Source organism: uncultured Clostridium sp., assembly GCF_947072515.1.
Taxonomy (GTDB): domain Bacteria; phylum Bacillota; class Clostridia; order Clostridiales; family Clostridiaceae; genus Clostridium.
Window position 1 is genome coordinate 1 of sequence record NZ_CAMTIG010000018.1, and the last position, 57671, is coordinate 57671.

Sequence of the window (57671 nt, forward strand, 5' to 3'; positions counted from 1 at the left end):
CCTATAAACGAAACACTTTTTTTTAAAGTGTCCAGTTCATAGGTACCATTTTACTGGGAGAGGATATATTATCCTCTCTAAAATTTTTAAATGAATTTTTTGAAGTATCATTGATATTTTTGGAAATTTTAATAAATTAGTACATAATAGAATTATAAATGATGTATAATAAATAGAAAGGGCTATGGGTGAATAGTAAAAGGAAGTGACCTTAGATGATGATGAATACTCATAAGCTAATTGCAAATGTACTTTTTCATAACATAGATGATGATAAAAAATTTTTAGTAAGTAAAAATAGGTTTATATGGGGAACCATAAAACCCGACTGTGCATCAAAATATAAGTTTAAGAAACATTATTTTGATGAAAGTGTAGGAATGATAATAGAAATGATAAAAGATTTATCTAAAATGACACCAGATGAAGTTATTCAAGATGGAGTAGGAAAATTTAGTGCAGAACTTGGAGTTGTATGCCATTTTTTATGTGATTATTATTGTATACCACATTCTCAAAGATGGGAATTTAAAAATCCAAATGCGGTAAGACAGCATGTTAATTATGAAAGAGAACTTGCGAAAATAGCTAAAAATTATGATGTATCATTAATGCGATTAGATAGATTGCAAATAAATGATATTGATGAATTTATTTTTAAAACGCAAGAAATGTATAAAAAGAAAGAAAGTTTTTTAAATGATTTAAACTTTGCATACTATATTTGTAATAGTGTAACGAATGCTGTATTGAAAAGTGTTCTTAATAACACTCAAAATGGGCAAAATTTGAACAGACAATTAAATGTAAATTAAAAATAAGCTTAGGAGATGATATCCTAAGCTTATTTAAATTAAAACTCACGATATTGTGAGTTTTTTTTATTTAAATAAAAGATAATAAAGATTTATTATGTGAAATATGATATTATTTTCTATATGAAAATGTAAAAAAATACCAATAAATTTCAAAATTAAAGTTGACAAAAAGACTAAATATTCATATAATGAACATGTGAACAATCGCTCATATGAAAAGGAGAAATTTTATGGAACCAAATATAGATAGATGTAACTGTACAGTTATTCATGAAGATACAATTATGAAAGTAAAGGATAAATTACCTAAAGAAGAAACATTATATGATTTAGCAGAACTATTTAAAGTGTTTGGTGACACTACAAGGATAAAAATAATTTGTGCATTATATGAATCAGAGATGTGTGTATGTGATTTAGCTGCTCTTTTAAATATGACTCAATCAGCAATATCACATCAATTAAGAACATTAAAAGCTGCAAGATTAGTTAAGTTTAAAAGAGCAGGAAAAGTGGTTTATTACTCTCTAGATGATGAACATATCATGAGAATATTTAATGAAGGTTTAAATCACGTAAATGAATAAATAGGGGGGGAGATATTATGGAAAGACTAAAGTTATCATTAACAGGATTAGATTGTGCACATTGTGCAGGAAAAATAGAAAAATTAGTAGCAGAGCTTCCAGAAGTAAAAGATTCTACTTTAAACTTTGCTTTTAAACTATTAATAGTAGATTACAATGGTTTAGATGAAATAGCTATGATGGAAAAGATAAAAGCAATAGTAAATAAATTAGAACCAGGGGTAAAGGTAGAAAAATATTCTTTAACAAATAAAAAGAAAGAAAATAATAAGGAAATTAAAAAGTTAAAATTATCATTAACTGGGTTAGATTGTGCACATTGTGCAGGGAAAATCGAAAGCTTAGTAGCAGAATTCCCAGAAATTAAAAATTGTACTTTAAACTTTTCTTTTAAACTATTAATGGTTGATTATAGTTCATTAGATGAAGCTGAAATGATAAAAAAAATAAAAGCTGTAGTAAATAAATTAGAGCCAGGTGTAAAGGTAGAAAAGTATTCTATTACTTCTAATAATGGAACAAGAGGAACTTGTTCAGATGGATGTTGTGATGGACATGAGCATGAAGAGAAGGAAGAAAAAAAGGAAAATAAAAAAGAAAATAGTTTCATAAATAAAATTTTAGAAAATATACAACTTATTATAGGGATATTTATTTATGTAGTTGGAATTGTTTTAGGAGAAAAAAGCGGTATATCTGTTTACTTCTTTATAATTGCATATCTATTAGTTGGATATAAAGTATTATTTACAGCATTTAAAAACTTAACAAAAGGGAATTTCTTTGATGAGAATTTCTTGATGGCTATAGCAACTTTAGGAGCATTAGCAATAAAAGAATATCCTGAAGCTGTAGCAGTTATGATTTTTTATGGAATTGGAGAAATGTTCCAAAGTTATGCAGTTAATAAATCAAGAAAATCTATAAGTGAACTTATGGATATAAAAGCAGAATATGCAAATTTATATAATGAAGGAAAAATTAAAAGAGTTAGTCCAGAAGAAGTTGGAATAGATGAGATTATTTTAATAAAACCAGGTGAAAGAGTTCCATTAGATGGAATAATAATAGATGGAAATACAACAATAGATACTTCAGCTTTAACTGGAGAATCAGTACCAGTAGAAAAAGAAAATGGACAAGAAATTTTAGGCGGAAGTATAAATATAACAGGAACTATAAAAGTAAAAGTTACTAGTGAATTTGAACAATCTACAGTAGCAAGAATTTTAGAGCTAGTTCAAAATGCAAGTAGTAAGAAAGCAAAGACAGAAAAATTCATTACTAAATTTTCAAGATACTATACACCTGTTGTAGTGTTAGGAGCTATTATATTAGCAGTAGTACCTACATTAGTAATACCAGGTGCAGAATTTAAAGTTTGGCTTTCAAGAGCGTTAATATTCTTAGTAGTATCTTGTCCTTGTGCATTAGTGGTATCTGTTCCATTAGGACTTTTTGCAGGAATAGGAAGTGCATCTAAAAATGGTATTTTAGTTAAAGGTGGAAACTATTTAGAAATATTAAAAAATATTGATGGAGTAGTTTTTGATAAAACAGGAACTTTAACTGAAGGTGTATTTAAAGTAAATAAAATAGAATCATTCAATGGAATGGAAAAAAGTGATGTTTTAAAATATGCAGCGGCATGTGAAAAATTCTCAAACCACCCTATAGCAAAATCTATCTTAGATGAATTTGAAATAAGTAATCAAGGAGATATTGATAATATAGAAGTAAAAGATCACAAAGAGATTTCAGGAAAAGGGATTAGTGGAAAAATTGATGGAAATAAGGTTTTAGTTGGAAACTATAAACTTATGGAAGAAGAAAATATAAATGTAAATGAAATAGAGAGTATTGGAACTATAGTATATTTAGCTATAAATGGAGAGTTTAAAGGTTATATAACTATTGCAGATAAAATAAAAGCAGATTCTAAGGAAGCTATCAGAGCATTAAAAGAAATTGGAATTAAAAAAGTAATTATGCTTACTGGTGATAATAAAAAGGTAGGGGAAGCTGTTGGACAAGAATTAGGATTAGATAAAGTCTATGCAGAGCTTTTACCAGAAAACAAAGTAGAGAAGTTAGAAGAGCTTATGGAATCAGGAGAAGTAAGTAAAGTTGCCTTTATAGGAGATGGAATAAATGATGCACCTGTACTTGCAAGAGCAGATCTTGGAGTAGCAATGGGTGGTATTGGTTCAGATGCAGCTATAGAAGCCGCAGATGTAGTATTAATGAAAGATAATCCATTAGCATTAAGAGATGCTATAAAGATAGCAAGAAAGACCAATAAAATACTTTGGCAAAATATAATTTTTTCACTAGGAATAAAGTTCTTAGTATTATTAATGGCTGTCTTTGGAATAGCAAATATGTGGGAAGCTGTTTTTGCTGATGTTGGAGTCACAGTAATTGCTGTAATAAATTCTATGAGAGCATTGAAATAGCAACAATTGTCATTGACAAAGTCGAAATTTGTCAGTATAATTCAAGGTGAACTTTCAGGCGAGAGGGAAAAGGCATTACGAGAATAGTTATATTCTCACCATAAAGTTTAAGTTTTTAAACTTTATATAAAACTGGGATGAAGTTTATGTATAAATAGATTTTATGCATAAACTTTATTTTTATACAAATACATAAATATAGAAGTGAAAAAATTGATATATGTAGTTTTATTTACTATGTATGAATAGTCATATAACAAAAAGATTGACAAATTGACTACAAACTATTGAATTCTAAGATTAACCATGAAAAAAATTTGCTAAAAAACTAAAAAATAACAAAAAAAGTTATGCGGATTATCAAAAAAATGGATTAAAGTTATAAAAATATGGTAGAATAAAACTAATAGTTAAAAATTTCACATCCTCAAATAGAGGAATAAATTATACTTAAGGAGACATAGAGGTGGAAAAAAAGAAAAATATTTCTATGGCTGTTATAAAAAGATTGCCTAAATATCATAGGTATTTAAATGAATTATTAAAAAATGATGTTGATAGAATATCTTCAAAAGAACTTGGAGAGAGGATAGGCTTTACTGCATCTCAGATAAGACAAGACTTAAATTGTTTTGGTGATTTTGGGCAACAAGGATACGGCTATAATGTAAGAGAACTAGCAGGTAAAATAAGTTCAATATTAGGATTAGACAATGAACACAATGGAGTTATTGTAGGAGCTGGGAATATTGGGCAGGCAATAGCGAACTATACAAGATTTGGGAAGATGAGTTTTGATTTAAAAGGAATTTTTGATGCAAATCCTAAATTGTCAGGAATAAAAATAAGAGATATTTCTATTCAAGACATAGATGATTTAGAAGGATTCTTAGAAGAAGAAAAAATTGATATTGGAGTAGTTTGTGTTCCAAGAATAAACGCTCAAAAAGTATGTGACGTATTAGTTGCAGGTGGAATTAAAGCTATTTGGAACTTTGCTCCTGTAGATTTAATCGTACCAAATGATGTAATAGTTGAAAATGTACATTTAAGTGAGAGTCTTCTAACTTTAATATACCTTTTACACAGTAAAGAAAAATAATTTTTTTAGTATATTAATGAAGAAAAAAGTTTTTGTGTAATTTTTCACAAATGCATATTGCAAAAAATTTAACAAAGTATTATAATTGTAATTGAAGTTGAAAGACTTCAATTATTTTTGCTTTAGCTTGTTATATAATTAACAAAGCGGAAAAAAAAGGACTAATAATTATTAAAGATTGACAATAAAGATAAATTTTTCTATAAAAGCGTGTTATATAAGGAGGACTTTAGTATGGAATTAAAAAATGTACTTCTTGAAAAAGAAGGAAATTTAGCTATTGTAACTATCAATAGACCAAAAGCATTAAATGCATTAAATTCTGAAACATTAACTGATTTAAATACAGTAATTGAGGATTTAGAAAAAGACAGCAACATTTATGCAGTTATATTAAAAGGAGCTGGTGAAAAATCATTTGTAGCCGGTGCAGATATTGCAGAAATGAAAGACTTAAATGAAGATCAAGGAAGAGAGTTCGGAATTTTAGGAAACAAAGTTTTCAGAAGATTAGAAAAATTAGATAAGCCAGTTATAGCTGCTATCTCAGGATTTGCCCTAGGTGGTGGATGTGAGTTATCAATGAGTTGTGACATAAGAATAGCTTCAGAAAAAGCTAAGTTTGGTCAACCAGAATCAGGATTAGGAATTACTCCAGGATTTGGTGGAACTCAAAGACTACCAAGAATAGTTGGTATGGGAAAAGCTAAAGAACTTATATACACAGGAGAAATAATAAAGGCTGATGAAGCTTTAAGAATAGGATTAGTTAACAAAGTTGTAGCATTAGAAGATTTAATGACTGAAGCTAGAGCAATGGCTGAAAAAATAATAGCAAATGCTCCAATAGCTAACAAACTTTGTAAAGATGCAATAGATAGAGGAATGCAAGTAGGAATAGATGAAGCTATCATGATAGAAGCTGAAGATTTCGGAAAATGTTTCTCAACAGAAGATCAAGTAGAAGGAATGACAGCTTTCATAGAAAGAAGAGCTAAAAGTTTCCAAAATAAATAATAAGTAAAATAAAAAAGTTTAAATATATTTATATAAGTAAACAGTGTGTAATGAATAGGAGGCAATTTAAATGAATTTCCAATTAACTAGAGAACAAGAATTAGTAAGACAAATGGTTAGAGAGTTCGCTATAAACGAAGTTAAGCCAATTGCAGCAGAAATCGATGAGACAGAAAGATTCCCAATGGAAAACGTTGAAAAAATGGCTAAATTAGGAATGATGGGTATTCCATTTTCTAAAGAATATGAAGGAGCTGGTGGAGACGTTCTTTCTTATGTATTAGCTGTTGAAGAATTATCAAAAGTATGTGGTACTACAGGAGTTATCCTTTCAGCACACACTTCATTATGTGCAACAGTAGTTAATGAATTTGGTAAGCCAGATCAAAAAGCTAAATACTTACCAGATTTAGCAAGCGGAAGAAAAGTAGGAGCTTTTGGTTTAACTGAACCAGGTGCTGGTACAGATGCAGCAGGACAACAAACTACTGCAGTTTTAGATGGAGATAATTACATCTTAAACGGATCAAAAATATTCATAACAAATGGTGGAGTTGCAGAAACTTTCATAATATTTGCTATGACAGATAAGAGCAAAGGAACAAAAGGAATATCAGCTTTTATAGTTGAAAAATCATTCCCAGGATTCTCAATAGGTAAATTAGAAGACAAGCTAGGAATCAGAGCATCTTCAACTACAGAACTTATTATGGAAAACTGTATAGTTCCAAAAGAAAACTTACTTGGTCAAGAAGGTAGAGGATTTGGTATAGCAATGAAAACTCTTGATGGAGGAAGAATTGGTATAGCAGCTCAAGCTTTAGGAATTGCAGAAGGTGCATTAGAAGAAGCAGTTAATTATATGAAAGAAAGAAAACAATTTGGTAGATCATTATCAGCATTCCAAGGATTACAATGGATGATAGCTGAAATGGATACTAAAGTAGAAGCAGCTAGACACTTAGTTTATAAAGCAGCATTCTTAAAAGAAGCAAAACTTCCTTACTCAGTAGATGCAGCAAGAGCTAAATTATATGCAGCTGAAGTTGCAATGGATGTCACTACTAAAGCAGTACAAATTTTTGGTGGATACGGATACACTAAAGAGTACCCAGTAGAAAGAATGATGAGAGATGCTAAGATAACTGAAATATATGAAGGAACTTCAGAAGTTCAAAAAATGGTTATCGCAGGAAGCAAGTTAAGATAAGGGGAGGCCTAGATTAATGAATATATTAGTTTGTTTAAAACAAGTTCCAGATACAACAGTAGTAAAGATTGATCCTAAAACAGGAACACTTATAAGAGATGGTGTACCATCAATAATAAACCCAGAAGATAAGCATGCATTAGAAGCGGCTTTACAAATAAAAGAAAACAGTGGAGCAAAAATAACAGTTTTAAGTATGGGACCTCCACAAGCTCAAGTAGCTTTAAGAGAAGCTTTATGTATGGGAGCTGATGATGCAGTTCTTATTACAGATAGAGCATTTGCAGGAGCTGATACATTAGCAACTTCAAACGCTTTAGCAGGAGCTTTAAGAAAATTAGAATATGATATCATATTTGCTGGAAGACAAGCGATTGATGGAGATACTGCACAAGTAGGACCAGAAATTGCGGAACACTTAAATATTCCTCAAGTAACTTACGTTCAAGACGTTAAAGTTGAAGCAGATGGATTATTAGTAAATAGAGCATTAGAAGATGGACACGAAATGATAAAAGTTCAAACTCCATGTCTTTTAACTGCAATCGAAGAATTAAATAAACCAAGATACATGAATGTTGGTTTAATATTCGATACTAAGGACAAAGAAATCACTATTTGGTCAGCAGATGACATAGATGTAGATAAAGCAGTTCTTGGATTAAAAGGTTCACCTACTAAGGTTAAAAAATCAATGACTAAAGAAGCTAAAGGTGCTGGAGAATTAGTTAAAGAAGGACCAAAAGACGCAGCAGCTTACGTAGTTTCAAAATTAAAAGAGAAACACTACATCTAATATAAATAGGAGGTAACTTGAAATGAATTTAGCAGATTTTAAAGGCGTATGGGTATTCGCTGAACAAAGAAACGGAGAATTACAAAAAGTATCATTAGAATTATTAGGCGAAGGAAGAAAAATCGCTGATAAATTAGGAGTTGAATTAACAGCTCTATTATTAGGAGACAATATAGCAGGTTTAGCTAACACTTTAGGAGAACATGGAGCAGACAACGTATTAGTTTGTGACCATAAAGAATTAGCTAACTACACTACTGATGGATATACAAAAGTAATTTGTGATTTAGCAACTGAAAGAAAACCAGGAATAATATTTGTAGGAGCAACTTTCATAGGAAGAGACTTAGGTCCAAGAGTTGCAGCTAGATTAACTACAGGACTTACAGCTGACTGTACTCAATTAGATGTAGTTCCAGAAGAAAATGGAGCATTACTTGCTACAAGACCAGCATTTGGTGGAAACTTAATGGCAACAATAGCTTGTCCAGATCATAGACCACAAATGGCTACAGTAAGACCAGGGGTTTTCGCTAAAGTAGAAGAAAAGAAAGAAAACTTCAATGTTGAAACTATAGAAGTAAACTTAAAAGCTGAAGATATCAGAACTAAAGTATTAGAAGTAGTTAAAGATACTAAAGAAGTAGTTGATATCGGTGAAGCTAACTTTATAGTTGCTGGTGGAAGAGGTATGGGAAGCCAAGAAAACTTCGATAAATTAACAGAATTAGCTGAAGTTTTAGGTGGAACAGTTGCTGCTTCAAGAGGAGCTATAGATAAAGGGTGGATAGAAAGAGATTACCAAGTTGGTCAAACTGGTAAAACTGTAAGACCAAACATCTACGTTGCATGTGGTATTTCAGGAGCTATTCAACATACAGCAGGTATGCAAGAATCAGATATGATTATAGCAATTAATAAAGATGAAACTGCTCCAATCATGAAATTAGCTGATTATGCTATCGTTGGTGATGTTAATAAAGTATTACCAGAATTAATAGCACAATTTAAAGCTAACGTTCAATAATTAGAATTTCACCTAGGGAAGGGAAATCCCTTTCCTAGATTTTAATATACGACTTTTAACCAAATTAAATCAAATTAAATCAATTTTAATTAAGTAGGAGGCCTATAAGTTATGAAAAAAGTATTTGTATTAGGTGCAGGAACAATGGGAGCTGGTATCGTTCAAGCTTTCGCTCAAAAAGGGCATGAAGTTATCGTTAGAGATATAAAAGATGAATTCGTTCAAAGAGGAATTGCTGGTATAGACAAAGGTCTTACTAGATTAGTTTCAAAAGGAAAAATGACTGAAGAAGTTAAAGAAGAAATCTTAGGAAGAATTTCAGGAACTACTGACATGAATATGGCAGCAGATTGTGACTTAGTTGTAGAAGCAGCTATAGAAAACATGAAAATCAAAAAAGAAATCTTTGCTGAATTAGATAAAATCTGTAAACCAGAAACTATCTTAGCATCAAACACTTCATCATTATCAATAACTGAAGTTGCTTCAGCTACTGGAAGACCTGATAAAGTTATCGGAATGCACTTTTTCAACCCAGCTCCAGTAATGAAGTTAGTTGAAATCATCAGAGGAATGGCTACAAGCCAAGAAACTTTTGATGCTGTTAAAGAATTATCAGTAGCAATCGGAAAAGAGCCTGTAGAAGTTGCAGAAGCTCCAGGATTTGTTGTAAACAGAATCTTAATCCCAATGATCAATGAAGCTTCATTCATATTACAAGAAGGAATAGCTACAGTTGAAGATATTGACTCAGCTATGAAATTTGGAGCAGGACATCCAATGGGACCTTTAGCTTTAGGAGATTTAATAGGTTTAGATGTTTGTTTAGCAATCATGGACGTATTATATACTGAAACTGGAGATACTAAGTACAGAGCGTCAAGCATATTAAGAAAATATGTTAGAGCTGGATGGCTTGGAAGAAAATCAGGAAAAGGTTTCTACGATTATAGTAAATAATTTAAAAGTTTAAATATGCGATTAAACAATGAATTAATATAGAAGAAACTCCAAATTTGGAGTTTCTTTTTTTGGTTACTAATTATAATAAGCTTCCTCGGGAGGCTTTCTTTTTTTAGCATATCTTTTACCTGGAGCTTTTTTTGATTTAAACTTTTTAAATAGATATTGTACACCTAACAGTAGTAGTCTTATAGCTATGTAAATAAAAAAGACATAGACAAAACCATAAAGTCCCCAAAAGACATCTCCAAATTCAGCTTGACCTTGACCAGTTAACTTTTGCTGGATTTCTATTGCTACTGTAATAAAAATAAGTATCGTAAAAGTGTATATAAACGATACAGCGGTTAAAGAATATTTAGCAATTACTTTAAATAAAAAATGTGAAAAAATAAAAATCATGATACCAAGACAACCTATAAAAATAAAATGAAGTTGTTTATCAGAAAACCCATACCCATTAGATCCTAATACATCTACAGCTTTATGGTGAATTTGATTCATGAAATCTACTAAGAATTTTAAAAATTCTATCAAATTATATCTCCTCCTCATAACCCTTTACTGTAATATTTTATCATATTTTGAAAAAATTTTAACTAAAAAATTTCTATTATAAACAAAAAAATAAGAATGTATTATAAAGTTTAGAAAAAATACTGAAAGATTGAATCTTTATAGAAATAAATGGTATAATTTATAAAAATAGTAAAAATTTAAATAGATAAAAGGGGGATTTAATTTGTTTAAGATAGTGAATAAGAAAGCTTTAGCAGAAAATCTATACTTTATGGATGTAGAAGCACCGAGAATTTCAAAAGGAGCGAAGCCGGGACAATTTATTATAGTTAAGTGTGATGAAAAAGGGGAACGATTACCTTTAACTATAGCTGATTATAATAAGGAAAAAGGAACTATATCTATAGTATTTCAAATAGTAGGAGAAGGAACAAAGAAACTTGCAAGTCTTAATATAGGAGATTATATTCTAGACTTTGTAGGACCTTTAGGAAAAGAGAGTGAATTTATAGAAGAAAAATTAGAAAATTTAAAAAATCAAAATATATTATTTATAGCTGGTGGTGTTGGAGCAGCACCTATTTATCCACAAGTAAAATGGATGAAAGAACAGGGAATAGATGTAGATGTAATAGTAGGAACTAGAACTAAAGAACTCTTAATATTAGAAGATGAAATGAAAGCAGTAGCTAAAAATTATTACGTTGCTACAGATGATGGTTCTTATGGATTTAATGGAAGAGTAACTGATTGTTTAACTCATTTAATTAGAGAAAAAGGGAAAAAGTATGATCATGCTATTGTTATAGGACCTATGATAATGATGAAATTTATGAGTATGTTAACTAAAGAACTAGGAATAAAGACTACTGTAAGTTTAAATCCTATTATGGTTGATGGAACAGGGATGTGTGGTGCATGTAGGGTAACAGTTGGAGATAAAGTTAAGTTTGCATGTGTGGATGGCCCGGAGTTTGATGGACATTTAGTTGATTTTGATCAAGCTATGAGAAGACAAAATATTTATAAAACTGAAGAAGGTAAAGCATTTCTTAAAGAACAGGAAGGTGATACACATCATGGTGGGTGTGGGAACTGCGGAGGTAAAAAATAATATGGATATGAAAGAGAGAATGAAGAGAATTCCGGTGGAAGAACAAGTAGCTGAAGTTAGAGCTAAAAATTTTAAGGAAGTATGTTTAGGTTATAAGGAAGAAGAAGCTATAAAGGAAGCAAAAAGATGCTTAAATTGTAAGAACGCAAGATGTATAAAAAAATGTCCTGTTAATGTAAATATTCCAAGATTTATAGAACAAGTTAAAGAGAAAAATTTTGAGGAAGCAGCAAGGATTATTGCTGAAGATTCTGCTCTTCCAGCAGTTTGTGGAAGAGTGTGTCCACAAGAAACTCAATGTGAAGGTGATTGTGTTTTAGGAATAAAAGGAGAGTCAGTCTCTATTGGGAAACTAGAAAGATTTGTGGCAGATTGGGCAAGAGAAAATAATATCGACTTATCTCAAAAAGAAGAATCTAGAGGAAAGAAAGTAGCTGTTATAGGAAGTGGGCCAGCTGGACTTACTTGTGCTGGAGATTTAGCTAGAATGGGATATGAGGTAACTATTTTTGAAGCACTACATGAAGCAGGCGGTGTTTTAGTATACGGAATACCAGAGTTTAGGCTTCCAAAAGATACTGTAGTTAAAGGTGAAATAGATAATGTTAGAAAACTTGGTGTTAAAATAGAAACAAATGTAGTGGTAGGAAGAACAGTAACTATAGATGAACTTATGGAGGAAGAAGGATTTGAGGCTGTATTTATAGGGTCAGGAGCTGGGCTTCCAAAGTTTATGGGGATAAAAGGAGAAAGTTCAAATGGAGTTTTTTCAGCAAATGAGATATTAACTAGAAGTAATCTTATGAAAGCCTTCCAAGATGGATATAAAACACCTGTAAGAGCTGGAAAGAAGGTAGCAGTTATAGGTGGAGGTAATGTTGCTATGGATGCTGCTAGAACTGTTCTAAGGCTAGGAGCAGAGACTCATATAGTATATAGAAGAAGTGAAGCAGAATTACCAGCTAGAGTTGAAGAAATTCATCATGCAAAAGAGGAAGGCGTTATATTTAATATATTGACAAATCCAACTGAAATTTTAAATGATGAAAATGGATGGGTTATAGGAATGAAATGTGTGAAAATGGAGCTTGGAGAGGAGGATGAGTCTGGGAGAAGAAGACCGGTTGAAGTTAAAGGTTCAGAGTTTATATTAGATGTAGATACAGTAATAATGTCTCTTGGAACTTCTCCAAATCCATTGATTATATCTACAACAAAAGGTTTAGAGCAAAATAAAAGAGGATGTATTATAGCATCAGAAGATTGTGGAGAAACTTCTAGAACTGGAGTTTTTGCAGGAGGAGATGCAGTTACGGGAGCAGCAACAGTAATATTAGCAATGGGAGCTGGAAAAAAAGCTGCAAAAGGAATACATGAATATTTAGCTAATAAAAATTAGTGATTGTAATTAAAAACTCGCCTTAAAGGCGAGTTTTTAGTTTAAAAGATATTACTTTTATAAAAAGAGATTAGTCTTCTATTGTTTTTAATTCAAGGTTATTTCTTCTATTATCTAATGGGTTTAAATTTATGTGATGAACATATTCATCTTTAGAAGGATTCATTAATAGAATTGGTAATTGAATTCTTCCTTCAGGAGTATTCGCAATAACTGATATTTCTCCGTATAATTTATGAGAAACCCAAGTATAATTATCATTGACTACAGTATCTAAATCTTCTTTTGAAATTAAAGCTTTTGAAACTTTATTTCCAAACTTATCTTTTAAAATTATAGCAATAGTATTTTTATCCACAGCTTCAGTTTCATTTATAGCATTTCTGTTGAAAACTTCTAAATTTTCTGATCTGTTATCTAAAGTATCTCCATTAATATGAACAATAGGAGCATTAATATCTTCATTTAGAATAATATTTTGTAAGATTTGCTTTAAAGATTTTCCTTTTTTATTTTGTTTTGATGAATGAATATTAGTAACTAAATAGTTGTTAAAATCTTTATTCCATTCAGCAAACCAAATTCCTTCAGCTTTAACTTTTTCAATATCAGTAGAATCGATTTTAACTTCGAATTCTTTTCCTTTTTTATTTAAGATAATCATAACAGTATAGTTATCTACAGATTTAAATTCATTTTCTTTTATTTTATAGTTATTATTTATAATAAACACGTCCTTTTAAATTAATATATACAAGTGATTATAACAAATACTAAGTAAAGAAGAAAGGAAATACTTTTAGGAGTTATGGGTTGGTAGTTATTAAAAACTAAATATGCTATAATTAAGAAAATATTAGTAGATAATAATTATTCTTAGAATGGATAAGATTATAGTGGATAAACTAGAAAATAATAAGAAGAAACTGATATAAGGATATTAATGTATTGTTTAAATGGAGGATAACTAAATGGATTATAAAAATATAGAATATATAGATAATGAAGTCATATTAGAAGGTGTAAAAAACTTTAATATAAAACAAATATTAGAGTGTGGACAATGTTTTAGATGGGATAAGATATCTGAAATGAATTATATAATAGTAGCTTTCGGAAGAGTATTAGAAATAAAGCAGGAAGAGGATAAAGTTATTTTCAGTAATACTAATAAAATAGATTTTGAAAAAATATGGCTTGAATATTTTGATTTAGGTAGAGATTATGATGATATAAAAGAAAAGTTAGATATAGATGAAACATTAAAAAAGAGTATGGAGTTTGGATATGGAATAAGACTTTTAAATCAAGAAGCTTATGAAATAGTATTAAGTTTTATAATATCAGCAAGAAACAGTATACCTATGATAAAAAAAACAATCTTAAATATAAGTGAAAAATGGGGAAATGAAATAGATTATAAAGGAAAAAAATATTATACATTTCCAACATCAGAAATGCTAAAAGGTGTAACAGAGGAAGAACTTAAAGCAATAGGTGGTTCTTTTAGAAGTAAATATATAGTGGATACTGTAGGAAAAGTAAATGGAGATATAGCTAATCCTAGTGGGGAGTTCAACTTAGAAAGAATAATAAAATTAAATGATGATGAATGTCATAAAGCCCTTCAAGAATTTAAAGGAATCGGTGCAAAAGTTGCAGACTGTATTATGCTTTTTGGAATGGGAAAACATTCTGCTTTTCCAGTAGATCGTTGGGTAGAAAGAATAATGAATTATTTTTATAAATTAGATGAAAAGTCATTACCTAAAATAAGAGTAATTGGAAGAGATAAGTTTGGAGAGCTTGCAGGTTTTGCACAACAATATCTTTTCTACTATGCAATAACAAACAATATTAAAATAAAATAAAGAGTTATAATATAAATATTAAATTAGAAAAAATAGGAAAAATGAATAAGCTGATGATAATTAGAGTAATATAGAAATATATTGCTTTAATTTCTTATAGAAAGAAAAAATAAGGTAATAATATTTAAAGAAATATTTGAATTTATTTTTTATAAGCGATATTATATTAATATAGGATTAGCACTCTGTAATAGAGAGTGCTAATAAGTAAAGTTTAAAGGGAGGTTTTTATTTATGATTAGACCATTAGGAGATAGAGTGGTAATAAAAAGATTAGAAGCAGAAGAAAAAACAAAGAGTGGAATAGTTTTAACGGGAACTGCAAAAGAAAGACCTCAAGAGGCTGAGGTTGTAGCTGTAGGGCCAGGAACTAAAGATATAGATATGGAAGTTAAAGTAGGGGACAAGGTTCTTTACGCAAAGTATACAGGAACAGAAGTTAAAGTTGATGGAGAAGAATTTATAATACTTAAGCAAGAAGATGTTCTTGCTATTGTGGAATAGGAGGAAAATAAGGAATGGCTAAGATTATTAAATTTGGAGAAGAAGCTAGAAGATCAATGCAAATAGGTGTTGATAAATTAGCAGATACAGTAAAAGTTACTTTAGGACCAAAAGGAAGAAATGTTATTTTAGATAAAAAATTTGGATCACCATTAATAACAAATGACGGTGTTTCTATAGCAAGAGAAATTGAGTTAGAAGATCAATATGAAAATATGGGTGCTCAACTTGTAAAAGAGGTTGCAACTAAAACAAATGATGTAGCAGGAGATGGTACAACTACAGCTACGCTTTTAGCACAAGCTATTATAAGAGAAGGTCTTAAAAATGTTACTGCAGGAACAAATCCAATGCTTATAAGACAAGGAATTAATAGGGCAGTAGAAAAAGCTGTGGAAGAAATTAAAAATATTTCAAAACCAGTTGCAGGAAAAGAAGATATAGCAAGAGTTGCAGCTATAAGTGCAGCTGATGAGAATATAGGTCAACTTATTGCTGATGCCATGGAAAAGGTAGGTAATGAGGGCGTTATAACTGTAGAAGAATCAAAATCTATGGGAACTGAACTTGATGTAGTTGAAGGAATGCAGTTTGATAGAGGATATGTATCAGCATATATGGTAACAGATACAGAGAAAATGGAAGCAATTTTAGATAATCCATATGTTTTAATTACGGATAAAAAAATATCTAATATTCAAGACATATTACCAATATTAGAGCAAATTGTTCAAGCTGGTAGAAAGCTTGTTATTATAGCAGATGATATTGAAGGTGAAGCTATGACTACACTTGTAGTTAATAAGCTAAGAGGAACATTTACTTGTGTTGCAATTAAAGCGCCAGGTTTTGGAGATAGAAGAAAAGAAATGCTAAAAGATATTGCAGTTCTTACAGGTGGAGAAGTTGTTTCTGATGAACTTGGAAAAGACTTGAAGGATATTCAATTATTCGAACTTGGAGAAGCTGAAAGCATTAAAATAACTAAAGATAATACTACAATTGTTAATGGAAAAGGAAATTCAGAAGATATTAAAGATAGAGTATCTCAAATTAAATCACAACTTGAAGAAACTACATCAGAATTTGATGCAGAAAAACTTCAAGAAAGATTAGCTAAGCTTGCAGGTGGAGTTGCAGTTGTTAAAGTAGGAGCAGCTACAGAAACAGAACTTAAGGAAAGAAAGCTTAGAATTGAAGATGCATTAGCAGCTACAAAAGCAGCTGTAGAAGAAGGCATAGTTCCAGGTGGTGGAACTGCTTATGTAAATATCTTAAATAAAGTTGCAGAATTAACTTCAGATGTATATGACATAAAAGTTGGTATAGATATAATTGTTAGAGCTTTAGAGGAGCCAATGAGACAAATTGCAACTAATGCAGGAGTTGAAGCTTCAGTAATAGTTGAAAAAGTTAAAAACTCAGAAGAACTTATTGGGTATGATGCTCTAAAAGGTGAATATAAAAATATGATTAAAGCAGGGATTGTTGATCCAACTAAGGTTACGAGATCAGCACTTCAAAATGCGGCATCAGTAGCATCAACATTCTTAACTACAGAAGCAGCTGTTGTTGATATTAAAGAGCAAGAGCCAGTAATGCCAGGAGCACCTGGGATGGATGGAATGTATTAATAGTTAAAATTAATAGTTAATAGATGAAAGTCTTCTATGTATGTGAATACATAGAAGACTTTTTTTGTTTTATTAAATAAAAGAAGATTAGACAAGTTAGTATATAAAAAATTATCAATAAAAATTTATCAGCAAAAATAAAACAATATTTTAAAATAAAGTAAAATAATGTATAATATGTATATAGAATACAGAAGGGTATGGAGAGCGATGAGATTAGGAGAATTGCTAGTGAATAATGGAAAGCTTACTATTGAGCAGTTAAGAAACGCACTTGTAAAACAAAAGTTAACTGGAGAAAGACTTGGAGAAATACTTATTGAAAATGAGTATGTTACAGAAGAAGATATAGTAACTACTTTAGAAATTCAATTGGGAATACAAAGAGTAAATTTAGAGTTTGTAGATATAGATATGGAAATAATAAATAAAGTGCCAGAAACTCTTTGTAAAAAACATCATATAATTCCTTTTCGGGCAGATGAATATGATATTTGCATAGTAACTTCAGATCCACTAGATTTTTTTGCAGATGAAGATATAAATATAGTTACAGGACTTACAGTTTTAAAAGTTCTAGATACAAAAACATCTATAGATAATGCAATAGCAAAATATTATAGAACTCAATATGCAAAAGAGGTAGCAAAAAATTTAGAGTTTGAAAATATAAATACTAGAGAAGAGGAACGTTTTGAAAATTTAGAAGATAATGCACCGATTATAACTTTTGTAAATACAATTATTCAAAATGCAATAAGAGTAGGAGCAAGTGATATTCATATAGAGCCAACAGAGAAAGAGGTAAGGGTAAGAGTTAGAATAGATGGTGAATTATCTATTATGTTAACAGTTCCAATTCAATCAAAATCAATGATTGCAACAAGAATAAAGATATTAGCAAATTTAAATATAACAGAAAAGAGAGTTCCACAAGATGGAAGAATACTTCAAGAATTTGATGGGATAAGAGTAGATCTAAGAGTATCCACTCTTCCTACAGTGTATGGAGAAAAAGTCGTAATACGAATTCTTAAAGCATCAACTGAATTAAAAGATAAAAGTTCATTAGGAATGGATGAGAAGGATATAAAAGAACTTATCAAAATTCTTTCAAATACTTATGGAATAATCTTAGTGACAGGACCAACAGGAAGCGGTAAATCAACTACTCTTTATTCAATATTAGGAGAATTGAATAAAGTAGATAAAAATATAATAACAGTTGAAGACCCTGTAGAGTTTACAGTAGAGGGTGTAAATCAAGTTAATGTGAATTTAAAGGCAGGAATGACATTTGCATCTGGGCTCAAATCAATACTAAGGCAAGATCCTGACATAATAATGATTGGAGAAATTAGAGATAAGGAAACAGCAGAAATATCTGCAAGAGCTGCTATGACGGGACATGTTGTATTAAGCACACTTCATACAAATGATGCAACGTCAACTATAGTTAGACTTATGGATATGGGAATAGAGCCATATCTGATATCTACAGCATTAGTAGGAATCATAGCACAAAGGCTAGTAAGAAAAATATGTAAAAGATGTTCAAAAGAGTATTTAGCAACAGAATATGAAAAAAGACTTTTAGATATAGATGAGAGAAAAGAGGTTGTTTTAAAAAAAGGAGAAGGTTGTACCTATTGTAATAATACAGGATATAAAGGTAGGACAGGGATATATGAAATATTAAGTGTTAATAGAGAACTTAGAGAAGGAATAAATAGAAATGAAAATTCTGATAGCTTAAAAGAGATAGCTATTAAAAATGGAATGAAAACTCTTAATAAAGCTTGTATAGATAAAGTTTTAGATGGAGTAACTACTATAGATGAATTAATTAGAGTAGCCTATGTAAGAGAATAGAGAGGTGTTTTATATGGGAGTTTATAAATATAAAGCGAAGAACATGCAAGGTGAAGTTATAGAAGGGTATCTTGAAGTAGATAATAAAGAATTGCTAATGGAAAATATAAGAAATAAGGGATATTTTCCAATAAAAATAGAAATGGAAAAAAATAAAGATATAGAGATAAATTTATTTAAACAAAAAATAAAATTAAAAGAACTATCAATACTTTCAAGACAACTAGGGTTTTTAATGCAATCAGGAGTATCTATAACAAGATCTTTAGAAATAATTAAAGAGCAGAGTGGAAATAAAAGAATGAAAGAGATTCTAGAGAAATGCTCTGAGGAAGTTAAGAAGGGGAGAGGACTTTCAGAGAGTTTAAGTGATGAAAAAGATTTTCCGAAGCTTATGCTAAATCTTATAAAAGCAGGAGAAATATCAGGAAGACTAGATATAGTAATGCTAGAGTTATCTGAATACTATAAAAAGTTATATAAGCAAAAACAAAAAATTGCACAAGCAACTATATATCCTAGAATATTAGTTATATTTTCAATTGCGGTAGTGACATTTCTTTTAACATTTGTCGTACCAAGTTTTGTAGAAAACTTAGTAAGTGGAGGTGGTGAGCTACCTTTAGTAACAATAGCTCTTGTAGCTATAGGAGATTTTATTAAAAAAAATATGATAATAATTGGAGTTTTAATAGCTATAATTATACTTTGTAAAAAAATTATATTAGACAAAAATGAAAATTATAGAATGCAGATAGGCAAATTGAAAATAAATATAAGTGGCTTTGGAGTCTTAAATAAGCAAATAATTGCAGGGAGATTTGCAAGTACATTTTCAATACTCATGTCTTCAGGAGTAAGTGTTATAGAAACTTTAGAAATTTTAGGACAAGTTTTAGAAAATGATTATGTAGCAAAGAAATTACAGGAAGTAAAAGAGGAAATTCAAAAGGGAAATTCTATAGGGGAAACACTTCAAGAAACAAATGTATTTCCATTAATGTTAACTCAAATGATATCTATAGGAGAGGAAACAGGGGTATTAGATGAAATAATGGTAAAGACAGCAGAGTTTTATGACAATGAAGTTGAAGCTGCGATAGAAAAGCTAATAGCTATGGTGGAACCAATACTTATAATTATATTAGCATTTGTAGTGCTTTTTATAGTTTTGGCTATAATGATGCCACTTATGAATATGATTGATACAGTAATGGCTTTATAAAAAAATATAAATATAAATTTATATAAATAAAATTTTAGGGGGTATAAATTATGAGAAAAATGATACAAATCAAAAAAAAGAAAGGATTTACTCTTATAGAAATGGTAGCAGTAATTGCTATTATAGGAATACTTGCAGCAATTTTAGTACCAAAAATATCAGGTTATATGAAAGAGGCTAAAAAGATTGGAGTAATTGATCAAGCAAGAAGAGTGGGACAGGCTTATGAAACTGCAAAAATGAAAGGAACTAATAAGTTAGAAAGTGGAGAATTATTCTATGATCAAACATCTGTAGATACAGCAATAAAAAATACAACAATACAAAGTTTGATAGAAAACAGTGAATTAGATAAATTAGGAAAACTTACTGAGGTGAAAATTCAGCATTGTTTAGCAATAGTAGCAGGAAGTGACTTTACAATTGATAAAAAAGGTATTTTAGAATATGAATCAATAGATTTAGAAAAATCACCATCAGATAGACCCGAAAAGTAAAATAAAAAAATTAAAAGCCCCAATAGGGGCTTTTATATAAATGAGGTAAGAAAAATGAGTGGATTAATTTTTATAGTAAGTTTTCTAGTCATGAGTATGATAAATAAATATATATTAGAACAAAAGAATTTAAGGTTAAGTATTTTTACATCCTTAGTTATTTGTACATTGTTTTTTAAATTTGGAATTGGATTAGAGTTTTTTAAATTTACATTTTTAGCTTTAGTTTTAACTATTGTAGGTTGGATAGATTTCAAGACTCAAGATGTATATACTTCAGATATTATAATTGGAGCCGTAGGAGGAATTTTCTTTATAGGATTAAATATTTTTCTAAAAGGTGGATTTAACATAATAAATATTATTTCTTTTTTAGTTTTTGTTGTAGGAATAGTAGTTATAGGAATTCTTGATGTTAAATGTGGTGATGAACGTATTATATATGGAAGTTTAATATGTATTTATTTGTTATATTTTTTTGTAAAAGGAGATTTGAGTTTTATAAATATTTTTTCAGCATGTGTTATTCCAAGCCTTGCCATAGGAGCTATGTCTTTAATGGGATTAATGGGTTGGGGAGATGTAGAGGTGATATTTATATGTGGATTATTTTTAAATTTTAGATTAGCTCTTTTGAATCTTTTTATTGGAATAGTTTTGGCTGGTATACATGCAATATATTTAATATTTTTCAAAAGAAAAAAGGGTGCTATTGCACTTGTTCCATATTTATCACTTGGGGCGGGGATTACAGTACTTTTTGGAGAAGAAATAATAAATTGGTATATTAATTTACTTTAAAGGGGGGGATAGGTTTGTTTAAAAAAGAGGTTATTGCACTTGATATTAATGAGGAAAACATAACTATATTAATGGGGCATAAATACGATATAAGAGATGGAATGATTTTAAAGACACCAAAAGATTCGTTTAAAGAGGATAATATTATAGATTTAGATGCAATAGTAGATGTTATTGAACCATATATTGCAAAGAAGAAGAGAGGAATAAAAGAAATAGCATTTTGTATTAGAGGACAAGATATTATAATACGACATTTAGTAGTTCCAAATACTGATGAAAAGCTAATGAGAGAAAATGTATATTTCGAGCTTAAACAGTTTATTGGAGAAAAAATAGAAGCGTATTATAGTGATTTTGAAGTGATTAATTATAATTATGGAAATACTGATAGTGATGTAGCAGTAATGGTAGTTGGAGTTAAAAAGGAAAAGATAGATAAATATTTAGAACTTGCAGATGAATTGGGATTAGAAGTTAAAGCTATAGATATTTTTGCAAATATAATAGGACGAGTATTTAAAACATTTAAGTCAAATTTTAATCCGAAAGTTAAATTATCAGGAGTTCTTAGTATAGAAGCTCATTCAAATTCAATAGTTATTACAGAGTTTGGGAAAACAGTTATAGAGAAATATCAAGGGTATGGACTTATTGGAGCATGTGAGGAAGAAATAAAAAATAATCATGAATATAAGAGGTTTTTAGATTCTATAGATTTAAAAAAAGAGATCGGGGAAGAAGAGAGAAAATATCATAGATTTTTTAAATCTTTAGTTAATCAGTATAAGTTATTAGTTCAATTTTATTCTAATGGAAAGGTAAAGAAAAATTTAGATAATATTTATTTAGTGGGAAGTGGAGTCAAAATTAAAGGAATAAAAGAATATTTAGAAAAGAACTTTGGAGGTAAAGTTGAAGAAGTTCCAGATTTTAATGATTTAAAAATAGTTGTTAAAGGATCAAGTGATATTCATTTAAAAGATTATTTATACACATATGGATTATTGTTAAGAAGGGATTAGAAGTATGAGTAAAATTAGAGAATTGAATTTAGTACCACAGCATATAAAAGCTAAAAAGGCAAATAAAGAAAAAATAAAAGGAATAATTCTAGGTGGAGTAATTTTTTGCTGTGCTATAGGTAGCTTTGTAATTTATTTAAATGTAAAGATTTCAAAACTAGAGAATGAAAAAGCTATGTTAACGAGAGAATTACAAAAAACACAGGAAAGATTTGATGAAAATCAAGAATTGAATACTAATATAAGAAATTTAGAAGGTAAGATATTTAAAATAAATGGTTTATCGGTAATAAAAGATAGAGATACAAAAGCCATAATAACAAATTTAAGTGAAAAATTTCCACAAGGGTTGAAGGCAAATTTATTTAAATTTAAGACTACAGAGGAAGATGTGAAAAATGGATTATTAGGAAGTATAACAATGAGCGGAGAAGCTGAAAAAAGAAGTGAAATAGAAGAGTTTTGGGCAAATTTAAGAGAAGATAAAAGATACTATACAGCGCATATATCAGAAATAAAAGAAAAAGAGGATGATGAAACTAAAGTAAAAAGTTATATATTTGAAGTAGTGCTTAAAATTAAGGAGAAATAGTATGGGGAGCAAAGAGGGGAAAGAGAAGAAAAAAAGAGGATTTAAAGATATATCAAAATTAGAAATGAGTAAAAATGAAAAGATTCTCATAGGAATAGCTATAGTAGGAATAGTTGGATTTGGAACATATACATTTATGTTAAAGAGTATGCTTGAAAAGATAGAGCTGTTAAAGGCAGAAGTTTCAATGCTACAAACAAGTGTGGATAGTAGAAAAAATATAGATGAAGAGTTGATAGAAGGGCGAGCTATATTAGCAAAAAAAGAAAAAGAGTATTCTCAGGCAATTATAAAAGTACCAGAAACAAATAGATATCCAGAACTTTCGAGAAAGCTTCATAAAGCTGCTTTTAATAGCAATGTAGAAATAAAATCGACTAGTTTTGGACAACCTGTAGCAATTAATTATGGTGAAGAAAATAGCGAAAATATAGAAGGAAATGAGGATGAAAAGGCATATAAGGATTTAAGAGAAGCTAAAAATGGCTTTTATAAATATACTGTAACAGTAAAATTTGAGGGAGCATTTATGCATGTTTTAAATTTTATAAAGGCTATGGAAAGGCAGGAACAAATACTTCAAGTTACTAACATATCTATAGAGAAAGAACAGAGAGTGAAAAAAATAGATAATACGAAAGAAATAGAAGAGTTAGAAAGAAAAGTGGATACAAAAAATAAATTAATAGAAAGTCTTATGGAAAAAAGAGAAGAGGAAATAGATACACTTACAAAGTTAGAGATTCAAGATGAAATTAGAAATCAACAAATTGAAAGGGAGAATTTAAAGGATAGAATTAAAGAATTAAAAGAAAGAAGTATTGAAGGAGAAAAGTATTCAGTTATAAGTGGAGAAATAGTATTTGATTATTATACTAAAGGAGAGCAAGAGATAGAAAATCATAATTTTAATAATGGAAAGTATGGTAAGAAGGATATATTGGAATAGTTAAGAAAGGCATTAATGATAAATTATGAAAAGAAAGAAAAAAGGATTTACACTTATAGAAGTGATGGCAGGATTAGTAGCTTTTGCAATATTAACAACAGTAATAAGTAGTATGATACTGATGGTTAATAAGTATAATGGCGAAAATAAAAATCAGTTTGATTCAAGTAGTATGTCTAGAGCTTTTAATGAAGGAATAAAAAGTATAAGGCCTTTAAATAGCTCCTATCCAGTAGATTGGAAAGAAAATGGTGATTTAAAATATTATTATATTTCATTTAATAGTATTGATGAATTGAGTAAAGCGATAAAAGAAAAGTTACTTAAGGATAATAGTAGAACAGAAATGATAGATGGGTATTATTTTAAAACAGGTGTTACTGAAGAAGATAAAATAGAAGAGTTAAGTAAAGAATCAGAAGATATGGGACATAAATATGGAATGAAAATTAGAGTGCAAAATAAAGGTCGAGAAAAAAATATATTTTTGATACAAAAACTATAGAAATAAATAGTGGGATAAGTAGTGCTGTAGAAAGAAGATTTGCTATATCTAGTATTGCATAAAGGAGAAATAGATGAAAAGAAAAAAGAGAAAGGGATTTACACTAATAGAGATTATAGCAGTTATAGCTATTATAGGAGTATTTTCTACTTTGATGTTCTCATTATTTTCATCATCGACAGCAATGCTTATAATGGCAGAAAATGATAATGAGCTACAGAATCAAAGCAGAAATATTATAGATGTATTAGAAGAAGATATAAGATTTGGAATAGATATAAGAATAGAAAATAAGCTTATATCAGGAGTAGTAGCAACTGAAAGTGTTTTAATCTTAAAAAGAAAAAATAAAGTTTATAGATATGAGGTTGAAGCAGGTGAGTTGAGACAATATGTAATTAATGAAGATATAGAAGATTCAGAGAGCTATATATTAAATGCGATACCATCAAAATATGTAAAAAAATTTAAGGTGGAAAAGGTAGGTACAAAGAAAAATTCATTATATAAAATAGAATTAGAATTTGAAAATGGTAAAAGTAATTATAACTATATAAATAGTATATATTCAATGAATGGGTAAGAAGAAAATATAAAACTTTAGAGAATACTAAATTTTAAGATTAAGATAATGTATTTTGCTCTAAAGTTTTTTTGTTGAAGGAGGATTATGAGAAAAAAGAAAAGAGGAAGTACAATGTTAACAGTTCTAGCTATAGGAATGATATTTATGACATTAAGTGGAATAATGTTAACTGTAATAATGGGAACAATGAAATCAAATACGAATCAAAAAAATCGAGAAGATTTAAAGTATGCAGCAGAAAGTGGAATTGAAATAGCAAGAAGTTATTTTAAGCTAGGAAACACAACTATTGATACAAGAACGGATATAGAGGAGAAAGAATTAACTAAAATATTAATAAGAGATAATGTAGAAAAGGTGGATGTTTTTTTAGAAGAGGAAAATGGTGAAAGTATAGTTAAAAGTATAGCGTATTGTGGAAATGGAAAAGAGACGGTAAAAGTTAAATATACAAAAAGTATAAGTGGAAATACTACAAATATTTTCGAACATGGATTAGTTTCAGGATCGGGTGGTATAACAATAACTAATGGAGGAACAATAGACACTTCGACATCAAGTATTTCAACACCAAGCGGGAAAGTAACAGCAACAGATGGAAAGGTAACGGGAGAGATTAAATCAAATGATATAAAGAGAATTGAGTTTAAAAATTGGAAAACACCAGAAAAGAAAATAACTTATAAAGATAATGGAAAATTTTATATAGATGAAAAGGAAGTTCCTGTAATGGAGGTGAAGGGAAGCATGAATAGAGCTTTCATTAATCCCGAGTGGTCAAAGCCTAATTTAACTATAGTAGGAAGTAATAAAACTCTTGAAGAATATTTTAAAGATGGAAAAGAAGAAAGTATTATAAAAGTAGAAGTAGCAGGAACAAAAGTAGGTTATAAAGTTGATGTAATATTGGTTAATTCAGAAAATCTAGAAATAGAAACTAGTAGACAGCTAACAAATTCAATAATTATAAATAATGGGAAGATAATAGTTGGAGGAAAAGGAAATTTTGCTTTAAATAGTTCAACTATTCTTGCAAATGAAATAGCTATTAATAATGAAGGAACATTGCATGTAACAAATCAACCATTAAAGAAAGATTATAATTCACATGGAATAATAGATGAAGATGAAGTAAGTGAATTAAATAGATTATTATCAGTATTTATATCTAACTGGAATAATAGTAATAATGAAAATGAGGAAACTGGGATAGAATTAATAGAGGGTTCATTTAGTAATTAAAAGATAATAATAAAGACTTAAAATTAGGCTGATGGAATAAATAGTTAGTTTGGTTAAAAAATTTGAAGAGCATCTGAAAAGTAGCCCTTTTATTTTATAGATAGAGTAATATAAAATAAATACATTTTAAATGTTATAATAAAATATGCATTAATATAGGAAGTTGATTGTAAGAGGAGGAGTAATGATGAGTAAAAAGGAGCAAGCTATGAATAAAGAAGATATAGTTATGGCAGGGCTTAGAGATTTATTAAACAAAATGGGATGGCTTAATAAATTTAAAATGGAAGAAAAACTTAAAGAATATAAGCCTTCAGAAGTACATTGTATTGAATGTATAGAAAGAAGTGAAGATTCTAATGTAACAAAGCTTGCAGAATCTTTATATATGACAAGAAGTGCAGTAAGTAAATTAACTAAAAAACTTATAGAAAAAGGGTTTATTGAAAGCTATCAGAAGCCAGAAAATAAGAAAGAAATATACTTTAATCTTACAGAGGAGGGGAAAAATATTAGTGGTATACATGAAAGCTTGCACAAGGAGTTTAGAGAAAGAGATAAGGAAGTTTTTGAGAGTATATCAGATGAACAATTTAACAGTATGATTGATTTTATAGAGAGATATGGTAAGCATTTAGATAAGGAAATAAAGAAGGGAGAAAGGGAAATTAAAGATAAATAAGTGTATTTAAGCGGATTTCATTTATATTTTGGAAACTTTATTAAAATTAAGTTTTATTTTATATCCTTTTAGCTGTGATATAATTTAAGGATATTAAAAAGCGGAGGGATTTTTATGACTATAAAATATAAAAATGAGGTAGAAGACCTGGTAGAGATAAATATAGGGCTAGGGAAGATGTCGATTAAGAGTTGGATTTTCAATAACATATTCCCTGTAATATATACAATAGCAGCATTGCTTTTAGTTATATATCTTGCATTTGAGCAAGGTGGGTTCACAGCTCAAGTTGGAGCAGTAATATTTCTTTTTATAGCAACTTCAGCTTTCCTGTGGGTAAATACATTACTTACAAAGAGAAAGAACTTTAGAAGAGCGATGATGAGATTAGCTAAGAAAAACCCAGACTATGTTCAACAAAAGCTTGTTGTCAGAACTGAAAAAGAAATGATTGTAAAAAACTTAGAGAATAAGAAGAAGACATTCAAATTTAGACTTAATCAAATTAAAAAAGTTGTAGAGAAAAATAATTATGTTTTCATATTAGACGAAAAAGATAAGCCATTAGTTACAATACCATTAAGAGCATTTAACAATGAAGAAGAGTTTGGTGAGTTCTTTGATAAAATAACTGTAATAAGAGAATAAAATTTACATAAATACCAGGTATAGGATAAAGGATGAAATTTTAAAGAGATTTTATCCTTTATTTTTGTATATAAATTGTACTTAATTTATGACATTTTAATAGAGATTATGCATAAAATTCCTCACAAAGCATAATTATGCACAATTAAGGTATATTTATGCATCGAGAAACGGTAAGTTAATAAAGTTCACTAAAAATATATGGATAAAATATTAATAGTAAAAAAATTACAAGTGAGTGAAAGAAAGATATCACTATAATTTTAAAAAAATAAGTGATAAAAAATTGATACTTTTATAAGGAAAATGCAATTAAGCAGAAAAATTGAAAATTAATAACAAGTAAATTTAAGAAATAGTAAGAAAATAACAGAGTGAAAAAAAGGCTAATAAATCACCGATAAAAATGAATAAAATGTTAAATAATTAATATTAAATAGCAGAATGGTAAATCTTAGAATAGAATCATTGCAATATGGTAATACGGGGAGTATGATTTTAATTAAGTAAGTAGTTATTTAATTTACTTAAAGAAAAAATTGCAATACAATATAACAATAATCTCAAGGTAAAAATAAAATAACATAACAATTAATTATATAAATGCTCTAAGGAGGAAATAAGGATGAAAAATTTAAAAATTGCTTGTTCTGAATTAGTAAAAAATGATGTAGTAACAAGCAGAGAAAAAATTGATTGTTACAGCACTGATTTTACAGATGTTGCAGCAGTTGTAGTTACAGCTCAAGAAAAAGATATAATAAAGAAGGTTTCTGAAACTAAACTTGGAATTCCTGTATTTGTTATTTTATCAAGTGGTGAAATATTAGATGCTGAATTATCAGCAATGGTATACAGCATCATTGATAAAGATAACAAATTCAATGGAACTTTACAAGAAAGAAAAATCGAAGCAGCAGCAGCTGATTACGAAGCAAGAGTATTACCTCCATTCTTTGGAAAATTAAAAGAATATGTTGAAAAAGGAAATACTCAATTTGACTGTCCAGGACACCAAGGTGGACAATACTTCCGTAAACATCCAGCAGGAAGAATGCTATATGAATTCTTCGGAGAAAATGTATTTAGATCAGATATATGTAACGCTGACGTTGCATTAGGAGATTTATTAATACATGAAGGACCAGCAGTTTCAGCAGAAGAACATGCTGCAAAAGTTTATAATGCAGATAAAACTTACTTCGTAATGAACGGAACTTCTTCTTCAAACCAAGTTGCTATAAAAGCAGCTGTAGCTCCTGGAGATTTAGTATTATTCGATAGAAATAACCATAAATCAAACTATATCGCAGCTTTAGTACAAGCAGGCGGAAATCCAGTATACTTAGAAACAGCAAGAAATCCATTTGGATTTATTGGTGGAATAGATGCTCATTGTTTCGAAGAAGAATATATAAGAGCAGAAATAGCTAAAGTAGATCCTTCAAGAGCTAAAGCTGAAAGACCTTTCAGATTAGCAATAATCCAATTAGGAACATATGATGGAACAATCTACAATGCAAGACAAGTTGTTGATAAAATAGGACACCTTTGTGATTATATTTTATTTGACTCTGCTTGGGTTGGATATGAACAATTCATACCAATGATGAGAAACTGTTCTCCATTATTATTAGATTTAAATGAAAATGATCCTGGTATCTTTGTTACTCAATCAGTACACAAACAACAAGCAGGATTCTCACAAACATCACAAATACACAAAAAAGATAGTCATATTAGAGGACAAAAGAGATATATTGATCACAAACATTTCAATAACTCATTTATGGCTCATGCTTCAACAAGTCCATTCTACCCATTATTTGCAGCTTTAGATGTAAATGCTAAAATGCAAGAAGGTGAAGCAGGAAGAAAATTATGGCATGACTGTGTAACTGTAGGAATAGAAGCAAGAAAAATGATTCTAGACAGATGTGAAATGTTTAAACCATTTATTCCAACTGAAGTAAATGGAAAGAAATGGGGAGAATACCCAACTGAAGAAATCGCAAATAACATTGAATTCTTCAAATTCCACCCAGGACAAAAATGGCATTCATTTGATGGATATGCAGAAGATCAATATTTCGTAGATCCAAACAAATTTATGTTAACTACTCCAGGAATCGATGCTGAAACTGGAGAATACGAAGCATTTGGTATACCAGCTAATATCTTAGCTAACTACTTAAGAGAAAATGGAATAATTCCTGAGAAGAACGATCTTAACTCAATATTATTCTTAATGACTCCAGCTGAAACTATAAACAAAATGCAAAACTTAGTTTCACACTTAGTTAGATTTGAAACATTAATAAAAGAAGATGCATTATTAAAAGATGTTATTCCAACACTTTACTATAATAATGAAGCTCGTTACAATGGATATACAATAAGACAATTATGTCAAGAAATGCATGATTTCTATAAAGAATCAAAAGCAAAAGATTATCAAAAACAAATATTCAGACATGATTCATTCCCAGAAAGAGCTATGACTCCATATGAAGCTAACGTTAACTATATCAGAAACAACTGTAAATTAGTTGCATTAGAAAACATCGTTGGAGAAATCGCATTAGAAGGAGCTCTTCCATATCCACCAGGAGTATTCTGTGTTGTTCCAGGAGAAAAATGGACTGAAATAGTTCAAAAATACTTCTTAATTCTTGAAGAAGGAATTAACAAGTTCCCAGGATTTGCACCAGAAATACAAGGTGTTTATTTAGAAGAACAAGCTGATGGAAATGTAAAAGCATTTGGTTATGTTTTAAATAAATAATAAATTTAGGAGATATAGTATAAGTTTACTTATGCTATATTTCCGGATTTAAATTTAAATACATAAATAGGAATTGATATATTTTAAGAAAAGTAGGTGTCAAAATGAATAATTTTAAAAACGGGAAAATTCTTATATACTATAAGAAATGTGAAGAAGGCGAGAAGCTTAAAAAACTAACTGATATTGCAAAACATCTTGAAGTGGCATATCATTTAGAGGTTACATTTGTAAAATCTAAATCAGATTTTATGGAGGATTTACTTTATAAACAAGATTTATCTTGTATACTAATGGAATATGATTCAGAAAGTATCGGTGAATTAGATAGAGCACTTAAATTTATAAGAAAACACAATAAGAAAATACCTGTAATAGCATTCACTGGAAATAAAGATGATTTAAATAAATTGAACTTATCAGAAATCAAAGAGTTAAATGATTTTTGTTTCTTATACGAAGACACAGTTGATTTCTTAGCAGGAAGAATTGAAGAGCATTCAAAAAATTACATGAGTATAGTTGAATCTCCATTCTTAAATAACCTAATAAAATATGCTAAGGAATATAAATATGCATGGCACACTCCAGGACATATGGGAGGATGTGCATTCTTAAAGAATCCTCCAGGGAAATATTTTTATGATTTCTTAGGAGAAAATGTATTTAGAACAGACCTTTCTGTTTCGGTACCAGAATTAGGATCATTATTAGATCATGAAGGACCAATTGGAGATTCAGAAAAGTTTGCAGCAAGAGTTTTTGGAGCTGATCAAACTTACTATGTTCTTAATGGAACAAGCTCTGTAAACCAAATTATTTGGAGAGGAAGAGTTACAAGAGATGAGTTAGCTTTCGTTGATAGAAACTGTCATAAGTCATTAAACTATGCAATGACAATAACAGAAGCTATTCCAACTTATATCACTCCAAGAAGAAATGGATTAGGAATTATAGGACCTGTTAAATTAGAAGAATTTACAGCTGACTATATCAGAAATGAAGTTAAAAATAACCCATTAGTTTCTGAAGAAAAAGCAAAAGAGAATATCAAGATGTTAACATTAACTAACTCAACTTATGATGGATTATGTTATAACGTAAGCAAAATAAAAGAGACTTTAGATAAAAATGTTAAAAACCTTCACTTTGATGAAGCTTGGTATGCATATGCTAAATTCCATCCATTATATAAAAACTTCTTTGCAATGACAGATGATTTAGATACTGAAAATCATCCACCAATATTTGCTTCACATTCAACTCATAAGTTATTAGCAGCTTTCTCACAAGCTTCTATGTTACACATTAAAGATGGTAGCGAAACTAAAGTTGACCCAGAAATATTCAATGAAGCATATATGATGTATGGATCAACATCTCCACAATACAACATGATTGCATCATTAGATGTTGCAACTAACATGATGGACTTCAATGGAGAAGATTTATTAGAAGAAACTATAAAAGATGCTATAGATTTAAGAAAAAATATTAGCAAATTATATGAAGAAGAAAAAGATAATGGTGGTTGGTTCTTCTCAGTTTGGCAACCTGAAACAACTATGTATGAAGGTAAAGAAACTAGAATATCACAAGTACCAACTGAATTCTTAGCTAAAGATCAAAAAACTTGGACTTTAGATGCTAAGAAAAACTGGCATGGATTTGAAGATATCGAAGATGATTACGTAATGGTTGACCCATTAAAAATCACTATAAAAATGCCAGGAATTAATGTTGATGGAAGCTTAGAAGAAGAAGGGATTCCAGCAGCAATCGTATCAAATTATTTAATTAACTTTGGTGTTGTAGCAGAAAAAACTGACTACTACTCATTATTAATATTAAACTCAATTGGTACAACTAAGAGTAAACAAGGTTCATTAATCTCAGGATTAAGCCAACTTAAGAAATTATATGATGAAAATGCTCCATTAAGTGAAGTATTCCCTGAATTAGTTAAATCAAATCCAGGTGTTTATGATAATGTAGGATTAAAAGATCATTGTACAACAATGCATCAATACATTAAAGAACACAGAATACTTGAATTAATGGCTAAATCATATCAAATAATTCCAAAACCAACTATGAAACCAGCAGAAGCTGCAAGAAAAGTATTCAAGGAAGAAGTAGAAAAAGTTTCTATTGCTAACATGAAAGGAAGAGTTGCAGCGATTATGGTAGTTCCATACCCACCAGGAATTCCAATGGTAATGGGTGGAGAAATCATAGATGATTCTTCAGAACCAATTGTAGATTACTTACTAGCTAGAGAAAAGTTTGAAAAAGCATTCCCTGGTTACTATGGAGATATCCATGGAATCGAAGTTGTTGAAGAAAATGGAGAAAGAAAATTCCAAACATTAGTTTTAAAATAGAATAAAGAAAATAAATAAGTTAATGACTGTTTTACTCTATTATAGAATTTAAAGTAGAGTAAAGCAGCTATAATATATATAAGGTAGGTATCATAAAATGGGAAAAAGCAAAACGAAAATGAGTGCGCTCCAACTTACTGTTATAGTTGCCGTTAACATGATGGGATCAGGTATTATCATGTTACCATCTAACTTAGCACAAGTTGGGACAATTTCAATTATTTCTTGGATTGTTACTGCATTAGGAGCCTTAGCATTAGCTTGGACTTTCGCACAATGTGGTATGTTAAGTAGAAATAGCGGAGGTATGGGTGGATATGCTCAATATACTTTCGGTAAAAGTGGTAACTTTATGGCAAACTACGGTTATGCAGTATCGTTAGTAATTTCTAACGTTGCTATATCAGTATCAGTTGTTGCTTACGCAACAGTGTTCTTAGGTATTACATTATCACCTATAGCAAACACACTTGCAATTATATTTGTTATATGGCTAAGTACTGTAGTTAACTTTGGTAGTGCTAGCCTTACTGGTAAGTTTGGTTCAGTTGTTGTATGGGGAATCATAATTCCACTAGTTCTTTTAGTTGTAATTGGTTGGTTCTGGTTCAGTCCTTCACAATGGATACATTCATGGAATCCACACCACTACACATTAGCTAACGGAATTAAATCAGCAATTCCATTAACTTTATGGGCATTCTTAGGATTAGAATCTGCATCAGCTAACATGGATGCTGTTGAAAATCCACAAAAGAACGTTCCAATAGCTTGTTTAGCAGGAACAATAATCGCAGCAGTATTATACATAATTTCAACAGAAGTTATGGCAGGTATCGTTCCATTACACGCATTAGCTACTTCTAATGCACCATTTGGATTAGCATTTGCTACAATGTTTAACCCAACAGTTGGTAAAATAATCATGGGATTAATGGTTATCGCTTGTTTCGGATCATTAATGGCATGGCAATTCACTGTTGCAGAAGTTTTCAGAAGTTCAGCTTTCGAAGGATATTTCCCAAAAATATTCACAAAAGTTACAAGCAAAGAAGTTCCAATAGTTGGAATGATCATATTAGCAATAGTACAAACTGTATTTGCTTTCATGACTATCAGCCCTAACTTAAATGCACAGTTCCAAGTTATAGTTAACCTGGCGGTTGTTACTAACATGGTTCCATACTTATTATCAATGGCTTCATTACAAAATATGCAAATCGTTGAAAAAGCTAAATTTGGAGCTAAAAAGTTACGTTTCAATACCATAATAGCAGTATTAGCAGGTATCTATACTTTATACGCTTTATACACAGCTGGTTCACAAGCTATGTTATACGGTGGAATAGTTGCTATGGCAGGATGGACAATCTACGGATTCTTAGCACACAGATTCAATAAAGAAGAAGGTATGCTAGCATAGTTCGTTATAGTAAATAAATAAAAAGGATTTTTTCAGTATTGAAAAAATCCTTTTTTTTATTTCAAATATAAAATTTAAATGTGATAAAAGATTTTTATAAATCAAGAAGAAATTATAAAAATACTAATAAAAATTAAGAGATATAAAGATAATAGATAGAGGATTGTGAATGAAAATTTTGTTGACAATGAGAGTTTTGTAATTTATAATAGTGATAATTTAAAATTGAATTTTGCACATTTTATGACTCGTATATCCCTTGAATATGGCAAGGAGTCTCTACCGGAAACCTTAAATTTCCGACTATGAGTGGATTTAATATAGTATATCGTTACTTTGTTCTTATAGAGGGTTTTATAAGAACTTTTAAGTATCCGAAAAAGCATATTATCTTCACTTACAGGGAAGCTAATGTGCTTTTTTTGTACTTTTTTATAAAAATGACTGTATATTATGGACATTAATATAAAATTGTTTAAAAGCAACATACATATTCAAGTGATTTTAAATATCCAAAATTATGGACGAGTTATTTAAAATATGCTAAGTAGTAAAGTAATATTTATTAAATAAAATACACAATATATAGTAAAGAATTTTCAATTACAGAGGGGAGAAAATAAAATGGCAAAAATATTAAAGCAAGCTTACACATTTGACGATGTACTTTTAGTTCCAAACAAATCAGAAATCTTACCTAATGGGGTATCTTTAAAAACTAATCTAACAAAAACAATTACATTAAACATTCCATTAATCAGTGCAAGTATGGATACTGTAACTGAATCTAAAATGGCAATAGCTATGGCAAGAGAAGGTGGACTTGGAATTATCCATAAAAATATGAGTATCGAAGCTCAAGCTAAAGAAGTAGATAAAGTTAAGAGACAAGAAAATGGAGTTATTACTGACCCTATCTTCTTATCTCCTGAACATACTTTAGCAGATGCAGAAGAACTTATGGGACAATATAGAATCTCAGGTGTTCCTATAACAGTTGACGGAAAACTAGTAGGAATTTTAACTAATAGAGATGTAACTTTTGAAACAGACTTTTCAAGAAAAATAAAGGATGTTATGACAAAAGAAAATTTAGTTACTGCTAAAGAAGGAATTAGTATGGAAGATGCTAAAGAAATTTTAAGACAAAATAAAATTGAAAAATTACCATTAGTTGATGATGAAGGAAACTTAAAAGGGCTTATAACAATAAAAGATATTGAAAAAGCTAAAATATTCCCTAATGCAGCAAAAGATTCACAAGGAAGACTTTTATGTGGAGCAGCTGTAGGTGTAACTGGTGATATGTTAGAAAGAATTGAAGCTTTATATAATGCAAAAGTTGATGTTATAACTATAGATACAGCTCATGGACACTCAAGAGGAGTTTTAGAAGCTGTTAAGAAAGCAAAGGATAAATATCCTACATTACAAATAATTGCTGGTAACGTAGCTACAGCAGCTGCTACAGAAGACTTAATAAAAGCAGGAGCTGATTGTGTTAAAGTTGGTATAGGGCCTGGTTCAATTTGTACTACAAGAGTAGTTGCAGGAGTTGGAGTACCTCAATTAACAGCAGTTATGGATTGTGTTGAAATGGGTAAGAAATATGGAATACCAGTTATAGCAGATGGAGGAATTAAATATTCAGGTGATGTTGTTAAAGCATTAGCTGCTGGAGCTTGTGCTGCTATGATGGGTTCATTATTTGCAGGATGTGAAGAAGCACCAGGAGAAATTGAAATGTTCCAAGGAAGAAGCTATAAAGTATATAGAGGAATGGGATCTTTAGGAGCTATGGCAAATGGTTCAAAAGATAGATACTTCCAAGATGGAAACAAAAAATTAGTTCCAGAAGGTGTTGAAGGAAGAATAGCATTTAAGGGATCAGTTACAGATACTATATTCCAAATGCTTGGAGGAATTAGATCAGGTATGGGATATTTAGGTTCACAAGACTTAAATACTTTATATGAAACAGCAACATTTGTTGTTCAAACATCAGCGGGACTTAGAGAAAGTCATCCACATGATATTAATATAACAAAAGAAGCACCAAACTATAGTGTTAAATAGTAAAAATAGACTTTAAATTAAAAGTTAAGATTGAAACTGGGCTATGTGTCCAGTTTCTATATCTTAAAATTAGTATAGAGAATATGATATAATAGTTATGTAAAATTAAGGAATAAAAATTCAGGAGGAAACCATGAAAAAAGATTTAGTTTTAATTGTTGACTTTGGTGGACAGTACAATCAGCTTATTGCAAGAAGAGTTAGAGAATGTGGAATATATTGTGAAATAATCCCTTATTCACATTCAATAGAGAAAATAAAAGAAAAAAATCCAAAAGGAATCATATTTACAGGTGGACCTAACAGTGTTTACGGAGAAAATACTCCAAAAGTATCAGAAGAAATATTTGAATTAGGAGTTCCTATTTTAGGTATATGTTATGGAGTTCAACTTATGTCACATCTTTTAGGTGGAAAAGTTGCTACAGCACCAGTTAGAGAATATGGAAAAACAGAAATTAACATAAAAAATACTTCGAAATTATTTAGCGGTATCAACGATAAGGATATTTGTTGGATGAGTCATACAGATTACATATCTGAAGCACCAGAAGGATTTGAAATTATAGCACATACAGAGGTTTGCCCTGTTGGAGCTATGGAAAATGCTGATAGAAATCTTTATGGAGTTCAATTCCACCCAGAAGTTGAGCATACACCATTTGGACAAAAAATGCTTCAAAACTTCTTATATGAGATTTGTGGATTAGAAAAAACTTGGACTATGGCTTCTTTCGCAGAAGAAAAAATAAAAGAAATAAAGAACTTAGTTGGAGATAGAAAAGTTCTTTGTGCATTATCAGGTGGAGTTGATTCATCAGTTGCAGCTATGATAGTTCACAGAGCTATAGGACATAACTTAACTTGTATCTTCGTAGATCATGGTTTACTTAGAAAAGATGAAGGCGATACTGTTGAAAGAGTATTTAAAAAAGAGTTTGATATGAACATTATAAGAGTTAATGCTCAAGATAGATTCTTAGGAAAACTTAAAGGAGTATCAGATCCTGAAACTAAGAGAAAAATTATAGGTGAAGAATTCATTAGAGTATTTGAAGAAGAAGCTAAAAAGGTTGGAGAAATTGATTACTTAGTACAAGGAACAATTTATCCAGATATCGTTGAAAGTGGAACAGATACTTCAGCAGTAATTAAATCACACCATAACGTTGGAGGACTTCCAGAAGATATGGAATTTGATTTAATAGAACCTTTAAGAGAATTATTTAAAGATGAAGTTAGAGCTGTTGGAGAAGAACTTGGAATTCCTCATAAATTAGTATGGAGACAGCCATTCCCAGGACCAGGACTTGCAATAAGAGTTCTTGGAGAAATAACTGATGAAAAGCTTCATATAACTAGAGAAGCAGATGCAATATTCAGAGAAGAAGTTGCTAATGCAAATTTAGATGAAGCTATATGGCAATACTTTGCTTGTCTTCCAAACATAAAATCAGTTGGAGTTATGGGAGATGAAAGAACTTACTGTCATACAATTGCACTTAGAGCAGTTACTTCAAGTGATGCGATGACTTCAGAATGGGCAAGAATCCCATATGAATTATTAGACTTAGTAAGTAGAAGAATAGTTAATGAAGTTCCAGGAGTAAACAGAATTGTTTATGATATAACTTCAAAACCACCAGCAACAATTGAGTGGGAATAATTAAGAAGTTATTTTAGAGATAAAAGGTATTTATGATATACATGTCATAAATACCTTTTTTATATATAATGAAAGTAACTTTGTTATAATTTATATGATACTGTTATAGACTAAGGAGGAAAATATGAGTAAAACTATTTTAATTGTTGAGGATGATATAGATATTCATAATTTAGAAAAAATTTTTTTAGAAGAAAACGGATATGAAACTTTATCAGCATTTTCAGGAACAGAGGCTTTATTAATTTTAGAGTATAAAGAGTGTGATTTAATGCTTTTAGATATTATGCTACCAGGAATGTTTGGAGATGAAGTTATAAAGAAAGCTAAAAATATAAAAGATATTCCTGTTATTGCTGTCACTAGCAAAGATGATAAAGAAAGTAAGATAAATATGTTTAATAATGGAGTAGATGATTATATTATTAAACCATTTGATTTAGATGAGTTATTAATGAGAATTATAGCAGTTCTTAGACGATATAACATGAAAGAGGATAGGGTTGAGAATATATTAAAATATAAGGATATAGAATTAAATTTAGATAATTATGAAACATTAGTTAGTGGAAAATCAATAGCTTTAACTAAAATAGAATTTCAAATATTAAAGCTTTTAATAAGTAAACCTAAAAATGTATTTACTAAAAATAATATATATGAATCTATATGGAATGAAAGTGGAGGGATTGAAGATAACTCTATAAATGTTCATATAAGTAATATTAGAAATAAGATTTCAAAAATAAATAAAGATGAGAAATACATACAAACAGTTTGGGGAATTGGATTTAAAATGGAGTAAATCTTTAAGAAATCTTTATACTTTTTAAAGGGTTTTTAAAACTTTGATGTTTAGAATAAGAGTATAAAGAATGAGGAAGGAGCTTTAACTATGGAATATGCAATTCAAAGTTTTAATTTAGATAAAGTGTATAGAAGAAAAAAAGTTTTAGAGAATGTTTCTATAAATGTACCTAGGGGAAGTATTTATGGATTAGTAGGTAGAAATGGAGCTGGAAAAACAACTCTTATGAGAGTATTGTGTGGACTAGCAGAAGTAAGTGAAGGAAATTATAAATTATTCAATTCGGAGGATTTAAATGAGGGATATAAAAGAATTGGGATATTGATTGAAAATCCAGGAATATTCAATTATATGACTGCATTAGAAGATATGGAATATTTTAGGAAACTATATGGAGTATTAGAACAAGAAGTATCTAAGGAAATACTAGAGGCTGTAGGACTTGAGTGGAAAGACAAGAAAAAAGTAAAAAATTTTTCTTTGGGAATGAAGCAAAGATTAGGAATAGCAATTTCATTAATTGGAAATCCAGATTTATTAATACTTGACGAACCTATTAATGGATTAGATCCACAAGGGGTATTTGAGATACGTAAACTATTAATAAAATTAAATGAAGAAAGAGGAATTACAATACTTATATCAAGTCATATATTAAGTGAATTATTTAAAATGGCAACTAATTATGGAATTATTGAAAAAGGAAAGCTTATAAGAGAAGTAACTAAGGAACAGTTAGAAGAAGATTGTAGAAGATGCATAAAAATAAAAATAGATAAAGAAGATGTAATTAGAGTAGTAGAAATTTTAGAAATAAAGTTGAATATACAAGAATATGATGTGCTAGAAGATGGTTTATTAAGGGTATTTAGTGATGAAAATATTATAGAAATAAACAGAGTATTAGAGAAAGAAAATATTAAAATTTATTCTCTTTCATATAGTGGAGAAGAAATAGAAGAATATTTCATTAGGATTATAGAGGGAGAAAAAGATGAGAAATATTATAGATGCTAATATATATAAGGTTTTAAGAAGTAAAGGGTATTATGGAATATGTGGGTTTTTAGGGATTTATATATTAATACAGCTTTATACAGTGATTAGACATGGAATTAAACCAGCACTCACAGGTGTAGATACAATAATATCATTTCTATCAGGCGATCATATGATAGTTATATTACTTTTAATAATTATTGGAAAACAGATGCTTAAAGATTATGAATCAGGGGTTATAAAAAATATTTTAGCAAGAGGTGTAACGAGAAGTCAGTATTTTATAGGACAAATTATTTCTTCATATATAATAATTGGAGTAACATGGGTTGCATTTGTATTTGTTTTAGTATGTATAAATAGTATTCAATCGGGAATAGGAGAAGTTAATATTAAATTTATTGTGATAGGTGGCATATTAAATATGATATTTATTTTAACACTTATAGTAATGATGATTGCAACTATTGCAATCACAAGAAATGGAATAATTGTAGTTCTTATATTTATTGGAGCAGTAAATATAGCAGAAATAGCAATGATTATTTTTTCATTGTTTAACATGACATTAAATTTATCAAAATTTGAAATGACTACATATATAGGTGCACTTAGCTTGAAAAGTAATAATAATGAGCTATTATTTTTGAAGGGTATGGGTGTTATGGCAGTATATCTTACAGTTTCTATGATAGTAGGACTGTATGTTATGAAAAAACAGGATGTGAAGTAAGTGATTAAAAATTTTATTATAGTATTTTTTTTAATAACAAGCTTTGTATTTTTTAAAAAATTATTTAGGCAAAAACAAAGTTTGAAAAAATTAGATGAAAATTTAAAGTTCATATATAATAATGAAACGGATAATAGAATAACTATAGAAGGAAAAGAATTAAAAAATATAGCAATTAGCATAAATAAAATTTTAGAAAAAAATAAAAAAGATAATATAAAAGTCAGAGGAATGCAAAAATCTATGAAAAATACTTTAACTAGTATTTCGCATGATTTGAGAACTCCTTTAACATCTATAAGTGGATATATTCAAATGATAGAGAGAGAAACTACATCAGAAGAAAGAAAAAAAGAATATTTGCAAGTTATAAAAGGCCGTGTAGATACAGTAAAGGTTATACTTAATCAATTGTTTGAATATATAAGACTTGAAAATGATGAGTTATTAGTAGAACGAGAAAAGATTAATGTTGGAGATATATTAAAGGATACAATTGCAATTTATTACTATGATTATTTAGAAAAAAATGTAGAACCAGAAATTTTAATACCAGAAAAAGATATATTTATAAATGGAGATAAAAATGGATTAAAGAGAGTTTTTAGTAATATAATTTATAACTCTTTAATACATGGAGAGAAGGATTATAAGATAGAGCTTGTACAGGAGATGGGGAAGGTTTATTTAACTTCTGAAAATTATACAACATCTATAGAAGAGAAAGATGCAGAATTAGTATTTGAAAGATTTTTTACATCGGATAAATCGAAGAATAAACAGACCACTGGATTAGGATTATGTATATCTAAATTATTAGTAGAGAAGATGTGTGGAAAAATAGATGCAAATGTAAATAATAATATATTTACAATAAAAATAGAATTTAATGAAAATAAATAAAAATAAGTACAAAATATTGAAGAAAAGAGATTAAGGTTGAAATTGAAAACAACCTTAATCTTTTTTTGTAATCATTTTGGAAGGAAAAATTTAGATGAAATTCAGAAATGCTTCATTTGAAATTTACGGTGGAAGAGTAATATAAAGTACATAGTAAAAATACTAAAAAGTTGATATCATAGAAAATTTATAAAGCTATGAAATTAAATATCAACAAATTTAATGAGGTGTATATTATGAAAAAGAAATTAATTGTTGCATTAGTAGGAATGGCAGTTTTAGGAGGCACAATTACAACAGCTTTTGCAGATACAATAAGCACAGCACCAAATAATACAACTAAGGTAGAACATCAAGAAGTAGCAAAAAATCATAAAGATAGAGATCATGAAAGCAGTGCAATTAGAAGAGAAGATAAGGTTGAAAAAGAAGTTAAGGCTGGAAAAACTGTAAGTGAAATAAAGACAGAAATATTAGCTAATTTAAAAGCTAATTTAAATAAAAGAGTTAGTGAGAAAAAACTAGATAGCCAAAAGGCAGATGAAATTTATAATAATAAAAGTAAAGAAATAGAAAAAGCAGATATATTAAATGGTGTAGTAACAAATAAGTACATAAAAGATGAAATGAATAAAGGTGAAACATTAAATACTGCAAAGGAAAACTTTATAAAATATAAAACAGAAAATATAAATAAATTAGTAACAGATAAAAAATTAACTGCAGAGCAGGGGAAAGAAAAAATAGCAAAAATTACAGAACGAGTTAATAAAAATGAAGGTATTTTTGTTAATAGAGCAGAGCAAAAGGAAAAAGCTGATTTTATACAAAGTGAGTTGAAATCAGGAAAAACAGCTGCACAGATAAAAGAAGACTTACAAAGTAAATTACAAGATAAATTAAATACTGAAGTAAAAGATAAAAAAATAAGTAGTGAAAAATCAGAAGAAATATATAAACGTGCAAGTGAAAGAATTGCAAAAAGTGATATCTTAAATGGAGTAGTAGGAAATAAAACAATAAAGGAAACTCTAAATAAGGGTGGAACTTTAAGTGCAGCAAAAGAAGCATATATTAAAACTAAGACAGAGGATATAAATAAACTTGTAACTGATAAAAAGATAACATCTGATCAAGGAAAAACTAAAATAGAGAATTTAACTAATAAAATAAATAATAATGAAGGAGTATTTATAAATTATTAAAATAGATACTTAAAATATAGAGAGTGGTTCTAAGTAAGAGTTAAAAATTTACTTAGAAACGCTCTTTTTGATTATAAAAATATTGAACTTTATTATTTTGTATGAGAAATGTAAGGCAATTTTAAAAAATATTATAGATTCATTTTAGGTTCTCTTCACTTGAAATATAGATTGAAGATTTATTATAAATATAAAGATGTGAAGAGATGAGGTGCAGAAAATGAAAAAAATAATACTTTTTTTAATAGGGCTGAGTATGATGGGAACGATGGTAACAACTACATACGCAGATACAATATCGAATATTTTATCTGCAAAGCCAATAGCGCAAATAATACAGCAACAGAAAGGCGAAAATACATCAAAAGTTAATATAAATGGACTAGAAAAACAATATAAAAGAAGTGAAACAAATTCAGAGATGATAAAAGGAATATATGATTATGGTGGGGACAAGATAGAAAAGAATGAGGAATTAAGTAAATTAGTTAAAGAAGAGACTATAAAAAGAAGCATTCATAGAGAGGATACTTAAATTTTAAGAAATATTTAAGTAGAAATTCAAGTTAAATTCACCTTAGGAATAAATTAGTGATGTATAATAAAAGTAATTTAAGAGAAATATATATAATTTAAAAAAATTATATAGAAATAAAGTATTAGAAATACAGAGAGTAAACGCTTTCTGTATTTTTTTGTTTTATGCACACAAAAAAGTAAGTAATTTTCAAAAGAATAGGATAGTAATATACTAGGTTTTGTAAAGAGCAATGGCTCAAGGCCTTATAAACAATTAAAGTTTAAGAGTTCTTAAACCGTAATTTTAGATAATAAATGAAAGGATGATTAATAATGAAAAAATGGATATCAGGTATAGTACTGATAGTAGGTATTATATTAATAATAGTTGCAGGAGTAATGTATAATGAATCAACAAAAAATATTCCAATTAGACAACTAACAGTAACATCAACAGGAGTACATAACGGCGTATGGGATGCACAGTACGGAGCAGCATCTAAAGATAAAATAGGAGCAATGCCAACAGTTTCAGTTCCACTTAAATGGACTAAAGGACCTGCTGATACAAAATCATATGCTATAACATTAGTAGATAATGATACAACTTCAATAGTAGGATTCCCATGGATTCACTGGGTAACAGCAAACATTCCAGCAAATGTAACATCTTTAGCAGCAAATGCAAGTAGAGATGATTCAAGCATTATGGTTCAAGGTGTAAACAGTTATGCAGCTGGTGACCCATTACCATTACCATCAATAAAAGGATTTAGAGTTCCAAGACAAGACGCTGAATTCTATGGAGGAATGGTTCCAGTAAACTTTGCACATACTTATACATTAACTGTATATGCATTAAATACTAAATTAGATTTAAAACCTGGATATACTTATGGACAACTTATGGGTGCTATGCAAGGACATATTGTTGGACAAGGACAATTATTAGCTAAATATAATGCTGCAATTACTAAAGCATAATATAAAAATAAAGTGAAAATAAAATATTAATATAATAAAAGGGATATCTTTAAATAGATATGCCTTTTATTTACTTAAAATATATTAAAATCATACTTTATGAACCTTTTAATAATTACAAAAATGAGGTAAAATATGTGTAGACTACTTTAATTTTATAATGGAGTTTATATAAAATTATAAATAAAAGTTATTAAGCATAATATTAAATTTATGTAGAGTGGTTTTTAGTAAAAGGAGGTTTTATAATATGAAAGGATTATCACTAGATTTATCTAAGACAGCACCATATTTAAGAATGGATGAGGTTAATTATTTAGAAGAATTAACTGTTGTAGCACATAAGAAATTACATGAAAAAACTGGAGCAGGAAGCGACTTTTTAGGGTGGATTGATCTTCCTGTAAATTATGATAAAGATGAATTTGCAAGAATTCAAAAAGCAGCTGAAAAAATAAAAGGAGATTCTGATGTTCTTATAGTAATAGGAATCGGAGGATCATATTTAGGAGCAAGAGCAGCAATAGAAATGTTAACTAACAATTTCTATAATGTATTATCAAAAGAAGATAGAAAAGCTCCACAAATATTCTACGTAGGTAATAATATTAGTTCAACATACATGGCTCAATTACTACAAGCTATCGAAGGTAAAGATATATCAGTAAATGTTATTTCAAAATCTGGAACAACTACAGAACCTGCAATAGCATTTAGAATTTTTAAAGACCTTTTAGAAAAGAAATACGGAAAAGAAGAAGCTAAGAATAGAATTTATGCAACTACTGATAAAGCAAGAGGAGCATTAAAATCATTAGCTGATGCTGAAGGATATGAAACTTTCGTAATTCCTGATGATGTTGGAGGAAGATTCTCAGTATTAACTCCAGTTGGATTATTACCAATTGCAGCAGCAGGAATAAACATTGAAGAAATGATGAAAGGAGCAGCTGATGCAAGAGAAGAATTCTCAAATACAAATATAAATGAAAATATTTGTTATCAATATGCAGCAGCAAGAAATGCTCTTTACAATAAAGGGAAAGCTATAGAAATATTAGTTAACTATGAACCTCAATTACATTATTTTGGTGAATGGTGGAAACAACTTTATGGAGAATCAGAAGGAAAAGACAATAAAGGGTTATTCCCAGCAGCAGTTGATTTTTCAACAGATTTACATTCAATGGGTCAATATATCCAAGAAGGAAGAAGAGAACTTATTGAAACAGTAATAAATGTTAAATCTCCAAAAGAAGTTATAAAAATTGAAGAAACAGAAGATAACTTAGATGGATTAAACTTCTTAGCTGGAAAAGATATGGACTTTGTTAATCATAAAGCATTTGAAGGAACTTTACTTGCTCATAATGATGGTGGAGTACCAAATATTATAGTAAATGTACCAGAGTTAACTCCATACTACTTTGGACAATTAGTTTATTTCTTTGAAAAAGCATGTGGAATTAGTGGATATCTTTTAGGAATAAATCCATTTGATCAACCTGGAGTTGAAGCTTATAAGAAAAATATGTTTGCATTACTTGGAAAACCAGGATATGAAGATGTAAAAGCTGAACTTGAAAAAAGACTTTAATTAAATGAAGATAATAATTGATGGAGATGCTTGCCCAAGCATCTCCAAAATTGAATTAAAGGCTCAAGAGTATGGAGTGGATGTGAAAATATTTTGTGATATAAACCATTGTATAACTAGCGATTATGCTAAAGTATCGGTAGTAGATAGTGGATTTCAAAATGTAGATATGTATGTAATAAATGAAGCGAAAGAAAATGATATTATAGTGACACAAGATTTTGGAGTAGCAGCATTATGTTTGCCTAAGGGGGCTAAGTGTATAAATCCAAATGGGAAAATATATACAAATGAGAATATTGATATGCTATTAGAAAAAAGACATATGTCGCAGAAAGTAAGAGCGGCAGGTGGAAGAATGAAAGGGCAGAAAAAAAGAAAATCCATTGATGAAAGATTATTTTTAGAAAAATTGGAAAGTTTAATAAAACTAGCAGTTCAAAAATAGATGTACTGTTAGTTTTTTTACATATAAATAAAAAAATATACCAAAATGATTGTAAGAAAAAGTAAAAAAAGAGATGGAAAACTTGAAAAATATAAGTTGTAATTATGAAATTGATAATTATAAAAATTAAATTGTTAAAAAATGTATTAAATATAAAGAGATTTTACTGTATAATATAAGAAGCGATAAAGAATAAAGAAGGCATTATTAAGTAGGGTGATTTAAATGATAAAAAGTTTGGGAAAAATGAATATTTTATTTGATAAGAAAAGCCCTCAAAGGGTTAATTCAAAAATAAAAATAAATATAGATACAGATAGAATAATGGATTATAAGGTTATAATTGGAGATGAGGGTATATGGACTACAATAAAGGACTTTTCTAATGGAGAAGAGTGCGTTTGGAATCCAAAGGCAGAAGGGAACTATATAGTTATGGTACAAGCGAGAAGCAGAAACTCAGATAAACCTTATGATGTAATAGGACGAGAAGAATTTGAGATAAAAGATGAAAAAAAAGAAGAGAAATTAATAAAAGATATAAATACAGATAAAGCAGAATACATGCAAGGTGAGAAAATAAATGTTCTTGCAATAACAGAAGAAAGAGATATGCTTTATAGATTTTGGAGAAAAGGAAGCAACGGATGGGAAATATTAAGAGATTATAGAAGAGAAAGTTTCATAGAGTATCCAGCATTAAAATATGGAGAAGAAGAACTTTTAATTGAATGTAAAAGAATCTCATCAAAAGAAAATTTCGATGATTATAGAACAATAAAATTTAATATAAAAAAGCTAGAGAAATTAGAGATTTGTGGATTTAGATGTTTAACGGAACAAATGTTAATTAATGAAGAGCTAGTTTTTAAAGTAGAAGCTTCACAAGGAACAGGAAGAACTCTTTTATATAGATTTGTAAAAATTAATGATGAAGGACATTCAATTTGTCTTCAAGATTTTTCATCAAGACAAATTGTAACATATCAAGAGACAGTTCCAGGAAATTATAAGCTGCTTTGTTTAATGAAGGATATTTTATCAAATAGAGAATATGATGATAGAGCTATAATGCATTATAAAGTGAGACCATATAATAAAATCACCATAAATAAAATCGAAACAGATGTTACATCACCTCAAAAAACAGAAACAGATATTCATATAAGAGTAGATAGTGAAGGTGGAAGAGAGAGAGTTTATAGATATATAATTGATGGACCTGTAAGCGATGATTCTTGTTATACACGTAGTGCAGAATATGTGTGGAGACCAAAAGAAGAAGGTAAATATAAGATAAGTGTTTATTCAAAAGATGTATCTTATAGAGGGGACTATGAGGATAAGAAGACTATTATATTTGAAGTTGATAAAAGAGGAGACTCTCCTGTAAGAATATCTGATATAATAGCAGATGTTAGAAAAGAAAGTGTTATAAACAAACCTATAAACTTAAGAGTTATTGGGGAAGGTGGAACAATACTTTATTATGCATTTACAATTTATAAAGATGGAAAAGAAATAGAAAAGTTAAAGTTTAATAAATCAAACTATTTAAATTTTGTTCCTAAAGAAAAAGGTAAATATGAAATTGATATTAAAGTGAAAGATAAATATACAATGTCAGAATATGATATTCAAACAAGCTATAACTTAAATGTTAAAGAATATATGCCAGGAACAATAGAACATATATTGCTACCAAATAGAGATCATTACTTAGTGAATGAAACTATAGATATAGAAGCCATAGTACAAGATACAAAAAATACTCTTATAAACGTAGTTACAAAAATAAATGGAAATATAGTTGAAGAAACTGGTTTTATGACAAATAAAAAAATATGTATAAAACCTAAGTGTTCAGGAAAATATGGATTTGAAATTTATGCGAAAAATATAAAGTGTGAAGATGAATTTGATAGTAAGAAAGAGTTAACTATATACGTAGAAGAAGCAACACCAGTAATTGGAACAAGAGTTAGAATTAGTGAAAATAAAATTGGTGATAATAAAGAAGTCACATTTAAAGTAACTAGTATGGGTGGAAAAGATGTATGCTATGAATTTTACTTAATGGAAAAAGGAAATTGGGTGAAAGCACAAACATATAGTAAGAAAAACTATTATACATTTATTCCGTATAATTCAGGAGTATTTAGAGTACTTGTTCTTGCTAAGAGTTACTATAAGAGAGTTAATTACGAAGATTATTGTGAGGCTGAATTTACAGTTTAAGCTATAAGGTTATTATAAATTGAAATAATAAGAAAAAAACTAGGCAATGCCTAGTTTTTTTCTTCATAGAATAAACTTTAAATTTTAAAATTCAAATTACTATGTTAAAATGAGTAGAAAATATTACGGAGGTGTAATTATGGAAAGATTAGATAAAATAATTTCTAACTTAGGATATGGAAGTAGAAAAGAAGTTAAAACTTTAGTTAAAAAAGGTTTTGTAGAAGTAGATGGAGAAATCGTAAAAGATAGTAATATGAAGGTTAACCCAGACACAGCAGTTATAAAAGTAAATGGTGAAGAACTTTATTATAGAGAATTTATTTATTTAATGATGAATAAACCAGCAGATGTTATATCAGCAACATTTGATAATAGGGATATGACAGTAATTGATTTATTACATGTAGATTATCAAGCATTTGAGCCGTTTCCAATAGGTAGATTAGATAAAGATACAGTAGGATTATTATTATTAACAAATGATGGTGAACTAAATCATAGATTAATAGCACCAAAATGGCATGTAGATAAGGTTTATTTTGCAAAAATAAATAAGATAGTTACAGAAGAGGATGTTAAAGCATTTAAAGATGGTATAACACTAGATGATGGATATCTTTGCAAAGAAGCAAAATTAGAAGTTTCAAGCTCAGATGAGAATGGTTCAGAAGTACATATAACTATTCAAGAGGGAAAATTCCATCAAGTAAAAAGAATGTTTGAAGCTAGAGATAAAAAGGTAGTTTATCTTCAAAGAATTGAATTTGGTGGATTATCATTAGATGCGGATTTAGAAGAAGGGGAATATAGAGAGCTAACAGATGAAGAAATAGAGAGTTTAAAGAAGTTTTAACTGAATGTTAATACTTTGAAACGTTATCATACAAAAAGATGCAAGATAAGTAATGAAAACTTTAAAAAATTCAAAAAATGATAAATTAAGGTAAACGTATTGCAAATAAAAAAATGTTAACCTATAATATATTTGACGATAAATAAAAGGATATATAGCCCCCTTTTTATTTATTGCTTATTACTGGCACAACCTGGCCCCAAGGGTTGTGCTTTTGTTATATAATTAATTATAATTGTATAGAATATATAAATATAATTGGATTCTACATAATGAGATGAGAAACAATATTTACAATACTGATAAAAATGGGGTATAATTACCTTATTTTCAGAAACAAATTTAAGGTAAGGTGTTATTAAATGAAAGAAAAATTAGCTAATTTAATATTTCCAAATGTAGATAAGACTGTTGAAGATTATAAGAGTCTTTATAAGGAAAGAGAAATTAAAGAAGGAGCTCATGTTGTAAGATATGCTCCAAGTCCAACTGGATTCCAACATATAGGAGGAGTTTATGCAGCTTTAATTAATGAAAGACTTGCACATCAAAGTGAAGGTGTTTTTTATTTAAGAATAGAAGATACAGATCAAAAAAGAGAAGTTAAAGGTGCAATAGAAGATACAATTCAAACTATGCATAATTATGGTATGGACTTTGATGAAGGTATGGTAGGAGAAGAAGAATCAAAAGGAAACTACGGACCATATAGACAAAGTTTAAGAAAAGAAATATATCATACTTTTGCAAAAGATTTAATATTAAAAGGATTAGCATATCCATGTTTCTGCACAGCTGAAGAATTAAATGAAATAAGAGAAAAGCAAATGGCAGAAAAAATAACTCCAGGTTATTATGGGAAATATGCAATATATAGAAATCTTTCAGATGAAGAGGCTATAAAGAAAATAGAAGCTGGAGAAGAATATATATTAAGATTAAAGTCTCCAGGTAAAGAAGAAAATAGAGTTGAAGTTCTTGACTTAATAAAAGGTGAGTTATCATTACCTGAAAATGTTCAAGATATAGTTATGATAAAATCAGATGGACTTCCAACTTATCACTTTGCACATGCTATAGATGATGCTTTAATGCATACTACAGATGTAATAAGAGGAGAAGAATGGCTTTCATCATTACCAATACATTTACAATTATTTGATGTATTAGGATTTAAGAGACCAAATTATGCTCACGTTCCAACTATAATGAAATCTGAAAATGGATCAAAAAGAAAATTATCAAAAAGAAAAGATCCAGAAAGTGCAGTTAGTTATTATAGAGAAGAAGGATATCCACAAGTTTGTGTTATAGAATATCTTTTAAATATCATAAACTCATGGTTTGAAGAGTGGAGAGTTGAAAATCCAGATGCAGATTATCATGAATTCCCAGTATCATTAGATAAAATGAGTAAATCAGGAGCTTTATTTGATATAGTTAAATTACATGATGTAAGTAAAAATATCATTTGTAAAATGAAAGCTGAAGAAGTTTATGAAAGATATACAGAATGGGCAAAAGAATTTGATCCAGAAATGTATGCTTTAGTATCAGCTAAAGAAGACATGATGAAGAAAGTATTTAATATAGATAAAGAAGGTCCAAAACCAAGAAAAGATTTTGGTAAATGGAACGAAGTTAAAGAAAAAATCTTCTACTTCTTTGATGAAGAATTTGATAAAGAAAAAGCTGAACATGTAGAACTTCCAAAAACTTTATCTTTAGAAACTGCAAAAGAAGTTATAAAGATATATAAAGAAGCGTACAATCATGGATTAGAAAGCCAAGAAGCTTGGTTTGAACATTTAAAAGAATTAGCTTCAAACAATGGATTCGCTACAAATAGAAAAGAATTTAAAGCTGAACCAGAAAAATTCAAAGGAATGGTTTCAGATTTTGCTGGAGCAGTAAGAATTGCTATAACTCATAGAACAAACACTCCAGATCTTTACACTATAATGCAAATTTTAGGTGAAGAAAAAGTTGGAGAAAGATTTGAAAAATTTTTAAATATATAGACATAATAAAAGAACTCGTCAGTTAGACGAGTTCTTTTATTATTTAAGTGGAAAATTATTCTCTTAAATATGTTTTTAAAGATGCATTAAATAATAAAGCTTAAGAGTAAAACCTATAGCTTCATTATTGAATGTATGGGAAAATTTAAATTTAAAATTAAATTTTCCCAACTATCTACTTTCCAAGTGTTATCAGTTTTTTTTGCGTAAAAGATTTAGTAGACATATTGCTATCAGCACTCCGATCACCAATTTCTGCATCAGAAGTATCATAGCAGTTAACAAGAACATCTGTATTAACTGTCATAGTAGTAGATGTAGAATATTCTATAGTTACACTTCCATGTAAAAACTGAAAAGAATGCTTTAAAAAGCATTTATGTAAAGATGCATGTAATAAACTTTGTAAAAAATACATTTTTATAAATTGTTATAGAAAGTGTAATGAATATACGACTAAGAAATGTACTCACTTTAATGGTTATCGATATGATTGTAATGCTTGTGATACCGTTACTATATGTAACGAAGAGAAACGTTATTATAAGGCTAAGCTTGCAAATGAAAAGTATCTTGATACTCTAAAATCATCAAGAGAAGGCATAAATGTTACTCATAATCAAATAAAGAAGATGGATGAATTAATATCTCCACTTGTTTTAAAAGGACAGTCATTATACCATATTTCTATACATCATAAAGAAGAAATTACTTGTTCTGAAAGGACACTTTATAATTATTTTCATAAGAATGTCTTTACCGCTAGAAATATTGATTTACCTAGAAAAGTAAAGTATAAACCTAGAAAGAAAAAAATATCTACAATAATAAAAAATCCAGGCTATAGAATTGGAAGAACATTTGAAGATTTCACTAAATTTATTGAAGACAATCCGAATATACCAGTAGTCGAGATGGATACAGTTTACGGCACACGAAGTGGAAAAGTCCTTTTAACAAAAGTAAATAGAGAGGAAAATTATATTGTAAATTTGATAAATGAATTTTAGGAAAAAACTACAATAGATAAATGGGAATTTAATTTAGAGTATTTGAAAAAAATTATAATATAATAAAGAAAAAAGAAAATATAAATATGAAATATGTAGAATCGTATATAGACGTATATGAATTAGTAAAAGAAACTGAGAATTTGCCAGAAGAAAAAAAGGCTGATTCAAAGAGAAGAACAGTAATAAAAACAATGTATAATAGGACGACTACAACAACGTATACAGAAAAATATATAAATATAGGAAGATGTTATGCGTAATTTCATTAAGTTAATTTTTTATTTTTTACTGGACCACCAAAAATATTTTTGGTGGCATTTATTTTTAATAATGTCTATAAGAACTGGAATTAATAATGTTTATTAAATATAAAGGAAGAGTGAAAAATTAGGCACATGCTACAACAATGAATAAAACAAGAAATATTAACAAAAAATAAACAAAATAAAAAGGAAAAATACTTCTATGATAGTGTAAAATTAAAAGAAAAAGCTTATGTGAGGTAATGATATGAAAAGAAAAACCGTAGTAGGTGTAATTATTGCTGTAATTATAGTAGGGGCTTTAGGGATAGGAACTAAACAATTTATAAAATACAGAAATGAACAAAAGGCAACTAAATTATTTGAAGAGCAATCAATACCAAAGGTAGTGACAGAAAAACAATTAGGTTATTTAGAAGGTTATTATACAACAACAAAGGCATTTGAGAGTCAAGATAAAAAAGAAACACTTGTTAGAAAAGATGATATATCAGGAAGTATAACAAATTCTCAAGAAAATATAGGAAAAGTGGTAGAAAAAACTCCGAATATAAATGGAATAGATATTTTAGACGGAAAAGTTATGATTATAAAAAATGGTAAGGCTATTTATGAAACAAAGGATAAAATCTATTCAAGAGTAATAAAAGCAGATGAGTTTTGGGATATATTTAAAGTAAATCCACAAGATTTAGGACTAGAGTTAACTCAAAAGGAATTTGTAATATATAAAGTTGGAAATATAAATATATTCCAATTATCACAAGGAGATATTTTATTTACTTATAACGGTACTTTAAATTATGGAATGAATGATACAGTAGATACATATCCAAATCAAATAAGTTTTTGGTATGGAGATTTCCAAGTAACGAATAAAGCAGCAACACCAAACGTTGTAGATAAAGCAAAAGACAAAGATTTAACTGGAGAACAAGTTATAATAAATAAAAGTGAGTTTAAGTATGGTGATATGGATGTAAAAGATCCACAATATTATGTATTTGAATTTAAACCAGAGGATATTTACAATAAAGCAGATTATAATGGAGAAATTGGGCAAGATGGAGATAAAATTTTCTTCTTAGGAGTATTACCTAAAGACGAAAAATTAACAAGATTAGAAAAGTATATGGCAACACAACCAGGATACAAAGTTAAAGGAATGACACCAATTATCTTAAAATCAAATGGAGAAATAGAAGTAATGAATGGAGCAAAAACTGTATTTAATGCAAAGAGAGTTTTAGCTTCACAGGAAAATAAATAAAATAAAAAGGAGTTTTTCAAAATTGAAAAACTCCTTTCTATTATTTTCCTGGCTTAAATGATGATTTAAGTGGAACGATTCTGTTAAACACTAATTTATCATTAGTAGTATATTTAGTATCTATTGAGAAGAATCCATTTCTAACTAATTGCATTTTATCTAGTGGCTTAACACCAGGAACTGCATTTGGTTCAATAAATCCTTGGAATACTTCCATAGATTTTGGATTGATTTGTTCTAAGAAATGTTTTCCTTCATTTTCAGGTGCATCATCTAAGATTAAAGGTTCATATAATCTAAATTCTGCTGGAACTGAAGTGTTAGCATCAACCCAATGGATTGTTCCTTTAACTTTTCTTCCTGTAAATCCAGAACCACTTTTAGTTTCTGGATCGTAAGTGCAGTGAAGTTCTACAACTTCTCCGTTTTCATCCTTTATAACGTCATTACACTTAACGAAATAAGCGCCTCTAAGTCTAACCTCGTTACCAGGGAATAATCTAAAGTACTTTTTAGCAGGTACTTCCATAAAGTCATCACGTTCAACATAAAGTTCTCTTGAGAAAGTGATTTCTCTTTTTCCAAAACTTTCGTCTTTAGGATGAATATCTAATGTTAAAGTTTCTCTTTGTCCTTCTGGATAATTAGTTATAATTATTTTTAAAGGGTTTATAACTGCCATTGCAGTTGGAACTTTAGGTTGTAAATCTTCTCTTAAGAAGTAATCAAGCATTTGAGAATCCACAACAGTTGAACTAGCTTTAGAAATACCGATTGCATGACAGAAATTTCTTATAGCATCAGGAGTATAACCTCTTCTTCTAAGACCAGAAATTGTAGGCATTCTAGGATCATCCCATCCATCCACGACATTTTCATCAACTAATTGTTTTAATTTTCTTTTACTCATAACAGTATTTGTCATATTAAGTCTTGCAAATTCTATTTGTCTTGGTTTAGCTTCCATTTCACATTCGTTTACGAACCAATCATAAAGAGGTCTGTGATCTTCAAATTCAAGAGTACAAATAGAATGAGTAATATGCTCAATTGCATCCTCTAAAGGATGAGCAAAATCATACATTGGATAGATACACCATTTATCTCCAGTATTATGATGCTCAGAATGAGCTATTCTATATATAATAGGGTCTCTCATATTAAGATTTGGAGAAGTCATGTCTATTTTAGCTCTAAGAACTTTTTCTCCATCTTTAAATTCACCCTTTCTCATTTTTTCAAAAAGATCAAGATTTTCCTCAACTGTTCTAGTTCTATAAGGACTTTCTTTTCCAGGAGCTGTTAAGCTTCCTCTATATTCTTTCATTTCATCTGGTGTTAAATCACAAACGTATGCTAAGCCTTTGTTAATTAAAAGAATAGCTTTTTCATACATTGTATCAAAGTAGTTTGATGCAAAGTGAAGTTCATTCCACTGACATCCTAGCCATTTAACATCCTCTTCTATAGACTGAACATACTCAGTATCCTCTTTAATTGGGTTAGTATCATCAAATCTAAGATTTGTTCTACCTTTAAATTCATTGGCTAAACCAAAGTTTAAAAGTATAGATTTCGCATGACCGATATGTAAATATCCATTTGGTTCTGGTGGAAATCTTGTTATTATGCTATCGTGTTTTCCAGTTTCTAAGTCTTCTTTAATAATATTTCTAATAAAATTAGATGAAATATTCTCACTTGACATAAAAGCCTCACACCTCCTATTAAATTTATGTTTATATAATACACATTTACCTCTAATTTTAATCCAATATAAAGAAAAAATCTAGTGAAAAAAAGATTAATAGGTGATAATTAGACTTTGAAACTTATTAATTAAAGATTAATAGTTAAAAAACTAGTAAATCACATGTTTTGTGATTCACTAGTTTTTAGTAAATTAGAATAATTTAGATGAATTATATCTTTCTTCAACAACATCCCAATCGATTATGTCAAAGAAGTTTTTAATATATTCAGGTCTTTTATTCTGATATTTTAAGTAATAAGCATGCTCCCAAACATCCATGGTTAAAAGAGGAATTTCACCCTCTGAAATTGGACAAATTTGATTTGGAGTTTTAGTTATCTTTAATTTATTACTTTTGTCTAAAACGAGCCAAGCCCATCCAGAACCAAATTGAGTTGCACCAGCATTTGAAAATTCTTCTTTAAACTTTTCAAAAGAACCAAAAGTTTTTTCAATAGCATTTTTTATATTTCCACACAAGTGAGTGCTATTAGGTTTATTAAGACCTTCCCAATAAAATTCATGATTGAAGACACCACCGCCATTATTAATAACGGCCATCTTTTTATCGTCTGGAAGTTTATCAAGATTTTTTAAAATATAAATTAGGCTATCTTCTTTTAAACAATCACTAGGGCAATCTTTTAAAGCCTTATTTAAGTTATCAGTATAAGCTTGTTGATGTTTATCATGATGAATAAGAACTGTAGATTTATCAATAACAGGTTCTAAAGCATCATAATCAAATTTTAATGGTTTTAATTTAAATTCTTTCATAATATATCACCTCAAGATTTAGTATATAAATATAGAAGAGAAAAAATACATTTTAGAAAATAAAATTTATAGTCCTTGAAAATTAAAGTTCGGAACAAAATCAGTAGTACTAGAATTACTGTCTTGAATAAAGGCATTTGTAATACCAAGTTCTGCTGCATAGTTAATTAATGATTCATAAACTTTAGGGTTTAAGGGCTTTGAAATCTCTTTGAAATCTAATGCTTTAAACATAGGTGTATATTGACTCATAATACTTATATATACATTATCACCAAATAGGGTATAAATTGTATCTATAACTTTCTTAGAGTCAAATAAAAGACCAGGTAGCATTAAATGCCGAACAATCATCCCTTTAATCATTCTACCTTTTTCATCAAATTTATTTTTTCCAACTTGAGAATACATTTCTTTAAGTATAGTTATTACATTTTCGCGATACCCTTTAGCACTAGAATATTTTATTGCATATTTATCATCAAAATATTTAAAATCAGGAAGATATACATCAATATATCCATCCAACATTTTTATGGTCTCCAATGAATCATAGCCATTAGTATTATAGAGAATAGGGAGAGTTAGTCCATTATCTTTGGCAATCTTAATGGCTTCAATTATTAAAGGTACATAATGAGTTGGTGTTACTAAGTTGATATTATTAGCATTTTTGCTTTGTAATTCTAAAAATATTTCAGCAAGCCTTTCAACTGTAATTTCTTTACCTTTTTTTTCTTGGCTTATATCATGATTTTGGCAAAAAACACACTTTAAATTGCAATTAGAAAAAAATACTGTTCCAGAGCCTGTATCAAGTGATATAGGTGGCTCCTCCCAAAAGTGTAACTCTGCACGAGCAGCTAAAATTTTATCATTAGACATACAAGGACCTATTTGACCAGCTGTTCTATCTATATTACAGTTTCTTAGACAAAGGGAACAACTTTTAAAAATATTATAATTAGTCATAAAAGTACCTCCTTTCTGATTATATATAATATTATAGATGAGAAATAATATGAAATGCAAAGAAAGGATATAGAAATAAAAGAGAAGATTTTTGTAATTGTAACCTAATTTGCTAGAAATGTTTTAAGGTAAGAGTTAAAATAATATAAATAAAAAGAAAGTGGTGAATATTAAATGAATAAAATTTTGGATGAATATGAATATAATGGGGAACTTTTTGAAAGACTTGAAAATAGAAATAGTAATTTAAATGATATTATTCTTGAAAACTGTACATTTAATAGATGTGATTTTACTGGTGCAGATTTTAATGAATGTACGTTTGATGGATGTACAT

General features: G+C 28.9%; 52 protein-coding genes and 1 riboswitch (1 of these 53 running past the window's edge). Of the genes, 47 read left to right on the top strand and 5 right to left on the bottom strand.

Annotated features, from left to right (window positions below):
- Positions 1-215 precede the first annotated feature (215 nt).
- From Q0W06_RS08490 to Q0W06_RS08530, 9 genes are all read left to right on the top strand, one after another.
- Positions 216-815, top strand: a complete 600-nt coding sequence (locus Q0W06_RS08490; RefSeq protein WP_297633819.1) for a zinc dependent phospholipase C family protein — start codon at positions 216-218, stop codon at positions 813-815.
- Positions 816-1048: 233 nt separating this feature from the next.
- On the top strand, positions 1049-1405 hold the full coding sequence (locus Q0W06_RS08495; protein ID WP_297633821.1) for a metalloregulator ArsR/SmtB family transcription factor: 357 nt from the start codon (positions 1049-1051) through the stop codon (positions 1403-1405).
- 17 nt (positions 1406-1422) lie between these two features.
- Positions 1423-3861, top strand: a complete 2439-nt coding sequence (locus Q0W06_RS08500; RefSeq protein ID WP_297633823.1) for a heavy metal translocating P-type ATPase — start codon at positions 1423-1425, stop codon at positions 3859-3861.
- Positions 3862-4327: 466 nt separating this feature from the next.
- Complete coding sequence (locus Q0W06_RS08505) at positions 4328-4963, top strand: redox-sensing transcriptional repressor Rex (RefSeq protein WP_297633825.1); 636 nt, start codon at positions 4328-4330, stop codon at positions 4961-4963.
- A gap of 234 nt (positions 4964-5197) precedes the next feature.
- Positions 5198-5980 carry a short-chain-enoyl-CoA hydratase gene (locus tag Q0W06_RS08510; protein ID WP_297633827.1) on the top strand — a complete coding sequence of 261 codons (783 nt, stop codon included), beginning with the start codon at positions 5198-5200 and terminating at the stop codon, positions 5978-5980.
- A 70-nt stretch (positions 5981-6050) separates the two neighbouring features.
- Positions 6051-7190: an acyl-CoA dehydrogenase gene (locus Q0W06_RS08515; RefSeq protein ID WP_297633829.1), complete on the top strand. Its 1140-nt coding sequence runs from the start codon at positions 6051-6053 to the stop codon at positions 7188-7190.
- A 16-nt stretch (positions 7191-7206) separates the two neighbouring features.
- Positions 7207-7986, top strand: coding sequence for an electron transfer flavoprotein subunit beta/FixA family protein (locus tag Q0W06_RS08520; RefSeq protein ID WP_297633831.1), 780 nt, complete (start codon positions 7207-7209; stop codon positions 7984-7986).
- Between the two features lie 22 nt (positions 7987-8008).
- The gene (locus Q0W06_RS08525) at positions 8009-9013 is read left to right on the top strand and encodes an electron transfer flavoprotein subunit alpha/FixB family protein (protein WP_297633833.1); all 1005 of its coding nucleotides are present in this window, start codon (positions 8009-8011) and stop codon (positions 9011-9013) included.
- A gap of 111 nt (positions 9014-9124) precedes the next feature.
- On the top strand, positions 9125-9973 hold the full coding sequence (locus tag Q0W06_RS08530; protein ID WP_297633836.1) for a 3-hydroxybutyryl-CoA dehydrogenase: 849 nt from the start codon (positions 9125-9127) through the stop codon (positions 9971-9973).
- 78 nt (positions 9974-10051) lie between these two features.
- Here the strand turns inward: Q0W06_RS08530 and Q0W06_RS08535 are convergent, their stop codons facing one another.
- Positions 10052-10513 (bottom strand): hypothetical protein, encoded by a 462-nt coding sequence (locus Q0W06_RS08535; RefSeq protein WP_297633839.1) that lies wholly within the window; start codon positions 10511-10513, stop codon positions 10052-10054.
- A gap of 205 nt (positions 10514-10718) precedes the next feature.
- Here Q0W06_RS08535 and Q0W06_RS08540 point away from each other — a divergent pair, with 205 nt between their 5' ends.
- Together Q0W06_RS08540 and gltA are read left to right on the top strand one after the other, a co-directional pair.
- Entirely contained in the window at positions 10719-11609 is an 891-nt protein-coding gene (locus Q0W06_RS08540) for a sulfide/dihydroorotate dehydrogenase-like FAD/NAD-binding protein (protein ID WP_297633842.1), read from the top strand.
- Position 11610: 1 nt separating this feature from the next.
- Positions 11611-13008: an NADPH-dependent glutamate synthase gene (gene gltA / locus Q0W06_RS08545; RefSeq protein ID WP_297633845.1), complete on the top strand. Its 1398-nt coding sequence runs from the start codon at positions 11611-11613 to the stop codon at positions 13006-13008.
- A gap of 70 nt (positions 13009-13078) precedes the next feature.
- On the opposite strand, the gene Q0W06_RS08550 is transcribed toward gltA, so the two are convergent.
- Positions 13079-13672 carry a hypothetical protein gene (locus tag Q0W06_RS08550; RefSeq protein WP_297633988.1) on the bottom strand — a complete coding sequence of 198 codons (594 nt, stop codon included), beginning with the start codon at positions 13670-13672 and terminating at the stop codon, positions 13079-13081.
- Between the two features lie 307 nt (positions 13673-13979).
- On the opposite strand from Q0W06_RS08550, the gene Q0W06_RS08555 reads away from it, so the two are divergent.
- From Q0W06_RS08555 to Q0W06_RS08725, 35 genes are all read left to right on the top strand, one after another.
- Positions 13980-14879: a DNA glycosylase gene (locus Q0W06_RS08555; RefSeq protein WP_297633848.1), complete on the top strand. Its 900-nt coding sequence runs from the start codon at positions 13980-13982 to the stop codon at positions 14877-14879.
- A 234-nt stretch (positions 14880-15113) separates the two neighbouring features.
- Positions 15114-15383, top strand: coding sequence for a co-chaperone GroES (locus Q0W06_RS08560; RefSeq protein ID WP_297633851.1), 270 nt, complete (start codon positions 15114-15116; stop codon positions 15381-15383).
- Positions 15384-15397: 14 nt separating this feature from the next.
- Positions 15398-17017 carry a chaperonin GroEL gene (gene groL / locus Q0W06_RS08565; RefSeq protein ID WP_297633854.1) on the top strand — a complete coding sequence of 540 codons (1620 nt, stop codon included), beginning with the start codon at positions 15398-15400 and terminating at the stop codon, positions 17015-17017.
- 210 nt (positions 17018-17227) lie between these two features.
- A complete protein-coding gene (locus Q0W06_RS08570; protein WP_297633857.1) occupies positions 17228-18889 on the top strand; it encodes an ATPase, T2SS/T4P/T4SS family in 1662 nt (553 codons plus the stop codon).
- Positions 18890-18902: 13 nt separating this feature from the next.
- Positions 18903-20114 (top strand): type II secretion system F family protein, encoded by a 1212-nt coding sequence (locus Q0W06_RS08575; RefSeq protein ID WP_297633860.1) that lies wholly within the window; start codon positions 18903-18905, stop codon positions 20112-20114.
- Positions 20115-20164: 50 nt separating this feature from the next.
- Positions 20165-20611, top strand: coding sequence for a prepilin-type N-terminal cleavage/methylation domain-containing protein (locus tag Q0W06_RS08580; RefSeq protein ID WP_297633862.1), 447 nt, complete (start codon positions 20165-20167; stop codon positions 20609-20611).
- Between the two features lie 54 nt (positions 20612-20665).
- Positions 20666-21412: a hypothetical protein gene (locus Q0W06_RS08585; protein ID WP_297633865.1), complete on the top strand. Its 747-nt coding sequence runs from the start codon at positions 20666-20668 to the stop codon at positions 21410-21412.
- Between the two features lie 14 nt (positions 21413-21426).
- Positions 21427-22437 (top strand): pilus assembly protein PilM, encoded by a 1011-nt coding sequence (pilM, locus tag Q0W06_RS08590; RefSeq protein ID WP_297633868.1) that lies wholly within the window; start codon positions 21427-21429, stop codon positions 22435-22437.
- Positions 22438-22441: 4 nt separating this feature from the next.
- Entirely contained in the window at positions 22442-23029 is a 588-nt protein-coding gene (locus Q0W06_RS08595) for a hypothetical protein (protein WP_297633871.1), read from the top strand.
- 1 nt (position 23030) lies between these two features.
- Complete coding sequence (locus Q0W06_RS08600; RefSeq protein ID WP_297633874.1) at positions 23031-23978, top strand: hypothetical protein; 948 nt, start codon at positions 23031-23033, stop codon at positions 23976-23978.
- Positions 23979-24003: 25 nt separating this feature from the next.
- Positions 24004-24483, top strand: coding sequence for a prepilin-type N-terminal cleavage/methylation domain-containing protein (locus tag Q0W06_RS08605; protein ID WP_297633877.1), 480 nt, complete (start codon positions 24004-24006; stop codon positions 24481-24483).
- Positions 24484-24556: 73 nt separating this feature from the next.
- Positions 24557-25066, top strand: a complete 510-nt coding sequence (locus Q0W06_RS08610) for a prepilin-type N-terminal cleavage/methylation domain-containing protein (RefSeq protein ID WP_297633880.1) — start codon at positions 24557-24559, stop codon at positions 25064-25066.
- Between the two features lie 87 nt (positions 25067-25153).
- Complete coding sequence (locus Q0W06_RS08615; protein ID WP_297633883.1) at positions 25154-26311, top strand: pilus assembly PilX N-terminal domain-containing protein; 1158 nt, start codon at positions 25154-25156, stop codon at positions 26309-26311.
- A gap of 208 nt (positions 26312-26519) precedes the next feature.
- Positions 26520-26993, top strand: coding sequence for a MarR family transcriptional regulator (locus Q0W06_RS08620; protein WP_297633991.1), 474 nt, complete (start codon positions 26520-26522; stop codon positions 26991-26993).
- 114 nt (positions 26994-27107) lie between these two features.
- Positions 27108-27641: a hypothetical protein gene (locus Q0W06_RS08625; protein WP_297633886.1), complete on the top strand. Its 534-nt coding sequence runs from the start codon at positions 27108-27110 to the stop codon at positions 27639-27641.
- Positions 27642-28266: 625 nt separating this feature from the next.
- Positions 28267-30426: an ornithine decarboxylase gene (locus Q0W06_RS08630; RefSeq protein ID WP_297633888.1), complete on the top strand. Its 2160-nt coding sequence runs from the start codon at positions 28267-28269 to the stop codon at positions 30424-30426.
- A 104-nt stretch (positions 30427-30530) separates the two neighbouring features.
- Positions 30531-32810: an Orn/Lys/Arg decarboxylase N-terminal domain-containing protein gene (locus Q0W06_RS08635; protein WP_297633892.1), complete on the top strand. Its 2280-nt coding sequence runs from the start codon at positions 30531-30533 to the stop codon at positions 32808-32810.
- A gap of 97 nt (positions 32811-32907) precedes the next feature.
- Complete coding sequence (gene potE, locus Q0W06_RS08640; RefSeq protein ID WP_297633895.1) at positions 32908-34233, top strand: putrescine-ornithine antiporter; 1326 nt, start codon at positions 32908-32910, stop codon at positions 34231-34233.
- Positions 34234-34461: 228 nt separating this feature from the next.
- Positions 34462-34559: riboswitch (purine riboswitch) on the top strand.
- A 298-nt stretch (positions 34560-34857) separates the two neighbouring features.
- On the top strand, positions 34858-36309 hold the full coding sequence (guaB, locus tag Q0W06_RS08645; RefSeq protein ID WP_297633898.1) for an IMP dehydrogenase: 1452 nt from the start codon (positions 34858-34860) through the stop codon (positions 36307-36309).
- Positions 36310-36442: 133 nt separating this feature from the next.
- Positions 36443-37975, top strand: coding sequence for a glutamine-hydrolyzing GMP synthase (guaA, locus tag Q0W06_RS08650; protein WP_297633901.1), 1533 nt, complete (start codon positions 36443-36445; stop codon positions 37973-37975).
- 124 nt (positions 37976-38099) lie between these two features.
- A complete protein-coding gene (locus tag Q0W06_RS08655) occupies positions 38100-38780 on the top strand; it encodes a response regulator transcription factor (protein WP_297633904.1) in 681 nt (226 codons plus the stop codon).
- A 90-nt stretch (positions 38781-38870) separates the two neighbouring features.
- The gene (locus Q0W06_RS08660) at positions 38871-39800 is read left to right on the top strand and encodes an ATP-binding cassette domain-containing protein (RefSeq protein ID WP_297633907.1); all 930 of its coding nucleotides are present in this window, start codon (positions 38871-38873) and stop codon (positions 39798-39800) included.
- The gene (locus tag Q0W06_RS08665) at positions 39778-40515 is read left to right on the top strand and encodes a hypothetical protein (RefSeq protein WP_297633910.1); all 738 of its coding nucleotides are present in this window, start codon (positions 39778-39780) and stop codon (positions 40513-40515) included. The genes Q0W06_RS08660 and Q0W06_RS08665 overlap by 23 nt, the downstream gene beginning before the upstream one ends.
- A complete protein-coding gene (locus Q0W06_RS08670; protein ID WP_297633913.1) occupies positions 40516-41418 on the top strand; it encodes a HAMP domain-containing sensor histidine kinase in 903 nt (300 codons plus the stop codon).
- A 236-nt stretch (positions 41419-41654) separates the two neighbouring features.
- Entirely contained in the window at positions 41655-42623 is a 969-nt protein-coding gene (locus Q0W06_RS08675) for a hypothetical protein (RefSeq protein ID WP_297633916.1), read from the top strand.
- A gap of 220 nt (positions 42624-42843) precedes the next feature.
- Positions 42844-43158 (top strand): hypothetical protein, encoded by a 315-nt coding sequence (locus Q0W06_RS08680; protein WP_297633919.1) that lies wholly within the window; start codon positions 42844-42846, stop codon positions 43156-43158.
- Between the two features lie 317 nt (positions 43159-43475).
- On the top strand, positions 43476-44126 hold the full coding sequence (locus Q0W06_RS08685; RefSeq protein ID WP_297633922.1) for a YbhB/YbcL family Raf kinase inhibitor-like protein: 651 nt from the start codon (positions 43476-43478) through the stop codon (positions 44124-44126).
- 250 nt (positions 44127-44376) lie between these two features.
- Positions 44377-45723, top strand: a complete 1347-nt coding sequence (locus Q0W06_RS08690; protein WP_297633925.1) for a glucose-6-phosphate isomerase — start codon at positions 44377-44379, stop codon at positions 45721-45723.
- 4 nt (positions 45724-45727) lie between these two features.
- On the top strand, positions 45728-46171 hold the full coding sequence (locus Q0W06_RS08695; protein WP_297633928.1) for a YaiI/YqxD family protein: 444 nt from the start codon (positions 45728-45730) through the stop codon (positions 46169-46171).
- Between the two features lie 225 nt (positions 46172-46396).
- Complete coding sequence (locus Q0W06_RS08700; RefSeq protein WP_297633930.1) at positions 46397-48409, top strand: triple tyrosine motif-containing protein; 2013 nt, start codon at positions 46397-46399, stop codon at positions 48407-48409.
- Positions 48410-48548: 139 nt separating this feature from the next.
- Positions 48549-49265 (top strand): pseudouridine synthase, encoded by a 717-nt coding sequence (locus tag Q0W06_RS08705; RefSeq protein ID WP_297633933.1) that lies wholly within the window; start codon positions 48549-48551, stop codon positions 49263-49265.
- 362 nt (positions 49266-49627) lie between these two features.
- The gene (gltX, locus tag Q0W06_RS08710) at positions 49628-51286 is read left to right on the top strand and encodes a glutamate--tRNA ligase (RefSeq protein ID WP_297633935.1); all 1659 of its coding nucleotides are present in this window, start codon (positions 49628-49630) and stop codon (positions 51284-51286) included.
- Positions 51287-51918: 632 nt separating this feature from the next.
- Positions 51919-52296: a hypothetical protein gene (locus Q0W06_RS08715; protein ID WP_297633938.1), complete on the top strand. Its 378-nt coding sequence runs from the start codon at positions 51919-51921 to the stop codon at positions 52294-52296.
- A gap of 86 nt (positions 52297-52382) precedes the next feature.
- Positions 52383-52559: a hypothetical protein gene (locus Q0W06_RS08720; protein WP_297633941.1), complete on the top strand. Its 177-nt coding sequence runs from the start codon at positions 52383-52385 to the stop codon at positions 52557-52559.
- Positions 52560-52809: 250 nt separating this feature from the next.
- Entirely contained in the window at positions 52810-53832 is a 1023-nt protein-coding gene (locus tag Q0W06_RS08725) for a hypothetical protein (RefSeq protein ID WP_297633944.1), read from the top strand.
- Positions 53833-53872: 40 nt separating this feature from the next.
- On the opposite strand, the gene Q0W06_RS08730 is transcribed toward Q0W06_RS08725, so the two are convergent.
- From Q0W06_RS08730 to Q0W06_RS08740, 3 genes are all read right to left on the bottom strand, one after another.
- The gene (locus tag Q0W06_RS08730; RefSeq protein WP_297633947.1) at positions 53873-55540 is read right to left on the bottom strand and encodes a glutamine--tRNA ligase/YqeY domain fusion protein; all 1668 of its coding nucleotides are present in this window, start codon (positions 55538-55540) and stop codon (positions 53873-53875) included.
- 195 nt (positions 55541-55735) lie between these two features.
- On the bottom strand, positions 55736-56362 hold the full coding sequence (locus tag Q0W06_RS08735) for a superoxide dismutase (protein WP_297633950.1): 627 nt from the start codon (positions 56360-56362) through the stop codon (positions 55736-55738).
- Between the two features lie 66 nt (positions 56363-56428).
- The gene (locus Q0W06_RS08740) at positions 56429-57334 is read right to left on the bottom strand and encodes a radical SAM protein (RefSeq protein WP_297633953.1); all 906 of its coding nucleotides are present in this window, start codon (positions 57332-57334) and stop codon (positions 56429-56431) included.
- A 174-nt stretch (positions 57335-57508) separates the two neighbouring features.
- Between Q0W06_RS08740 and Q0W06_RS08745 the strand changes: the two genes are divergently transcribed.
- Positions 57509-57671: the start of a pentapeptide repeat-containing protein gene (locus Q0W06_RS08745; protein ID WP_297633956.1), read on the top strand. 422 nt of this gene lie beyond the right edge of the window; only the first 163 of its 585 coding nucleotides appear in the window; it begins with the start codon at positions 57509-57511; the stop codon falls past the right edge of the window.

What these genes read in the sequence shown, in the direction of transcription:
- Q0W06_RS08490 (WP_297633819.1), top strand. Translation starts at nt 216, where the DNA reads ATGATGATGAATACTCATAAGCTAATTGCAAATGTACTTTTTCATAAC.
- Q0W06_RS08495 (WP_297633821.1), top strand. Translation starts at nt 1,049, where the DNA reads ATGGAACCAAATATAGATAGATGTAACTGTACAGTTATTCATGAAGAT.
- Q0W06_RS08500 (WP_297633823.1), top strand. Translation starts at nt 1,423, where the DNA reads ATGGAAAGACTAAAGTTATCATTAACAGGATTAGATTGTGCACATTGT.
- Q0W06_RS08510 (WP_297633827.1), top strand. Translation starts at nt 5,198, where the DNA reads ATGGAATTAAAAAATGTACTTCTTGAAAAAGAAGGAAATTTAGCTATT.
- Q0W06_RS08515 (WP_297633829.1), top strand. Translation starts at nt 6,051, where the DNA reads ATGAATTTCCAATTAACTAGAGAACAAGAATTAGTAAGACAAATGGTT.
- Q0W06_RS08520 (WP_297633831.1), top strand. Translation starts at nt 7,207, where the DNA reads ATGAATATATTAGTTTGTTTAAAACAAGTTCCAGATACAACAGTAGTA.
- Q0W06_RS08525 (WP_297633833.1), top strand. Translation starts at nt 8,009, where the DNA reads ATGAATTTAGCAGATTTTAAAGGCGTATGGGTATTCGCTGAACAAAGA.
- Q0W06_RS08530 (WP_297633836.1), top strand. Translation starts at nt 9,125, where the DNA reads ATGAAAAAAGTATTTGTATTAGGTGCAGGAACAATGGGAGCTGGTATC.
- gltA (WP_297633845.1), top strand. Translation starts at nt 11,611, where the DNA reads ATGGATATGAAAGAGAGAATGAAGAGAATTCCGGTGGAAGAACAAGTA.
- Q0W06_RS08550 (WP_297633988.1), bottom strand. Translation starts at nt 13,672, where the DNA reads ATGATTATCTTAAATAAAAAAGGAAAAGAATTCGAAGTTAAAATCGAT.
- Q0W06_RS08555 (WP_297633848.1), top strand. Translation starts at nt 13,980, where the DNA reads ATGGATTATAAAAATATAGAATATATAGATAATGAAGTCATATTAGAA.
- Q0W06_RS08560 (WP_297633851.1), top strand. Translation starts at nt 15,114, where the DNA reads ATGATTAGACCATTAGGAGATAGAGTGGTAATAAAAAGATTAGAAGCA.
- groL (WP_297633854.1), top strand. Translation starts at nt 15,398, where the DNA reads ATGGCTAAGATTATTAAATTTGGAGAAGAAGCTAGAAGATCAATGCAA.
- Q0W06_RS08570 (WP_297633857.1), top strand. Translation starts at nt 17,228, where the DNA reads ATGAGATTAGGAGAATTGCTAGTGAATAATGGAAAGCTTACTATTGAG.
- Q0W06_RS08575 (WP_297633860.1), top strand. Translation starts at nt 18,903, where the DNA reads ATGGGAGTTTATAAATATAAAGCGAAGAACATGCAAGGTGAAGTTATA.
- Q0W06_RS08580 (WP_297633862.1), top strand. Translation starts at nt 20,165, where the DNA reads ATGAGAAAAATGATACAAATCAAAAAAAAGAAAGGATTTACTCTTATA.
- Q0W06_RS08585 (WP_297633865.1), top strand. Translation starts at nt 20,666, where the DNA reads ATGAGTGGATTAATTTTTATAGTAAGTTTTCTAGTCATGAGTATGATA.
- Q0W06_RS08595 (WP_297633871.1), top strand. Translation starts at nt 22,442, where the DNA reads ATGAGTAAAATTAGAGAATTGAATTTAGTACCACAGCATATAAAAGCT.
- Q0W06_RS08600 (WP_297633874.1), top strand. Translation starts at nt 23,031, where the DNA reads ATGGGGAGCAAAGAGGGGAAAGAGAAGAAAAAAAGAGGATTTAAAGAT.
- Q0W06_RS08605 (WP_297633877.1), top strand. Translation starts at nt 24,004, where the DNA reads ATGAAAAGAAAGAAAAAAGGATTTACACTTATAGAAGTGATGGCAGGA.
- Q0W06_RS08610 (WP_297633880.1), top strand. Translation starts at nt 24,557, where the DNA reads ATGAAAAGAAAAAAGAGAAAGGGATTTACACTAATAGAGATTATAGCA.
- Q0W06_RS08615 (WP_297633883.1), top strand. Translation starts at nt 25,154, where the DNA reads ATGAGAAAAAAGAAAAGAGGAAGTACAATGTTAACAGTTCTAGCTATA.
- Q0W06_RS08620 (WP_297633991.1), top strand. Translation starts at nt 26,520, where the DNA reads ATGAATAAAGAAGATATAGTTATGGCAGGGCTTAGAGATTTATTAAAC.
- Q0W06_RS08625 (WP_297633886.1), top strand. Translation starts at nt 27,108, where the DNA reads ATGACTATAAAATATAAAAATGAGGTAGAAGACCTGGTAGAGATAAAT.
- Q0W06_RS08630 (WP_297633888.1), top strand. Translation starts at nt 28,267, where the DNA reads ATGAAAAATTTAAAAATTGCTTGTTCTGAATTAGTAAAAAATGATGTA.
- Q0W06_RS08635 (WP_297633892.1), top strand. Translation starts at nt 30,531, where the DNA reads ATGAATAATTTTAAAAACGGGAAAATTCTTATATACTATAAGAAATGT.
- potE (WP_297633895.1), top strand. Translation starts at nt 32,908, where the DNA reads ATGGGAAAAAGCAAAACGAAAATGAGTGCGCTCCAACTTACTGTTATA.
- guaB (WP_297633898.1), top strand. Translation starts at nt 34,858, where the DNA reads ATGGCAAAAATATTAAAGCAAGCTTACACATTTGACGATGTACTTTTA.
- guaA (WP_297633901.1), top strand. Translation starts at nt 36,443, where the DNA reads ATGAAAAAAGATTTAGTTTTAATTGTTGACTTTGGTGGACAGTACAAT.
- Q0W06_RS08655 (WP_297633904.1), top strand. Translation starts at nt 38,100, where the DNA reads ATGAGTAAAACTATTTTAATTGTTGAGGATGATATAGATATTCATAAT.
- Q0W06_RS08660 (WP_297633907.1), top strand. Translation starts at nt 38,871, where the DNA reads ATGGAATATGCAATTCAAAGTTTTAATTTAGATAAAGTGTATAGAAGA.
- Q0W06_RS08665 (WP_297633910.1), top strand. Translation starts at nt 39,778, where the DNA reads ATGAGAAATATTATAGATGCTAATATATATAAGGTTTTAAGAAGTAAA.
- Q0W06_RS08675 (WP_297633916.1), top strand. Translation starts at nt 41,655, where the DNA reads ATGAAAAAGAAATTAATTGTTGCATTAGTAGGAATGGCAGTTTTAGGA.
- Q0W06_RS08680 (WP_297633919.1), top strand. Translation starts at nt 42,844, where the DNA reads ATGAAAAAAATAATACTTTTTTTAATAGGGCTGAGTATGATGGGAACG.
- Q0W06_RS08685 (WP_297633922.1), top strand. Translation starts at nt 43,476, where the DNA reads ATGAAAAAATGGATATCAGGTATAGTACTGATAGTAGGTATTATATTA.
- Q0W06_RS08690 (WP_297633925.1), top strand. Translation starts at nt 44,377, where the DNA reads ATGAAAGGATTATCACTAGATTTATCTAAGACAGCACCATATTTAAGA.
- Q0W06_RS08695 (WP_297633928.1), top strand. Translation starts at nt 45,728, where the DNA reads ATGAAGATAATAATTGATGGAGATGCTTGCCCAAGCATCTCCAAAATT.
- Q0W06_RS08700 (WP_297633930.1), top strand. Translation starts at nt 46,397, where the DNA reads ATGATAAAAAGTTTGGGAAAAATGAATATTTTATTTGATAAGAAAAGC.
- Q0W06_RS08705 (WP_297633933.1), top strand. Translation starts at nt 48,549, where the DNA reads ATGGAAAGATTAGATAAAATAATTTCTAACTTAGGATATGGAAGTAGA.
- gltX (WP_297633935.1), top strand. Translation starts at nt 49,628, where the DNA reads ATGAAAGAAAAATTAGCTAATTTAATATTTCCAAATGTAGATAAGACT.
- Q0W06_RS08715 (WP_297633938.1), top strand. Translation starts at nt 51,919, where the DNA reads ATGGATGAATTAATATCTCCACTTGTTTTAAAAGGACAGTCATTATAC.
- Q0W06_RS08720 (WP_297633941.1), top strand. Translation starts at nt 52,383, where the DNA reads ATGAAATATGTAGAATCGTATATAGACGTATATGAATTAGTAAAAGAA.
- Q0W06_RS08725 (WP_297633944.1), top strand. Translation starts at nt 52,810, where the DNA reads ATGAAAAGAAAAACCGTAGTAGGTGTAATTATTGCTGTAATTATAGTA.
- Q0W06_RS08730 (WP_297633947.1), bottom strand. Translation starts at nt 55,540, where the DNA reads ATGTCAAGTGAGAATATTTCATCTAATTTTATTAGAAATATTATTAAA.
- Q0W06_RS08735 (WP_297633950.1), bottom strand. Translation starts at nt 56,362, where the DNA reads ATGAAAGAATTTAAATTAAAACCATTAAAATTTGATTATGATGCTTTA.
- Q0W06_RS08740 (WP_297633953.1), bottom strand. Translation starts at nt 57,334, where the DNA reads ATGACTAATTATAATATTTTTAAAAGTTGTTCCCTTTGTCTAAGAAAC.